A 57,671-nucleotide genomic window follows, 5' to 3' on the forward strand; every position below is an offset into this window, starting at 1 on the left:
CTCACGGTACTGGTTCACTATCGGTCTCTCGGGAGTATTTAGCCTTACGGGATGGGCCCCGCAGATTCACACAGGATTTCACGTGTCCCGCGCTACTCAGGATACCTCTAAGTCAAACGAAGATTTTCGGATACACAGCTTTCATGCTCTATGGCCGGCCTTTCCAGACCGTTCTCCTAATCTTGTCTTCCTATATCGAGGTCCTACAACCCCACCTTTGCCGAAACAAAGATGGTTTGGGCTAATCCCCGTTCGCTCGCCACTACTAAGGGAATCACTTTTGTTTTCTTCTCCTATGGGTACTTAGATGTTTCAGTTCCCCACGTTCGCCCACTGCTCTGCAGTGTGACATGTCTTCAACATGCCGGGTTGCCCCATTCGGAAATCTACGGATCAAATCGTATGTGCCGATCCCCGTAGCTTATCGCAGCTTATCACGTCCTTCGTCGCCTCCGAGAGCCTAGGCATCCACCGTCTGCCCTTATCTGTTTTTGCGCCTAACGTACCCCAGCATTACTACCGGAAATACGCAGGTTGTATACTAACTTATTATATATGCTCTACGTTGTTTTCTCGTTTGTTTTTATCAAGTATGTCAATGATCGCTAGTGAAGCTTCTAACCGAAGTCGTCCACTTCTAAGCCTTAATCAAGAGCAGTCAGCCCTTAAAGAAGTTACGCTACCGAGGATTTTCTTTCAGCCCGTCTAGCTCGCTCGCTGTCCGTCCTGGCCGCCGTTTCTCGTTTGCGGTTGCAAAGATAAGACGAAAAAACAATACCAACCAAATCTTCCTAGAAAAAACTTTTAGGAAGCACCACTTGAGTTGATAACATTTGACCGATTACGAGGAGGTTACAGCGACAGAAAAAATTTCGCAAAATCTTCGAAGGTGATCGAATGGAGGGAGCGAGAGGAGATACTCTGAAGTTCGACTGAGCCTCCATCGAGGGGGTAAGAGTACTTATGGAGGGGAAGGAGTACGACCTCCAAGGAGGACGTGATGGTGTTTCGCAGGAAGAAGTTGCACCTTCTAAGGATGGGATAAGGGATTATCTCTAGGGAGGGAACAATAGTACATCTCTAAAGGGAGCTGTAATCTATCGTAAGGGGGAGTAGTAATCTATCATGAGAGGGTTAAGTAATCTACCGTGAGGGGCTGCAGTAATCTATCGGGCGAAGAAACACAACTCTTACTCACACAAAAAAGGCTGCCCGCTGGTCGCTTCCCTATTATTAGGGGCGAGCAGCGGGCAGTGCTTATATAGAGGGTGGAGCTACTTCAGGTGGACAGAAGCTGCATTGACGAACTTCTTCGTTGTAGCGTCTAGGAGGATGGCGATCACCTCGCAGTCCTTGGGCACGATGTCCATAGAGCCAGAGTAGCGAGCCTGCTCTAGATGGAAGGTCGCGGTGAAGTCTGCCCCATATCTATAGGTATCGCCCCAGACCCATTGAGATGAGCCATGATTCTCCCACCTATTATTGAGCCCTCGGCGGAGGACATGCTGGTGGCTGTAGGTATTGGACATATTGATCTGGAAGGCGACCATATTATTCTGCACGAGGAGGAAGAGCACCCGCACATCCGAGGGAGGAGTCATCCCGTTGTTGGGGAGCGCCTTGAAGTGGACAGTGACCTGCTCGGCGGTGTTGGTGGCTGAGAAGCGGATCTTCGCTTGAGGCTTCTCGGCAATCAGACGACGGGCATGCCCTTCGAGGTAAGCATGGTAGACCTTCTCCTTATTGTTCCCTATGAAGATATTCGGATAGCCACTAGGCTTGTAGAGCCCGTGATACATATAGAAGTCCTCCGAGAGAAGAGCATTGCCCTTGTTATAGCCACGAGACTGGAGAGCTACGGGGAGGAAGTACTCTCCGAGGGTGCGCTTTGCCCTAGCTACACTATTGAGAGCAGCAGCGCAATAGCCACAATACTGCCCCGTGAAGTCGAAGGCGACGACATGGGTCTTCTGCGCCTCGGGGATATCATCGTTCCCCACAGGAGGTGTAGGATCGGGGATGGGGTCAGGCTTAGGCTCGGGCGTGGGGGGCTTAGGCTCTACCGGAGGTTCGGGCTCTTTGGCGAAGTCCTTGGCCGTGATAGTGAAGCGATAGGTAAGAGAAGTGAGCGTCTTACCCGACTGCTTCAGATAGAGCTTCACCTCATACGTACCCACCTTGCGGGCGAAGGCCTGCTTCACCCCGTAGTGTATCCCGATGAGGTCGGTGGACTGAGGCTTGTAGCCCTTGAGGGTGTAGGAAGGGGAGAGGGTCTCCAGCGTACGGCAGGACTCGAGGCAGATACCACGGAGGCCATGGGACTCCTTCCCTACTCCACTGCTTGTGGCCTGCACCTCGACATCGAAGGGGCCCTGCTGTCCCTTGGGGAGGAGGAGACGAACATAGGGCGAAGCGATCTCGGCGATCCCGTCAAGGAGTTCCAAGGGGCGCTCAGGCTGACAAGCGATAAGCGAGCCCGAAGGAATAGGCTTGCTGGTGGAGGCATCGACGAAGGTCGGCTCCTTCACCTCGGTCTCGGGTTGGTCCTCGCTGGGATCCTTGGGCTTCTCGGGCTGGGAAGAGGAGGCTTCGGGGACGGGGCGAAGGCGAGCCTCGAGGACACGCTCGGTCTTCGCATCGGAGACGAAGGCGATGATCTTAGCCTTCGTCTTGTCTTTTAGTTCGGAGGGGATAGCGAAGGTTTGGCTGAAGGACTTGCCCAGCTCAAGGGAGACCTTCGCCAGTTCGCTCCGAAGGACATTGTGGTGGAGGAAGGTGGCATTCGTCCCGCTCGCCGTCTGCTGGGGAGCGATAACATCCTCGACGAGCCAGAGGGTGAGGCGGTAGCTCCCCGATGGTGAAGGAGCTGAGGCGGTAGGCTTGGCCTCGACACGGCATGTCCAAGCCTTCCCCTCCTCGGCAGACTGTACCTCTAGGCTAAGGGCCAGCTCGGCAGGTGTCTTGAGGGCGCTCAGGATCTCGGTGGTCCAGCGGGCGGAGGAAGTCGAATACATCTCCCCGCTGGAGAAGGGACGACGATCGAGCATGATGCCAGGGATCGCCCGTTGGATACGGAAGGCCTTCGCATAGCTATCTGCCACGGAGGAACGAAGTTCGGGGAGCGTCTGCCCCGTGTGGGCGGCGTGCATGGAGACGACGATGAGGCGATCGGGGTGGGAGGCTTGAAGCCCCTCGAGGAGCGAAGCTGCCGTGGGGCAATTCACACACTCCTGCCCTGTGTACTTCTCTAGCAGGATCTGATGGGTGGTCGTTGTCCCCGACTCCGTGCCCCGATGTCGCCAGCGATCCGACTCCGCTGGAGCCTTGGCGCAGCTAGCCAGAAGAAGCAAACTGAAGAGGAAGAAATAAATGCGGTACATACTATAAGGTCACGTGATAAGAGAGGAAGAGGCCGTGGGTCTCGGGCATGAAGCGACAGATCCCGCCCGAGCAATTGATCCCAGCACGGGTACGGCCGTAGGAGAGGCGCACACTGTGGCGGGTCCAGCTCCCCGAGGCAGCAAGCATATAATAGTGGGAGCCCGAAGTGCCCACATTCCACAGATCGCTTGCCGAGACGATGAAGTGGGGCAGGATGGAGCATTCGACTCCCCCGTAGAGCCAATCCCCTTCGGCCTGGCGTGTCTGGAGGTACTGAAGCTCGGTGCGCAGAGTCACCTTGCGAGAGAGGCGGTGTCGCCCATCATATATGAAGATGTTGGAATGGACGATGTCTCCTCGGGTGGCATGCCCCTCGATGAGACGCTGGTTGTAGGCTTGGTTGATGTAGCTCGCTACAAAGCTATAGCTGGGGGAGACCTTACGGGAGACTTCGACCCCTACCTCACGGAAGAGGAGGTCCTTCATCCCGAAGAAGTCCGAAGTATAGCCATCGCTCCCCATGAGCTGAGGGGCTAAGGGGTTGGTCGCCCCCTCGGGTACTAGCCAAGACTTCTGAAGCCCCATAGCGAGCGAGCCGTAGAACTTGAGGTTCGTTCGCCGAGCCCGTCCCTTCCCCGTACGATCGGCGATGGAGGTATCAAGCGAGCCCTGAAAGGTCCACTCCCCATTGGCCTGCGTAGCGTAGGGATAGAGAGCGGCGAGGATATAGGTCTGTTGCTTAGTGAAGGGCTGGAGGAAGTTGAGGCGCAGAGCGTTGCCCTCGGCAAGGCGATCGGAGCGGAAGTCAAAGTTCTCACTCCGTCGAGCCCCTACGAAGAGGCTACTCTTGCCCCAGAGGTAGGAAGCGGTGAGCATCGCTGCCGATCCCGAGCGGAAGATGAAGCCATTGGTTCGGTTGGGGTCGTAGTCCTTGTGCGCATACTCCAGCTGGAGGCTGAAGGAGGGCAGGCTGAGCCCACCTCGGGTAGCCCAAGCAGAAGTGCCCACGGGCTGGCGAAGCTCATAGATGAGCCCTCCACGCTGGCTGGCTAGTTCGTCCTCCGCCTCGTGCTTGTAGAGGTAGCCTGCTCCGAGCTGGAGACTTCCCCCACGCTCCCGTAGGCTGGGCAAGAGCTGCTCCAGACTTAGCTCAAGGTCGCCCCCAGCGAGGTAGCCTCGATCTCGGGCAAAGAGCCGTGTGCCACGATCGAAGAAGTGGCGCTGCTGCCCAGCCAGACTCTTCAGGCGAAGGAGCTCCCCATAAGTATAATTGAGGCGAGCGCCTCGCACAGCATTGTCCAAGCCGAGGAAGCGGTCTTCGTAGGAACGGAAGAGCAGACCGCTACCGAACTGCTCATAGATGTCCCCCAGCGTAAGATCCACGCCCGCATAGCGGCCTCTGAGGTAGAAGAAGGGAAGTCCCCAGCCTTTCTCCTCCTCCCTGCCAGGCAAGGGAAGCTGCTTCTCCTCTAGGCGCAAGCCCACCTCAAGAAGCTTGCTACGAAGTACCCCATCGAGGTAGGTCATGCCCGAGAGCGGGCTTGAAGCCCCCTGCTTCTTCTCAGCTAGATGCCAGTCAGTCTGCAGGGAGAAGTTCGTCGTCCAGCGATGATCGCCCTTTGTCTCCTCCTCGTAGCGAGTAGAAGCGGAGAGGGAGGGAGCACCCAAGGGGGAGATCAGGGTGAGGGAAAGCGGGAATAAGAAAAGGAGTCGTGTCTTCATGCTCATCAAGGCAAGGCTACTTCTTGGGGCTCGAGGCCACAGCCTCACGTAGGACTTGGAGGATCTGACCTTCGCTCCCCTCTACATAGCCCGTGCGTCGGTCCAGCAGCTTACCCGAGCCGTCGAAGATGAAGAGGGCGGGGACAGCCGAGACATTCATCATCCGCTTGAGGTCGGAGTTGGTATCGGTGAGGACGACGAACTCCCAGCCATGTGCATGGACCGTGGGGCGCACCTTCTGCACATCGGCACCCTCGTCGATGCTGACAGCGTAGAGGGTGACACCCGTCTCAGCCTGCCAGTCAGCGTAGACCTCTTGGACAGCGTCGAGCTCACGGAGGCAGGGCTTGCACCACGTACCGAAGAAGCTCAAGATGATGGGCTTGCCCGACTGGAGGAAGGTGGATGTCTTGACGGGCTTGCCGTTGAGATCTCTAAGGGTAGCTTGAGGGAGATCCTGAGCATAGCAGAGGGTCGTCATGAGGAGAGCCACGAGGCTCAGTAGTGTTTTCTTCATCATATACGTGTTAGGGCAGGGTCATGGTAAGCACCCTGCTGTGTCTTAATTGGGGGCAAAGGTAATCAGAAGAGGGGAAAGCCTCCCCCCTCCCCCAGCCCAAGGGTCGGCTTCATCGCCCCGTCGGTGGAACTCTTCCCGCCCTTTCTCCCCTGCCTAGCAATAGGCAGAGTGATCAATAGCAAAGAGGCACTACTAGAAATCCCCAAGAGGCAACAGTAGCGCCTCTTGGGGATCTCTAGTAGTGCCTCTCGGGAGGCTTAGGAAGCGGAGCGCTCGAGCTCCTTGAGGTTCTCCAGCTTCTTACGCTGCATGAACTCATAGATACCTTCGAGGTGCTCGGTGACCTTCCCGCCCCCGAACTCATAGACCTTGCTCACTAGCCCGTCGAGGAAGTCACGGTCGTGACTGACGAGGATGAGCGTGCCGTCGTAGTTGAGGAGGGCTTGCTTGAGCACTTCCTTAGTCTTCATATCGAGGTGGTTCGTGGGCTCGTCGAGGATCAGCAGGTTGTAGGGCTCGAGGAGGAGCTTCAGCAGGGCAAGGCGTGTGCGCTCACCCCCGCTGAGTACCTTGACCTTCTTCGTAGAGGCCTCCCCACCGAACATAAATGCCCCCAGAAGGTCCTTGATCTTCGTGCGGATCTCGCCCTCGGCGACATCGTCGATGGTCTGGAATACCGTGCGGGTCTCGTCTTCGATGGCTGCCTGATTCTGCGCAAAGTAGCCGATGGAGACATTGTGCCCCAGCGTCAGCTCTCCTTCGTGCTCGAGCTCCTTCATGATGCAGCGCACGAGGGTACTCTTCCCTTCCCCGTTCTTGCCGACGAAGGCGATCTTGTCCCCTCGTTCGATCGTGAGGTCTACCCCCGAGAAGATCTGCTTCGATCCGAAGGCCTTACCGACCCCAGACATCTGGACGGGGTAGTTCCCTGAGCGGGGAGCAGGCGGGAAGCGCAGGCGGATGGCGGAGGTATCGATCTCGTCGACCTCTACGAGCTCCAGCTTCTCGAGCATACGCACGCGACTCTGCACCTGATTGGTCTTGGAGTAAGTTCCCTTGAAGCGCTCGATGAAGTCAGTCGTCTCTGCGATGAACTTCTGCTGCTCCTCATAGGCCTTCTGTTGCTGCTCACGGCGCTCCGCCCTGAGACGTTGATACTCGGTGTAGTTGACCTTGTAGTCGTAGATCTTGCCCATCGTGATCTCCAGCGTACGGGTCGTGATATGGTCAACGAAGGCACGGTCGTGACTGATGACCACTACCGTCTGCCCCGTCTCGATGAGGAAGTCCTCAAGCCACTGAATCGACTCAATATCTAGATGGTTCGTCGGCTCATCAAGGAGAAGTACATCGGGCTGACGAAGGAGGAGCTTAGCCAGCTCTATGCGCATGCGCCAGCCACCACTGAACTCGCTCGTCTGACGAGTGAAGTCACTGCGCTTGAAGCCTAGCCCTAGGAGGGTGAGCTCGACCTGCTTGTCGTAGTTGATCTCCTCTATAGCATAGTACTTCTCGCCGAGCGTAGAGACCTCTTCGATGATCGCCATGTACTCGGGGCTGTCATAGTCGGTGCGGGTATTGAGTGCCTCGTTGAGCTCCTCCATACGTGCCGCCATCTCGTGGATGTGGCTGAAGGCTTGTTCGGCCTCCTCGAAGACCGTGCGCCCGTCCTCCGTCAGCAGGTGCTGGGGGAGATAAGCTACACGTACGCCCGAGGGGACATTGACCTTGCCTCGGGTCGCCTCCCGTGTGCCGCTGAGGATCTTGAGCAAGGTGCTCTTGCCCGCCCCATTCTTGCCCATCAGTGCGATGCGATCCTTGGGGTTGATGACGAAGGAAATATCAGAGAAGAGAGGAGCCCCACCTATCTCTACGGTAAGGCCATCGACAGAAATCATAAACGAGTATGCAGAAGAATGGATCAGGAATGCAAAGCTCCCTTCGCAGGGAGCTTCATACTAAGGGAATGGAAGGGGGAAGGGGTAGGTCTACTCTTTCGCAAGAGGAGCCTCCCTAGGGCAGACATCACTGCCCGATCTGCAGAAGCGTAAAGCCCGCCTCTACGGGAGCCGTGTCGAAGACATTGCGTCCATCGATCAGAAGGGGCGTATGCACCGAGCGTGAGAGCACCTCCCAAGCAGGCATGCGGAAGGCCTTCCACTCGGTCACATGGAAGATCGCATCTACATCCAGCGCCGAGTCATAGATATCACGGGCATAGCGGACACGATCCCCTAGATGGCGCTCTGCCTCCGTCATCGCCACGGGGTCGTAGACAGCGACTTCGCAACCCGCCTCTAAGAGGGCCTCGATGAGGACGAGCGAGGGAGCCTGTCGCATGTCATCCGTCTCGGGCTTGAAGGCAAGCCCCCAGACAGCGACCTTACGCCCCCGTATATCTCCAGAGAAGAAGCGCTCGAACTTCTCGAAGAGGACGTGCTTCTGCGCCTCATTCACCGACTCTACTGCCTCCAGCACACGCATAGGACAGCCGTGCTCGTGGGCCGTACGGATGAAGGCTTGCACATCCTTCGGGAAGCAGGAGCCCCCGTAACCGCAACCAGCGTAGAGGAACTTGCTCCCTATACGAGCGTCGCTACCGATGCCCTTGCGCACCATAGAGACATTCGCCCCTACCGCTTCGCATAGGTTAGCCACCTCGTTCATGAAGCTGATGCGAGTGGCGAGCATAGCGTTCGCCGCATACTTCGTCATTTCTGCCGAAGCGATGTCCATGAAGAGGACTCGGAAGTTGTTGATGAGGATAGGCTTGTAGAGCCGCGTCATCAAGTCTCGGGCACGATCACTGTCGACACCGACGACGACACGGTCTGGGCGCATGAAGTCTTCGATAGCATTGCCCTCCTTGAGGAACTCTGGATTGGATGCCACATCGAAGGGGATCTCTACCCCTCGCTTCTGCTGCTCCTGCTCGATGACTTCACGTACCCGGCGGAAGGTACCCACAGGGACGGTACTCTTGGTCACGACGAGACAGTAGTCCGTCATCGCTGCTCCTATAGCTCGGGCGACAGCGAGCACATGAGAGAGGTCAGCCGATCCGTCTTCGTCAGGAGGCGTACCGACGGCACTGAAGATGATCTCTACATGGGGGAGGACTTCCGCAATAGAAGTACTGAAGTGCAAACGCCCAGCCTCTGTCCCTCGGCGTACCAAGGTATCCAAGCCAGGCTCGTAGATGGGGATCTCCCCTCTTCGTAGCCGCTCGATCTTCGCCTCGTCTACATCGACACAGTAGACCTCAGCTCCTAGATCAGCGAAGCAGGCTGCACTGACCAGACCGACATAGCCGATCCCGACGATCGCAATGCGCATAATGGGCTCCTAATAGTATCGGATAAGGTGAGACACTAGCACTCGGGGCGGGCTGCACGAAGCGAGGCCGCTATCTGCTCCATCTCCTCAGCAGGGAGCTGGAGCTTGTGCTTCAGATCGATATCCCCTTCGGTATTGATGGGGACGAGGTGGATGTGGGCATGGTTCACCTCGAGACCTAGGACGAGGACGGCGACCTTACGGCAGTGGGTCACAGACTGGATCTGCTTCGCCACACCTTGCGCAAAGGCCATCATCCGACCGAGCTCTTCAGCTCCTAGATCGAAGAGATAGTCGACCTCCCGACGAGGTACGACAAGCGTATGCCCAGGCTGTACGGGGTTGATGTCGAGGAAGGCGTAGAACTCGCTATCCTCCGCCACCTTGTACGAAGGGATCTCCCCTTCGATGATGCGTGTGAAGAGCGTAGCCATACTAAATGGAGATATTGAGGATCTCAAAGTGTAGGAGACCACCAGGGGTCTGTACCTCGACGGTATCCCCGACCTTGCGCCCCATGAGCCCCTTGGCGATGGGGGTATTGACGGAGATCTTCTTCTCCTTGAGGTTAGCCTCCGAGTCAGAGACGAGCGTGTAGGTCAGCTCGGCACCAGTCTTGGTATTGCGGATGGTGACCTTGTTGAGGATCTGTACACTATCCGTAGAGAGCTTGGATTCGTCGATGATACGGGCGTTACTCACCAGCGCCTTGAGCTGAGCGATCTTACCCTCGAGGAGTCCTTGGGCTTCCTTAGCGGCATCGTATTCAGCATTCTCTGATAGGTCGCCCTTGTCACGAGCTTCGGCTATCTGGCGGGAGATCTCGGGACGCTGTACGGACTCGAGTTCATTGATCTCGGCTATGAGCTTGTCATAGCCAGCTTGTGTCATATAGTTATATGCCATAGTCTTGTAGGTAGAGTCTAAGACTCGTTGCTTTAGAGTGCGGTCGAATACCGCAGGTAAATACAATAGCGAACCCTACTCCAGCATGTCAGCTGTCGTAGGGTTCTCCTGCAAAGGTACGAATTAATTACTCATCGGAACTACGAGTGCTTCCCCCCTAATCGAAGACGATGGGCTGTCCCTCGGCATCCACTAAGGGCAACCACTGCGGGACCCACATCCCTGGACGCTGCTCTTCGGGGGGATTGGAGAGGGAGAGCCCGAGGAGACGGATCGGTCGATCCGAGTAGTCTAGCCCTCGGAGAAGCCTGAGCCCGAGACGCAGGATGTCCTCCAGCGAAGAGATCGCTTCTATATCCGAAGTGGAGCGGGTAATACTAGAAAAATCAGAGAACTTCACCTTCAGCGTCAAGGTACGCCCTGCAAAGCCCTTTCGCTCTAAGCGCCTTTGGAGCTCTTCGGCGACTAAGCTTAGGCGGGCTTCCACCTCCAGAGGTTCGGCCGAGTCTTCGTCAAAGGTATGTTCGCAACCGAAGCTCTTACGCACCCATTCACTTACCACGGGGCGATCATCTATGCCACGGGCAAAGTCATAGAAGACTTGCCCTGCCTTACCGAAGCGCCGCCTTAGCTCCTCCAGAGTCCGTGCCCTCAGATCCGCACCTGTGGAGATACCGAGCTCGTGCATCCGCTTAGCCGTTGCCCGCCCCACACCCCAGAAGGCTTCTATCGGAAGGGCTGCGATGAAGTCCAAGGCTTGATCTGGGTGCACCGTGCAGAGCCCATCAGGCTTACGTGCGTCGGAGGCCACCTTAGCGAGGAACTTATTGTACGACACGCCCGCCGAAGCCGTGAGCCCAAGTTCGCCTCGGATGCGCTGGCGGATCTGCTTGGCTATCTCCACAGCTAAGGGCTCCCCGATCTTATTCTCTGTGACATCAAGGAAGGCTTCATCCAGCGAGATCGGCTCTACGAGATCCGTATAGTCGTGGAAGATAGCGTGGATGGCTTGGGATACCTCCTTGTAGCGAGCAAAGCGTGGGGCAACGAACGTGATATGAGGACAGCGCCTTCGAGCCAGTGCCCCCGTCATCGCCGAGCGCACACCGAAGCGCCGTGCCTCGTAGCTAGCGGCACAGACCACCCCCCGATGCTCCGTTCCCCCGACGGCAATAGGCTTCCCTCGCAGCTCCGGATGATCGTGCTGCTCCACCGACGCATAGAAGGCATCCATGTCGATGTGTATGATCTTGCGCATGGAGAAGGGATGGGGATAGGCGGGAGGTGTATGCGAGGAGCTATAGGCTCTTAGGGCGCTGAGGCATCGGGCGCGTATAAGCCCAAGCCCAAGCGATGAGGGGGAGCTGGAGAGGTAGGCGCACTAAGGCAAAGGGCAGACGGGGATCCCCCGTAGCCTTCATATTGAGATAGGTCTGGACATTTGCGGGGAAGACCGCAATGAGTAGCAAGACAATACCCCACGCTGCCCACACACGCAAGCGAGACTTCGGGCGAAGGACAAGAGCGACACCCAGCACGATCTCGAAGACCCCACTCAAGGCAACGAGCGCTTCGTGGGCGGGGAGATAGGGAGGCATCGTGCGCAGGTACATCTCGGCATTCACGAAGTGATTGACTCCAGCAGCGATGTAAAGCAGGGCACAGAGGTAGAGCCCAACGAAGTAAAGGCGATAACGAAGCATCAGATAGATGAGAGAAAAGGTGATAAAAGCACTAGCCCCCTAGCGCGGGAGCGTTAGGGGGCCAGGCAGACCTGCCCTAAGCGGGCAAGCGTAGTACTTGAGATTATTCCGCTTTTAGCGTCACACGCTTGAAGGCAGTCACCGTGAGGCTCTTGCTCTGAGCCTGAAGGTACTGAGCGATGGTAAGCTTGTTGTCCTTGACGAAGAGCTGATCGAGGAGGGTATTCTCCTTGTAGTACTTCTTCAGAGCACCCTGTGCGATGTGATCGACGAGGTTCTCGGGCTTACCTGCTTCACGAGCCTTTTCACGAGCGAGGTTGAGCTCACGCTCCTTGACATCAGCAGGGACATCTTCTTCGGTGATACCGACAGGAGCCATAGCAGCGATCTGCATAGCCACGTCACGAGCGACCTGAGCTTCGGTAGCTTCGTTGAAGGCTACGATCGTAGCGAGCATGTTACCTGGGTGGATGTAAGAAGTAGTGAAGGCACCCTGGACGAACTCGTAGACACCGAGTTCCATCTTTTCACCCGAGACACCGCTGCGCTCGGTGATGTGGTCCTGTACGCTACGGCCGTCAGCCATAGGAGCAGCGAGGAGTTCTTCCTTAGAAGCACCCTTCTTAGCCTTAGCTACTTCGAGGATAGAGGAGACAAGCTTGATGAAGTCTTCGTTCTTAGCGACGAAGTCCGTTTCGCACTTGACGCCTACCATGACAGCGTAGTCTCCTTCGTGGGCAGCGAGGATGCAGCCTTCTTCAGCTTCGTGGTCGCCACGCTTAGCAGCGATAGCCTGACCACGCTTACGGATGAGTTCGATAGCCTTGTCGAGGTCGCCAGCAGCTTCTTCGATAGCCTTCTTGACATCGGTGAGACCAGCACCGGTGAGGGCGCGGAGCTTCTTGATGTCTTCCAACAGTTTACTCATGATGGTATGTTGTATTGAGTTAGAGTTCTTGTGATTGGTAGATAAGACCCGAGGACGAGCAGTAGATACTCGCTCATCCTCGGACTTATCCTGTGGATCTACTCCCCGAGAGGAGCTGTCGACAGATCGTATGAAGCTGGGAGCTTAAGCCTCTTCGGAGGTAGCCTCAGCCTTACGGCGCGTGCGGCTGCCCTTCTGTACGAGCTTAGCACCACCTTCACCCTCAGCCTTCTCCTGGCCCTTACCTTCGGCCTTGCGTTCCTGCAGACCTTCGGAGATAGCGCCACAGATAGCGGAGACGATTACTTCTACGGCAGCCGTAGAGTCGTCGTTAGCAGGGATGACGTAGTCGACATTCGTGGGATCGCTATTGGTGTCCACAATAGCGAAGACGGGGATACCAAGGCGCTGTGCTTCGGCTACTGCGATGTGCTCCTTCATTACGTCTACGACGAAGAGGGCATTAGGCAGCTTAGTCATATCAGCGATAGAGCCCAGCGTAAGCTCGAGCTTAGCGCGCTGACGAGAGATCTGAAGCTTCTCACGCTTGGAGAGGTTATCAAAAGTACCATCAGCAGTCATCTTATCGATCTCGGTCATCTTCTTGACGGCCTTGCGGATCGTAGCGAAGTTGGTAAGCATACCACCGGGCCAGCGCTCCGTGACGTAAGGCATACCTACAGCCTTAGCCAGTTCAGCGACAGCGCCCTTGAGCTGCTTCTTCGTAGCTACGAAGAGGATCTTCTTGCCAGCCTTAGCTAGGCCCTTGGCGATTTCTGCTGCTTCGTCGACCTTAACAACAGTCTTGTGAAGGTCGATGATGTGGATGTCGTTACGCTCCATGAAGATATATGGAGCCATAGCTGCATTCCACTTACGGGTGAGGTGACCGAAGTGGGCACCTGCTTCTATGAGTTGGTCAAATGAAACTCTTGACATGATTTCGTTTACGTTCTATAAAGTGTAACAGAATTACTTTCAACTGCTTGGTAGGACGAGCCTGCTTCTGGGGCGAGGCCCATAGCTCTAAGCAATTTAGATACTAAACGCGAAATAACATCCCTCAGGCCACAAGAGCCTGAGAAAGGATATTAACGCTTGCTGAACTGGAAGCGCTTGCGTGCCTTGGGGCGACCTGGCTTCTTACGTTCGACGACACGAGAGTCGCGCGTGAGGAAGCCTTCGGCACGGAGTGCTGGCTTGTCTTCCTCGTTGATCTTCACGAGAGCACGAGCGATCGCAAGGCGAGCAGCTTCGCTCTGACCCTTGAATCCCCCACCCTTGAGGTTGATCTTGATGTCGTACTTCTCTACAGCGTCCAGAGTAGCCAGAGGCTGGCGTACGATGTACTGGAGGATAGAAGAGGGGAAGTACGTAGAGATGTCACGCTTGTTGATCGTGATCTTCCCGCTACCTGCTGCTACATATACGCGGGCTACTGCGGCCTTACGACGGCCGATGGCATTGATGAATTCCATACGTCGTATATTACTTGAGCTTAGAGAGGTCTACGAGACGGGGCTGCTGAGCTGCGTGCTTGTGCTCTGCGCCATCATAGACGAAGAGGTTATCAAGGATAGCAGCACCGAGGCGGTTCTTAGGGAGCATACCCTTGACTACCTTACGGAAGAGGCGATCCGAACCCTTTGCCTGGAGGAAGCGAGGGCTGAAGCTACGCTGACCACCGGGGTAGCCGGAGAACTTGAGATAAACACGGTCGTCCCACTTCTTACCAGTGAGGACTACCTTGTCGGCGTTGATTACGATCACGTTGTCCCCGCAGTCTACGTGGGGCGTGAAGTTGGGCTTGTACTTACCGCGAAGGAGCTTAGCGATCTTGGAGCATACACGACCCAAGCTCTCTCCTGCTGCATCCACGACGACCCACTCCTTGGTGACGGTAGCCTTGTTTGCAGAGACGGTCTTGAAACTTAAAGTGTCCATTCCTTCTGTCTTGTTGTTAATGAATTCGACGAATAGCGAGCTGTCGTATAGAGACATCGTCTTGGGAGGCCTTACCCTATAAGTATTGGACACAGGCAAAGCGCTCACTACTCTCCCAGTACTGGGCGATAAGACTCTGTCAATCCTCTAGACTCGCTGGGGTACTATTTGATAAACAGCGCACAAAGATACAAAAAAACAAAAGACAAGCTACCGACACCCTCAGCGGGTACACTAATTATATGGAGCACACCCCTTGGAATGAGCATTACTCGAAGGGCTGTCACTCCGCTGTCGAAGTGCTCCTGCTTAGCGCTCGGGGAAGGCGGGCGGAGCACGGGGGCTTTTCACTCCCGAATGGTGGGGGCTTTGCTGGGGAAGAACCTACCCCTTTGCTAGGGGACGACTGGGAGGGGCAAAAACGACCTACGGTAGGTCGCCGAAAAAACCTACAGTAGGTCGTCTCACCGACCTACCGTGGGTCGCAAGGACGACCCACAGTAGGTTTTATTTGGTCACCTTCAGAGGGGTGAAGCAAGGAGAGCGAGACCGACCGCCTTCTCGCCTCAAGACCTTCCTCTTCGGAAGGCTTATTTCCCTGCGCTGGAAGTCTTGGGGACGGGAAGGCTGCTACTCCATATATAAAGAGGAAACTTCCTCAGCATATAATAGGAAGCCCCCTCACCTAATCCCCAGCGAAGGGATAAGGTGAGGGGACTTGTGACTTGAGCGAAGCTCTACGGCCGAACTACAGCGCTAGGATGTAGCGGAGCACGAGGAGCGTCGAGACGATGTAGAGGGTGATGGAGACGTGACGATACTGACCGCTCAGGAGCTTGACCAGCGTGTAGGAGATCAGGCCAAGAGCCATCCCTTCGGCGATGTTGTAGGTGAGGACCATCGTCAGCACCGTGATGAAGCTCGGCAGGGCTTCGGAGATGTCCATGAGGTCGATGTCCTGGATCGAACTAAGCATCAGCACCCCGACGAGCACCAGCGCACCCGTGGTGGCTGCCGAGGGGATCAAGAGGAAGAGCGGAGCGAAGAAGAGGGCAAGCAGGAAGAGCACCGCCGTAGAGAGGGCGGTCATACCCGTACGGCCACCTTCGGCGATCCCCGCACTGCTCTCGACGAAGGTCGTCACGGTAGAAGTCCCGCAGACAGCACCCAGAGAGGTAGCCAGAGCATCTGCCATCATCGCCTGCTTGATATTCTTGACATTGCCCTCGGAGTCCATCATCTCCGTCTTAGCCGCTGCGCCTATAAGCGTGCCGACAGTATTGAAGATATCCATGAAGACCAAGGCGAAAATCGTCAGCGCCATATCCATATTCAGCAGCGCCTTGAAGTCGAACTGCAGGAAGGTCGGTGCTAGCGAGCGAGGCAGAGAGACAGGCACGAAGCTATCGGGGATCTGAGTCACACCCAAAGGAATACCCACCAGCGTGCAGGCGATGATACTATAGAAGAGCGCTCCACGCACACGCAGGGTCATCAGCACCCCACTAAGTATGATCCCGATGACAGCGAGAATAGAGACGGGGGTGAAAGCACCGAGGGCAACGAAGGTGGCTTCATTAGCCACGATCACCCCAGCGTTCTTTAGTCCTATGAAGGCGATGAAGAAGCCAATCCCAGCTGAGATAGCGAAGCGAAGGTTCTTAGGGATACAGCGTACGATCTGCTCACGGATATTGAAGGCGGTCAGGAGGATGAAGATGATCCCCTCGACAAAGACCGCAGAGAGTGCAGCCTGCCAGCTGTAGCCCATCCCCATGACGAGCGTGAAGGCGAAGAAGGCATTGATCCCCATGCTCGGAGCTTGGGCAAAGGGGAGCTTCGCTAGGAAGGCTATTAGCAACGTCCCGACGGCAGAGGCTAGAGCCGTAGCCGTGAAGACGGCTCCCTTGTCCATGCCGGTAGTGCTAAGGATGTCGGGATTGACCGCTAGGATGTAGCTCATCGTTAGGAAGGTCGTGACCCCTGCGAGGAGCTCAGTGCGGAGCTTGTGCCGAGAGGGGTCAAAGCCCACTAGGCGGTAGAGTGCTTGCATGTGGAAGTGATACGTGGATGGAATATGAGGTGAAAGAAGCGGAGCGAAGCCCCTAGGTTCAGCAGAGAGAAGCCCTTAGATACTATAGGGAGCAGCCCTTAGATGCGGTAAGGAGCAACCCTCTGATACGGTAGGGCGAAGCCCCTAGGCTAGAAGGTCCACTTCAGGGCGAGCGTCGGATTGACGACCGTTTTGTCGAGGACGGCGAAGTTCGTGCTGATCTCCCACTCCGTACCTACACTGAGGTTGAACTTAGGATCGATGCCTGCGAACTTGTTCAAGTTGAGCCACAGCTGAGGCTCTGAGATGAAGATGAGGTTATCCTTACCCGTGACGAGGTGGCGATCCCCCCAGAGGTCGGCGAAGCCTTGGAAGGTAACCTTCCCTCCAGCGAGGTGCAGGTACCAAGTCGTCGTCAGCTGGAAGGAATGGGGACGATCCTGCTTAGCTAGGTACTTGTACATAGGGGTGAAGGTGATACCCGCCGTGTAGTCTACCTTGTTCCAAGCATAGGTAAGTCCAGCCAGATAAGCATTCTTGTAGGAGAACTGATTGCTTAGTCCGCCGTTGTACTCGACATGCAGTGCCAGAGGGCTTTTGCCGAGCTTAAATTCCCGAGAGATCTCCCAGTAAGCCGAAGTGACGCCCTCGCGGCGGTAGTCCATATCTACGAAGAAGAAGGTGCTCCCCCAGCTGTCAGGACGGAAGAGCTCTACTGTAGTGGTGAGACGGGGGCGCTGAGCCTCTTCGGTGCTATAGAGCGAGCGACCGAAGTCGTAGTGAAGCTGGACATTCTGAGCTCGAAGGCCTACAAGTGCCACGAGAGCCGTGAGGGCAAGGAGGTAAAATTTGCGCATGAGGTAGAGGAGTGTTTAGTGTGTGTGCTCGGAGGAGGAAGTACCCTGCTTATCCTCGGCACGCTCGGGGAGCAGGAGATTGAGCAGGACGGCGATGAGGGCAGAGAGTCCAATACCCGAGAGGGAGAAGGAGCCGAAGGAGAGGATCGCCCCGCCTATGCCCGTGGTGAGGGTGACGGAGATGATGACGATGTTGCGTGAGGAGGCGAGATTGACTCGGCTCTGCAGTAGGCTGGAGATCCCTGCACCAGCGATCGTCCCGAAGAGGAGGAGCATGATCCCCCCGAGGATCGCTTGGTCTATGCTTCTAAGGAGGGCACTGACCTTCCCCACGAGGGAGAAGATGATCCCCGTCACGGCTGCTATGCGGAAGACGACGGGGTCGGTGATCTTCGTCAGGGACATCGCCCCCGTGACCTCGGAGTAGGTCGTCACGGGAGGCCCACCGACGAGCGAAGCGAAGAGGCAAGCGAGGCCATCCCCGAGCATCGTCCGATGCAGACCGGGGTCCTTGACGAAGTTCTTACCTGCGACATTATTGACGACATACACGTCCCCGATATGCTCGATCACGGGAGCGATGGCCACGGGGATCATGAAGAGGATGGGCTGCCATGAGAAGGTCTCGGGGAGGATCACCTTCGGTAGGGAGAACCAAGGAGCAGAGGCGATGGGAGCGAGATCCACTTCGCAGAAGAGGAGGTCAGCGATGTAGCCGACGATGATCCCTAGGAAGATCGGGATGAGCCGTGCTATGCCTCGGGCATAGAGGGTGACGATGATCGCCGTCGAGAGGGAGATCACTGCTAGGAGCCAGTTAGACTGGGTCATCTTGACGGCTGAGCCCGAGAGCGACAGTCCGATGAGCATGATGATCGGCCCGATGACGACAGGGGGGAAGAGGCGGGAGATGAAGCGCAAACCGAAGAGACGTATCAGTAGCGACATCATGAGGTAGACAGCACTCACACCAAGGCATCCAAAGAGTGCGCCACTAAGCCCATAGAGCTCAGTGGCACTGACGATCGGTGCTATGAAGGCGAAGCTACTTCCGAGGAAGATAGGCACTTTGCCCTTGGTCACCAGATGGAAGATGAGGGTGCCGACACCGGCGGAGAAGAGGGCGGTCGAGGGATCGAGCCCTACGAGCAGAGGGACGAGGACGGTAGCCCCGAAGGCGACGAAGAGGTACTGGACTCCAGCGATCCCTTTGCGCAACGGGGTGAGGGGTGTAGCGTCTGTGGTCATGCTTATATTAGATGTATTCAACCGCCACAAAGGTAGCTATTCTCCCCCACTCTCCTAGAGCTCGGGAGCTGGGCACTACGTGAAGTGCACCTGCCTCTGCAAGCCCCTTAGCGCTCGGTACGCAGGCCTTCGCTAGCGCCTGATCCGAGGCGCTCGTCGGTGAGGCGGCGTTCTCTTCCCTGACGGGTCTTAGTGTCCCGACGACCCCAGTTGTAGGAGATCCCGAGAGCCAAGCGTGGGCTATGCCACTGGCGGGAGAAATTGAACGCATAGGGATAACCCCGATACTCACCCCGAGCCACATTCGTATTGAAGAGGTCATAGGCAGAGAGGCTCAGTCGCCAGGGGCCCAAGCGTCGACTCACCGATGCCTCCGTCCACCACTGGGGGCTCATCTCGAAGAGCCCGTAGTAGAGGGAGCTATAGGCGGTCACACCTAGCTGTAGGTGCCAGTCCTTCGGGAGATCAAGGTGATGGGTATGCTGGAGATAGCCTGCCGTGAAGGCCTTGCTATAGAGGACTCCGTCGAGGTACCCTCGGTCCCACTGTCGCTGTCCCGCTAGATAGGTCGTAGCATACCACTTGAGCTCGTCCGACTGGATGAGCGGTAGTGGCAGGGTCAAGAGAAGACGCAGATAGCGGGAGTAGTCGAGGTTGACACCCTGTAGTCCCACGACCATAGGCCCGCCCATAGGAAGCATGATGCGGTCGACGATGGGACGCTGGGTATCGGAGTAGGAGAGCTCGAGTAGAGCAGCCTCCCGATAGGTGTAGGCTAGACGAAGGAGGTAACTGTATGAGGTACGTAGATTGAGGTTCGCCTCTCGGGCAATAGACTCGGTCGTTCGATGGCTTCCCCCGACGACATCTCGGAAGGCAGGCCGTTGGTAACTCGATCTCACTCCAAGGGTCAGATCCTGATCGTGTCCGAGGTGATAGCGGAGCGAAGCATAGGGCAGGAGGTGGGTCTCACCACGTGAGGCATCGGGGTACTTGATCTTCCACTGCTCTTGCTTTCGGCTCTGCTCGTCCCTCTGGACCGCAAGGCCGAAGCGAGCGGAGAAGGGTCGTGTCTGGTAGCGAAGCCCTAGGTAGCCCCGTAGGCTGGACTCGGTGAGCTCGTAGTGGAGATCACCTCGGGGTGAGGAGCCCCGATAGCTCAGTCCATAGCCCTGAGCACCGAGGTCAAGGGCCCAGAGGCTCCCCAGAGGTACGGAAGCATCTAGCCCTACCTGCCCCGAGCGCTCGGTATCGGCGTAGCGAACCGATTCGGCTTGCACAAGGCGCTCTTGACTCAGTGAAGCATAGCTCCCCTCGAGCGTAAGCTTGAGGGTGAGGCCTTCGGTGCGCCAGTCATGCCAGAGCGTGCCGTAGAGGCTCTCGGTACGGGTGTCGCTGGTGCTCTGCCAGCCATTCTCGAGGTGCTCCTTCGCTAGTGTCCCGATGAGGCTAGCCCCGAGGGTGCTGGCGGGGGAGAGCTGGATGTTCGTCCCGAGGGTGAAGCGGTGGGTGCGCCGAGGACGAAGCAGGAGGCTATCCTTCATCCGCTCAAAGAGCGTGGTCGTCTCTTCGCTCCGCTTCTCCGCTAGCTGATAGGACAGGTGTGTCTGGGTCTTGCCCTCGGTGTAGATGAGGCGGGAGCCCAAGAGCCAAGAGAGACTGCGCCGTGTGACGAGCTCTCCGAAGCTATAGCCCTGCAGGCCCGATGTCCCCGAGCGCCTCAGGCGGATATTGAGGATAGGGGAAGTGACACCCGCATAGCGCCCGCTGGGCTCACGTATCAGTTCGACCGAGGCCAGGGCATCAAGCGGGATGGACTGGAGGTAGGTAAGCTGCTCCTCTCGGCTCATGCGCAAGGGGCGGTCATCGACATAGACGAGGAGGTCGGAGAAGCCGTAGAGCACGAGTCGCTCATCACCTAGGAGCTGAACGCCAGGGATGAAGCGAAGGCCATCGAGGAGGTTCCCTCCCTTGGCTCGGGCGAGCGAGCTTGGGGTGAAGACTTGGTTAGTACCGTCGTAGTGCACCTGCAGGGCGGGAGCCTTGACCTCGACCCCAGGGAGCTCCTTCGTGAGGTCGAAGAGGATGGGCTCGAGCTTCACGGGCTTCTCACCGATGGTCCGCACGGGGTGGACGATCCTACTAAGACCTTGATAGGAGACCTTGAGGTAGTAGTTCCCTGAGGGAGCATAGATAGAGAAGTAGCCGCTCTCGCTAGTCAATGCTTGGTAGGGGGAAGAAGGATCAGGCATATCCGTCGGGGACAGCGTCACGACAAGGCCTGCAAGGGGTGTGCGATCGGAGCTATTCAGGAGCGTCCCCTCGACGAAGACCGAAGCGGGGCGCTGGGCATAGCTCATGAGGCACGAGAGGAGGAAGGCTAAGGTAAGTAGGAGTCGTCTCATGGGGTGGAAGGAGTAAGGAGTATGCAAGGTGAAGATATTGAAGGTGAGCTATCTCTGAAGCAAAAGTAGCGATTTTTCCTTCGGAGCAACACCTCCCCCACACAAGCCACGAGAGCTCCTCGCTGGGGGTAGTATTTTCACCTCTTTGGAGGCACTAGTAGTCCCTCCCTCGAGGCAGCAGTAGTGCCTCGGGAGAGGGAGTAGTAGTGCCTCGAGCTGGGGATCAGTTCGAGAGACTGATCCGTAGTGACACACCGAAGGAAGTGGTGGCGATGGGGAAGGAGTAGGTACTTACCAGAGGTACATTGCGGCTGTACTCGTAGTAAGCGCTTAGCCCGAGCAGGCGACTCAGATCGTACTCCGCACTGAGTCTCAGACGCTGGTCTACGAGGCCTGCCGTCGCCTGCGCATAGCCTTCCTGAATCCTGCGGATGAGGGTGAGGGTACGACGGTAGCTGTATTCGCCTCTCAGAGTAAGCCCTCGGGCGGTGGCAGAGGCTTCGGTAGGCTTCGTGCTCCGACGACGACGGCGGGGCTGGGGGCGAAGGAGCTGGGCGAGGTCGGCGATCTTATAGTTCAGTCCGAGCGTGAGCTCGTTGGAAGAGGATTCGATGAGGCTGGAGGCCGAGAGGTTGAGCACGAGGCCTCGACTGCGTCGCCACTGGGCAGACATCCCGAGACCATTATGCCAGATGAGATCGAGTCCCGCTAGGGGGAAGAAGCTCTCCTGCAGGGCTACCGAAGGAATATCATAGGCGTAGCTGAGGCGAGAGGAGGCGGGGGAAGAGCCATCCGAGGCAGGGGCCTCCACGAGACCGAGCCCCTCGGGATCCGAGCCCTGCCAGCCCGTGAAGGAGGAGAAGTCCCCCACGGTATAGGTCGCCCGATAGATATGTCTGAGGGTCACGGAGCGGAAGTACTTCTTGAGGGCGGGGAGGCGAGAGAGTCCCGTGTAGCTGACGGACCAGTTCGGGAGCATCCCTAGGAGCGAAGGCAGCGCACGGAGACTGACGCTGGAGACATCGCCCGCTTGGGTGTAGGCCATGCGGAAGGCTGGGATGAGCACGGCGGGAGCGTTCTCCTCCAGCGTCGTCCCTACTGAGGAGACGAAGCTCTGACGCTGGCGCTGGGCAAGGCGGGAGCGAGCCGAGAGGAAGCGCTCGAACGTCTCCGAGGCATAGCCCTCGGTAGCACGCAAGGGGGCGAAGAAGCCCCTCAGCCCGATGGTCGTCATCGTGAAGTCTCCCCCATAGAGGCGAGGGCGACCCCGATACATATATTGTACCTCCGTGCGGTCGGTACGGGTATGATTGGCTGAGAGGGTGATGGAGAGATCCCTGAGAGGCTGGAGTGTCGCCCGCACATCCACGGTACGGGTCTCGGAGAAGACTCCGGGGGTCAAGTGCTCCGTCGTCATCAAGAGATCGCCCCGATCGGCAAGCCTGTCGATGAAGTCCACATCACTCAGACCGAAGGCAAAGGCAAGCCCTGGAGAGAGCATTCCACCCGAACGGCCTTGCCCTCCCACGGAGCGTATCAAGGGGAGGAAGCCACCGAGGTTGGTGCTCTTCGTATCCCGATAGGTCAGGGCTAGATCCTTCACCATCAAGAGGGTATAGACGAGGCGGTCAAGCACCTCTTCGCCCCAAGGCTCTTGACTTACTCGTGGGGCTTTCTTCTTCCGAGAGGGAAGCGAGGCCGAGGGAGCGCTGGCGAACTTCCGCTCCAGACGGGCGAAGTAGGGGATCTTCTGGTAGAGCTGCCTCAGCTGGAGCTGGGAGGTAGACTCGAGGCTTCCTTGGCTGGAGAGGGCATGCGCCACGGGAAGCGATACATCAGGTACCTGAGCACCACGATCCCAAGTGTAGGCACTGCTGTAGGTCAGCTGGGAGGTCACGAACGAGAGCGGGGCGATGAGGGCGGTAGGGAGCTGGTAGGTGAGGCTGGCATTCTGCCCGTAGTGCACGGGCGTGCCTCCCTCACGGATGCTACGACTGACCGAATCCTGCCAGATGCGCCAGCCGTCGGGGTTGAGCGCTTGGTTCACCTGCAGATGAGGCTCCTCGATACGTGCATCCGTGCCCGAGGCGAAGGTGAGCGTCAGCGAAGTCATCGGCGACCACGTGAGGCTGAGCTTACGATTCCAGAGGAACTGCTGGGCGAAGGTCGCAGGCAGTCGTTCGCCCTCCAATGCCCCCCCGAGGCTACGCATCTGCTCTTCGTCATAGCGTCGGAGCATCGAGGTCTCTAGATGCAGGCGAGCGGGCCACGGGGTGAAGCTCCACCCGCGGAGCCAGTTCGCCCACGGGCTCTTCCCTCGCAGCTGTCCGAAGGGAGTGAGGGGGCGGAAGGTGGGGGCGTAGTCGTAGCGCACCGCAGCCTGCCAGTCCAGATGACGGCTGTACTCGATGTCGGGGGTCTCGTCGAGGGAGGTGTTCCGCTCGTAGGAGAAGGATAGGTTCGCTGGGTCGTAGGGCATAGGCACTCGGGAGCGGATCCCTAGAGAAGCATTGGAGATCGCTAGGCCTTGGCTTCGGCGGTGGGTGATGGTGCGTGCTCGGAGCGAATCTCGCTGCTCCCGTCTCGGGAGCGAGCGGAGGGCATCGGAGAGAAGCACATCTTCGTCCAGCGGGTTGTACTCGGGCGTGAGGACTTCGTCCGAGAGCGAGTAGTAGAGGGGAAGACTGACCTTGGCCTTAGCGGGAAGGAGCTGCCCCAGCTCCGCATTCGAGGAGAAGTGCACCGAGCGACGACTCTCCATCGTCCGCCCCGAGAGAGGCACATCGATCGCCCCGAAGCCCGCTGACATGTACTGAGCCCTGAGGCTAGCCGTACCGAGCTCCGCCAGCTGCAGGGTCGACTGCACATGGCCTGCCCAGCCCGTCTCTTCATGGTAGTCCCCGACACGGAGCTCATTGACCCAGACCTCGACACTGCGAGTCACTCCCGAGCTATTGCGCACGCCGATGAGGAGGGTGCGCACGTTGGAGAGCGAAGGATTGCCTAGGACCGAGAGCTTGCGCTGAGGCTGGTCGGCATCGGGGCGGGAGAAGAGGCGGTAGAGCGAAGCGCCCCCGCCAGCGAGCGCCAGAGCGGTATTGCGCTCCCGCTTGAGCGCCACGAGCTTGTCGAGGGCAAGATCTAGGTAATTCTCCGTCGGCCAGACACGGGCTCGGTCACTGGGGCTATTCGTGCTGTAGCGTCCAGCGGGCGTGAGGACGAGGGGGAGGGAATACTCGTAGTAGTTCTGCGTCGCGTCTGATCCCAGACGCACGAAGAGCGTGAAGTCGCCATCCTTCAGCCCCGAGAGGTCGCCTAGGAGCTCCTCGGCATGGGCGAAGAGCTGTAGCCTGCGGTAGCGTCTGAGGTCGTACTGCACCAGACGATAGACAGCACGGGCATCACCCGAGGGGAGCGAGGAGAGCCGGAGCGAAAGGGCTTGTTCATTCTGCTGGAGACTTTGCCCGCCCTCGGCATCGAGGCTACGAGATACCCCTGGGGGGACGACATAGCTCACGGGGGTGCGGTCAGCGTGCTCCTCGATATTGACCGACGAGACAGAGAGCTCCGTCTGAGGCGAGGGAGCGGGGCTCGTCTCATCAAGTGCCCCTTCGTAGGCTCGCCAGTCGCCCCGCACCAGACGAAGCGAGCCGAAGCGGAGCTGAGTCTCCCTATCGAAGTCGGTGAGGTAGAGGCGCATGAAGCGGATACTCCTGAGGTCTGCCCCGCCTCCGATACGAGCCGAATGGGAGCGGAGCGGTACCTTGAACTGATACCACGTCACGGGCGAAGTCTTCCCATTCCTTAGGCGTGCCTCCACCCGACGCTCACTGACGATGAAGTTGTGCCCCGCCTTGAGGTCCTCGGGACGAAGCGAGATCCTGTACTCGAGGTAGCGGTTGAGCTCATTGAGATTGTAGTCGCCATTCACATCCTCGACATCGGGGCTAACCGCAGCGGCCAGACTATAGCCATCACCTCCTGTCTGCTCGGACGAATTGCCTTCGGTGCCGTTGTAGCGCTTGTATCGCTCCAGTATCGGGAGCTGGGCAGCATCATAGTCCGCCCCCCGATAGTGGTGGTAGTCGTCCCCCGCAGGATCATTCAGTGGGCTGAAGGGATCGGCCTGCCAGCGTGCCCGAGTCTCTGGTGCTAGCCGAGCCGTGAGGGCACTGACGAAGGCCGTGTAGCTCGGGTGGCGCTTCTCCTCCTCGGTCGATAGCCCGTTGAGGCCGACATCCTGCTTCTCCCGAGCTCCTGCAGCGTTGTCGAAGGAGTAGCCGACACTAGGTCGTAGAGGAACTCTTCCCCAAGGAGTCTCTTCCACCGCCCCTGCCGAAGGGGTGAGGGGAAGCCCATTCTCATAGAACTTCTTCCCGTCTCGTAGGATGTCCTCAGAGATATCGCCGAGATTGATGTACAGATCGCCCCCCCGAAGACCCTCCTTCGAGAGCTCGTCGGCGAAAGGATCCATGAGCCAGAACTCGATGTACTCGATGTTCGCTGCCTCGAAGTCCGCTTGGTCGATCCTGCGCATGATACCGGCCCAGCTGCGCTTAGGGTCTTGGATGCGTCCCGTCGGCAGGAGCGAAGCGGCATTGAGGTTATAGGGACCGAGCTCCTCGGGGTAGTAGCTCAGCGAAAGGGTCGGCAGGTAGCTCGGCTGACTGACATTGATATCCTTGTAGGGGTAGAGCTCCGACGAAGGGATCTCACGCACTAGGTGACGACTCACCAGATCAGGGCTATTGCGTATGTAGGCGGGGGTATAGGCACTGCGCTCCCGAGTGAAGAGCGGGTCGATGGTGAACCAAGCGATCCGAGCTCGACGCTCCCCATAGCGGAGGTAGTCCGTCGGTGCAGCACCTTCGGGGAAGAGCGTCTGGGGAGTCGAGGCCAGATGCCAGCCAAAGGGACTCAAGAGATCAATGGAGCTACGGGAGGACTCGAAGTCATCGAGGTAGCTATTACCACGGGTATATCTATTCTCGTAGTGCCCAGGGATGAGTTGGGCTACCTCTGCCGAGAGGCTGAAGGAAGCAGGCTGACTGAGATCAAGGAAGGGGAGCTTATTCAGGAGGCGTGTCAGTGCTGGGGACTTGGTCTGATAGCTGAGGTTAGCTCCCCACATGGTGTTCTTCATGCTCTCCTCGCCTAGGGCCACCTTCGTCGAGAGAGGGAGCTCGGAGAGGTGCATCAGCGTCGCTCCCAGACGGAAGTCCTTAGAGAAGTTATACCCGAGATCCACCCCGATCATCGTCTTACGCTGTAGGTTCGCTCCTGTCCCACCCTGCAGGCTCACGTCGATGGGTGTCTTGGTGGAGAGGAGTTGCTGATTGAGGATCTTCACCTTCCCAGCGAGGTAGTCGACGCTGTAGTCGGAGCCTTCAGTCAGGAGCGAGCCACCAGCGGTGACACGCACCGAGCCTGGGGCGACATTCACCGTCCCGAGCGAGATCTCCCCAGCGGAGGTAGCCCGATACTCGCCTCGGAGGTAGTACTTATTCTTCTCGGCATGCTTCGTGGCTTCGACAGGGGTAGAGCTATAGAGCTCGGGGAAGGCATAGCGAGCCTGCCACGAGCCCGAACCCAAGGCATCGGCAAGTGTCGCACCGAAGGGCTCGACGGTAGGGAAGAAGAGGAGCCCTTCACTTGAGCGCACTGTATAGCCTTCGACGAAGTCAAAGCGTCCATCGGCACGTGCCTCCCCTCGACTGTCCAGACGATCCAGTCCGAGCACCGAGAGGAGAGGCTTCCCCTTGAGTGGACCTTCTGGTAGATAAGGCAGGGCTCGACCCACAGCATCGTCTCGGTAGAGCACCTCGAGCTTGAAGCCCTGTGCTTGTACATCCCTCACCCCAGCACCGAGGCGGTAGACATTGCGCATCATCAGCGACCAAGCGGGAGCAACGGGAGTCATATCCGTCCCTTTGAGGAGCTTGACGAAGAGGACGGACGAGGAAGCATCGGGGCGATCAGAGGAGAATTCGCCTACCCGATAGACCTTGCCCTCGTAGGTGAACTCATAGGCTACGGCGAGGACTTCATCGGAAGCAAGGGGAGCGGAGAGGCTGATGTACCCGAGGGCACTATTCAGGGTATAGTCGGTGGAGGCTAAGCGTCGAGCGCTCTCGATCTTCTCATAGTCGAGGGCGGGTCGTAGCGGGTGTATGCCCCCTGCGAAAGCACTGAGTCCTGCGGTGATCCCAGCGCTCTGCCTCAAGCTGGGCAGCGAGGTAAGGTCTTGGTAGAGGCTATTGGCCTCGTTCTGGGGGACAGGGCGCTGAGGGGAGGCAAGACGTATGCCAGCGTTGTGCACCCTGTGAGGCTCCCCCAGATCCACGAGCGCTAGGAGATCTCGGGCATCATCGAAGCGTCCCCTTCGGTTCGTCACCCACACCTCCAGCCGAGTGATCTGTACCGAAGAGCGAACATAAGGTAGGCTACTGAGGGCTCGGTCATACTGCCCTCGGAAGAAATCCCCTAGGAAAAAGTGTCGCTGAGCATCATAGCTAGAGGCTGAGAACTCAAACCGCTCCGTCTGCTCCCCGCCCCTACTCGTAGCTCGGCGGCTCTCCGTGCGCTGCTGGCTGACGATGAGGTCGGCCTCGAGGCGGCCCAACTGGAGCTTGGTATGGACACCAAAGAGTGTCCCGCCCCCGCTGATGAGGGAATTCTTCGGCTGCAGTGATACTTGCCCCGCCTCGATCAGTTTGATGATATCATCTTCGCCCCCCTCGAAGGTCAGACGCAGCTTCTTCGCATCGAAGTCGAAGGTCGAAGCGGTGTTGTAGTTCATATCGAAGTGCAGCTTCGTCCCGAGCGAAGCCTGCACTCCTGCTTGGATCTTCTCGTCGAAGTCAAAGAAGGTATGCCTTCGTGCCCGCTGAGGAAGAGCGGGATTGTCGGAGCGGGTGGACTTGAGGCCTGCCGAGAGCTCTGCCGTCCCCTGCAGGCGGAGCTTCAGTCCACCTGGACCGAAGAGACGAGCGCCGAGCCCCCGCTCTTCGCGAGAGCCAAGGGAGGCTAGGCGCTTTGCTTCCCCCGCCTGCTTACTCTTCAGATAGAGCTGATCCCAGTAGCGACTCTGCTCCCGACGCTCTTGGTAGCGGAGGTATTCGGCGTAGGTGTAAGGGATGGGAGTGCCGAGGGGCTTCCCACCGACGAAGGTCGTATAGAGGTAGAGCCCCGTCTTGGGGTCATAGACGAAGCGGGTCTCTAGGGGCGAAGCACTTAGCCCCACGGAGTCGGCTACGAAAGGGGCATTCAACCGCTGGGCTAAGAGCGGTGCACCCAAGGATAGAGCGAGGAGTAAGCTCCCCACCCAGCGCCTCAGTCTGGTGCTCACTCCCTCCGTGCCCACGGCTTCTAAAGGAGCTTGAGACTCTGCTTGATCAAGTCCTCGACCCGAATCGTGGGGTCTGAGGCGATGAGCTGACGGACGACCTTGAGCGCCGCCGCTTCGGGATAGCCGAGCATCTTCAGAGCGCTCACAGCTTCGTCGGGAGTAGCAGTATCGAGGGGCTGGACACGGCCACGGGTCGTCGAGGTCGGGATCGTAGTGGCGACTTCGCCCGTTTCCTCTAGGGGAGGGAGCTTGCCTCGTAGGTCTACGAGGATGCGTTGAGCGGTCTTGAGGCCAATACCCTTAATAGCCTTGAGGGGCTCGATCTGCCCCAGTGTGATGATGCTATTCAGCTCATGCGGGGGATACGAACTGAGGATGATCCGTGCCGTATTGGGCCCGACACCCGAGACGGTCATCAGATGGCGGAAGAGCTCCTGCTCGGCACGCGTAGCGAAGCCATAGAGCAGATGGGCATCCTCACGGATCACCTCGGTGATGAGGATCTTGCCCTCTTTCTGCCCCGTCAGGGCGGTATAGGTCGTCAGGGAGATAGCTACGGCATAGCCCACACCTGCGCACTCGACGAGCACGGCTGTGGGAGTAAGTTCGGTATAGGCACCTCGGAGGTAAGCAATCATCTAGATAGAATTTGAGTTTTGGAGGTCGTGGTACAAAGTTAGCCAAAAGGCGCTACTAGCCCGCTCTAAGCGCCCCCTTGGGAAGGGGCTCAAAAAAACCTACTGTGGGTCGCCTGACCGACCCACGGTAGGTCGTCGATGCGACCCACAGTAGGTTTTTTCGGCGACCTACCGTAGGTCGCCGAGACATCCCCTCGAGCACCCTACAGAAGCACATCGCTAGGCGGGCGCTCCGCTCCTCGGGGGTAGGACTTCGGACGGCTCTGAGGCTGAGGGACAAACATAGGGGGTAAAAATGTATCTTTGTACCGTTTTTTGAACTACCTTGAGGGTGGAGTATCGGTGCCCCTCACCGCCTCCCCCTTGATACGAATATATAAGATAGGTACGCTGTATGAGCCACAAGTTCCCTGAATACGATAGCCTTCAGCTCTCGGGAATCAATCAGAAGGTCCTAGACCAATGGCAGGAGGAAGACCTCTTTGCCCGTAGCCTTGCCCTGCGTGAAGGAGCACCCTCATTCGTCTTCTATGAAGGCCCTCCCTCCGCCAATGGGATGCCAGGTATTCACCACGTCATGGCACGCTCGATCAAGGATATCTTCTGCCGCTACAAGACGATGAAGGGCTTCCGTGTCGATCGTAAGGCCGGATGGGATACCCACGGTCTGCCCGTAGAGCTCGGTGTCGAGAAATCCCTCGGTATCACCAAGGAGGACATCGGCAAGAAGATCAGCGTCGACGAATATAATGCTGCTTGTCGCCGTGAGGTGATGAAGTACACCCACGAGTGGGAGGAACTCACTCGCCTCATGGGCTACTGGGTGGACATGGAGCACCCCTATATCACCTACGACAATCGCTATATCGAGACCCTCTGGTATCTGCTCAGCCAGATCTACAAGAAGGGTCTGCTCTATAAGGGCTACACCATCCAGCCCTACTCCCCTGCCGCAGGGACGGGGCTAAGCACCCACGAGCTCAACCAGCCTGGCTGCTACCGAGATGTCAAGGACACGACCTGCGTGGCGCAGTTCCGCATCCTTGAGCCTCGTGCCGAGCTCCTTGGGCACGGCGACCCCGTCTTCCTCGCTTGGACGACGACCCCTTGGACCCTCCCCTCCAACACCGCCCTCTGCGTCGGTCCCGAGATCGACTATGTGGCTGTGCGCTCCTTCAACCCCTACACGGGTAGCCCCATCACGGCAGTTGTTGCTCGTGCCCTCCTGCACACGCTCTTCAGCAAGGAGCACGAAGGACAAGAAGCCCTCGAGGCATATCAGCCAGGAGACAAGAAGCTCCCTTACCTCATCGTCGCCGAATGGAAGGGGAAGGAGCTTGTAGACATGCGCTACGAGCAGCTCCTGCCCTGGATGCGCCCCGACGGCGATGCCTTCCGTGTCATCGCAGGGGACTTCGTCACCACCGTCGACGGTACGGGGATCGTACATATCGCCCCTACCTTCGGGGCGGACGACAACAAGGTCGCCAAGGCGAGTAGTATCGCTGGCCTCACCGTCCTAGATAAGGATGGCAACCTTCGTCCTATGGTCGATATGACGGGTCGCCTCTTCCGTCTGGAGGACCTAGACCCTAGCTTCGTCAAGGACTTTGTCGATGTCGAGCGCTACGGAGCCTATGCAGGTCGCTACGTCAAGAACGCTTACGACGACAGCCTCACCGAGGAGGATGAGACCCTCGACGTGACGATCGCCATGCAGCTCAAGCAGGAGGGTCGTGCCTTCAAGATCGAGAAGTATGTCCACTCCTACCCCCACTGCTGGCGTACCGACAAGCCCGTACTTTACTATCCGCTCGACAGCTGGTTCATCCGCACCACTGCTTGTCGTGAGGAGATGATGCGCCTAAACGATACCATCAACTGGAAGCCCGAAAGCACCGGTACAGGACGCTTCGGTAAGTGGCTGGAGAACCTCCAAGACTGGAACCTCTCCCGTAGCCGCTACTGGGGGACACCCCTGCCCATCTGGCGCACCGAGGACGGTCGTGAGGAGCTCTGTATCTCTTCGGTCGAAGAGCTCTACCAAGCTATCGAGCAGGCCGTCAGCGCAGGGCTGATGAAGGAGAACCCTTGGAAGGACTTCACCCCAGGGCTCTACACCAAGGAGAACTACGACAAGATCGATCTGCACCGTCCCTATGTAGACGACATCATCCTTTGCTCGCCTTCGGGTAAGCCCATGTACCGTGAGACCGACCTCATCGACGTGTGGTTCGACTCAGGTGCTATGCCGTTTGCTCAGCTACACTATCCCTTTGAGAATAAGGAGCTCCTCGACAGTGGTCGTGCCTTCCCAGCAGACTTCATCGCCGAGGGGGTAGACCAGACACGAGGATGGTTCTTCACGCTGCACGCCATCGCCACGATGGTACGAGGTACCAACAGCTTCAAGGCGGTCATCTCCAACGGTCTTGTGCTGGATAAGAACGGCAACAAGATGAGCAAGCGCCTCGGCAACGCTGTCGATCCCTTCGAGACCATCCGTCAGTATGGCTCCGATCCCCTGCGCTGGTACATGATCAGCAACTCATCGCCTTGGGACAATCTCAAGTTCGATGTCGAGGGGATTGATGAGGTGCGTCGTAAGTTCTTCGCTACGCTCTACAATACCTATCAGTTCTTCGCTCTCTATGCCAACCTCGATGCCTTCGACCCCACGGCAAGCGAAGCGATCCCCTACGAAGAGCGTCCAGAGATCGACCGCTGGATCCTCTCTACCCTCAACAGCCTCATACTCGAAGTCGATAGCGACCTAGAGGACTACGAACCTACTCGTGCCGCTCGTGCCATCGGGGACTTTGTCTCGGAGCAGCTGAGCAACTGGTACGTGCGTCTCTCTCGTCGTCGCTTCTGGGCTGGTGAGATGACTACGGATAAGCTCTCGGCTTACCAGACGCTCTACACCTGTCTGGTCACCGTGGCTAAGCTCATGGCACCCATTGCGCCCTTCTATGCCGATCAGCTCTACCGAGACCTCGTAAGCTGTGGCACCAACGCTACCGAGCATTCGGTGCATCTGGCGGACTTCCCCAAGGCTAACCGCAGCGAGATCAACGAAGCACTGGAGCGCAGCATGCACCTAGCGCAGAGCATCTGCTCTATGGTCCTTGCCCTGAGACGCAAGGTGAACATCAAGGTGCGTCAGCCTCTGCAGCGCCTCATGATCCCCGTGACAAGCGAAGAGGATCATCAGGCTATCCTGCCCGTCGTGCCTCTGATCCTAAGCGAGGTGAACCTCAAGGAACTGCAGTTCGTCACCGACGGCGAAGGCATCCTCGTCAAGCGCATCAAACCCGACTTCAAGAAGCTTGGCCCCCGCTATGGCAAGATCATGAAGGCCATCGCAGCAGCAGTAGCAGAGTTCTCACAGGAGCAGATCGCTACCATCGAGCGTACGGGGCAGATCGACTTCACCGTCGAGGGAAGCCCCGTGACCATCCTCAGAGACGATGTCGATATCTATTCAGAGGACATCCCAGGCTGGCTGGTCGCTAACGAAGGCACCCTGACCATTGCTCTAGATATCACCATCACCGAAGAGCTCCGTCTCGAAGGTATGGCTCGTGAGCTGGTCAATCGCATTCAGAATCTGCGCAAGCAGTCGGGCTTCGAGGTCAGCGACAAGGTGCTCGTCACCCTGCCTGAGGACGAGGAACTCCATCGAGTCCTCGCAGTATATGGCTCGTACATCGCTAAGGAAGTGCAGGCCGTCTCCCTCGAGGAGAAGAGCGCCTTCACCCCGACGCTGGAGCTGGATCTGGACGATCGCATGATCCCCATTTACATCGAGAAAGCTAACTAATAATATCGTGTAGGGCGGATGTATGCCGCCCTACACTCTTACTATTACTACTATACAATGAGTACCCAGAAAACCTCGTACACGGACGAAGAACTTCAGGAATTCCGTGAATTGATTGTGCACAAGCTTGACCAGGCCATTCGCGATTATGATCTCTTGAGAGAAAGCGCTACGGACCGTGCAAGCAATGATGTATCCGACACACAGCCTACCTTTAAGGCTGTCCATGAAGGCGCTGCTGCCCTATCCAAGGGCGAAGCTGGTCGTATGGCCGAGCGACTGCTCAAGTTCATCCACAACCTCCAGGCGGCACTGCGTCGCATCGAGAATAAAACCTACGGCATCTGCCGAGAGACAGGTAAGCTCATTCCCAAGGAACGTCTACGTGCCGTCCCCCATGCTACCCTCTCGATCGAAGCCAAGCTCCAAGAGAAGAAGTAACTCCAAAGACTGATGACAAGAAGCTCTAAGACAGCGCTCCTGACGGGAGGGTTCGTCCTCCTACTGCTCCTAATAGACCAGGTGACCAAGATCTGGGTCAAGACTTCGATGGTCGAAGGGGAGATGCACCAGATCACCTCGTGGTTCAAGATCTACTTTGTCGAGAACGAAGGGATGGCCTATGGCATCACGTTTGGTAGCAAGCTCCTACTGACCCTCTTCCGCATCATCGCCATGGGGGCAGGTGCCTATTACCTAGGGCGACTGATCCAGATGGGGCGCTTCTCGCTGGGCTTCAGCCTCACCCTCGGGCTCGTCGTAGCTGGGGGGCTGGGCAATGTCATCGACTGTCTCTTCTACGGAGAGATCTTCACCTCTAGCCACGGGGCCGTAGCCCAACTCGTCCCTTGGGGCGAAGGCTACGGCACCTTCCTCCACGGTAAGGTCGTCGACATGCTTTACTTCCCACTCATCGAGACGACCTACCCTTCATGGAGTCCCATCTACGCTGGAGAGCCCTTCATCTTCTTCAGCCCAATCTTCAACTTCGCTGACTCCTGTATCTCTGTGGGAGTAGCGCTCCTTCTACTCTGCTATCGGCATACCTTCTCTCAGGCGCTGGAGACACTCTTCCCTGGGAAGCAGTCGGACCAAGATGAAGCGTCCGAAGGTGACCGTTAGCCCCCTCTACGATCAGCGCTCATGTATCACTATTGGAAGTCCTCCCGAGGCACTACTAGTGCCTCCCTGCTGGCACTACTGGTGCTTATCTTGACGCTCGGAGCATGCTCTGGACGCAAGGCTAAGTGGGAGAAGATCGACCTGAAGACGATGCAGCGCTTGATGCCCGAGATGCTCGTGGCGGAGGCTGCCTTCGCTCAGCGCTCTCTGGATGACAGCCTACGTGTCCTAGGCTACCAAGCGATCCTCAGCCGCTATGGCTATACCCTCGCCGACTGGGACAGTTCACTCGTCTGGTACGGTCAGCACCGCATCGAGGAGTATCGCAAGATCTACGAGTACGCCGCAGCCTCGTTGACTCCCCAGCAGAAGAGCCTCCGACAGCGCTCCGACAGCATCGATCGTCTTGAGATGAGACGAGGCGCATGGAGGGCAGGGGCGCTTGACTCGGTGAACCTCCTCCGAGACAGCGTCGCCTACTATGCTCCAGGAAGCTATGTCGAGCGGAGCTTCACCTTAGAGCCAGGCTCCACTTACAACACCGGTACGGAGCTGCGCTTCCTCGTGCGTCTACACGGCTCTCGGGGGAAGTTCCCCGCAGGGAGCCTAGCGATGCAGATGCACCTCTACTACACCGACTCCACCCAGAGCGTGAAGACCCTCGGGCCGCTACAGTCTGGGCTCAATAGTCTCTCCATCACCATCCCCGAGGGCAAGATGATGCACACGGCGATCGGTCTCCTCAGAGGGCGCTTCCCCCGAGCTAAGGGAAAGCTCTTCGTCGTAGACAGCTTCAGTGTTGTACGCTACTCGGGCGGATCCATCGCCGAGCCCCCTAGCACCTCCGACGAAGCACCTGCTGATGAGTTTACCGAGTCTCCCGAGATCGAGGAGCTCACGGATCGTTAGCCCCTCCCCGATGGACACGACCCCTTCACCTCGCTATGCGAGTCACTACCTCCGCCTCGGGCGCTATATCGCTCGCTCGGTGCTCGTCGAAGAGCTGGGAGCGGGGCGCTATCGCTTAGCCCCCTTCTCTGCAGAGCTTGAGCGGACGATCTTCCTATCAGGGACACTGCGTCTGGAGTGCGCTTCTTGCCCCCTTCAAGCGGAGGAAGCTCCAGAGGAAGTCCCTTGGAGCTCGCTCCAGAGCCTCCTCGAAGAGCACGAAGGCTGGACACTCCAGCTACCTCGAGATCGAGGCTACTAAGATCACTAAGGTTTCACCATAATTCATATACCCTACCCCATCATGTCAGATCGTAAAGTACGGGTTCGCTTTGCCCCCAGCCCCACGGGCGCCCTCCATATCGGAGGCGTACGGACGGCTCTATATAACTACCTTTTCGCCAAGGCACATGGCGGTGAGCTCCTCCTCCGAATAGAGGATACAGACAGTCAACGCTTCGTGCCTGGTGCTGAGGCCTACATCATAGAAGCTCTTCAGTGGCTTGGTATTCACTTCGACGAAGGTGTAAGCTACGGGGGAGACTGCGGCCCCTATCGTCAGAGCGAACGTAGAGATATCTACCGCAAGTACGTACAGCAGCTCCTCGATGCTGGTCGTGCCTACATCGCCTTCGACACGCCCGAAGAGCTGGAGGAGAAGCGCAAGACGATCCCCAACTTCCAGTACGATGCTACTACCCGTGGCTCGATGCGCAACTCCCTCGTCCTCTCCAAGGAGGAGGTCGATGCCCTCATAGCACAGGGGACACAGTATGTCGTCCGCTTCCTCGTCACCCCGAACATCGAAGTCGAGGTCGATGATATGATACGTGGACGCGTGTCCTTCAACAGCTCCGTCCTCGACGACAAAGTACTCTACAAGAGTGCTGACGACTTGCCCACCTATCACTTAGCTAATATCGTCGACGACCACCTCATGGACATCTCCCATGTCATTCGTGGGGAAGAGTGGCTCCCAAGTGCACCGCTCCATGTCCTGCTGTACGAAGCCTTCGGCTGGAGAGACACCATGCCTCGCTTCGCCCACCTCGCCCTGCTCCTCAAGCCCGAAGGCAATGGTAAGCTCAGCAAGCGAGACGGCGATCGTCTAGGCTTCCCCGTCTTCCCCCTCCGCTGGGTTGACCCTAAGACTTCGGAAGTCTCCTCGGGCTACCGTGAGAGTGGCTACCTGCCTGAAGCGGTGGTCAACTTCGTAGCGCTCCTAGGCTGGAACCCCGGCAACGAGCACGAAGAAGTCATGTCAATGGACGACCTCATCCAGTACTTCCGCATCGAGAAGTGCAGTAAGGCTGGGGCGAAGTTCGACTACGAAAAGGGGAAGTGGTTCAACCACCACTACATCCAAGTCTCCGACGACAAGCGCCTAGCAGAGCTCCTTCGTCCTCAGCTGGAGGCTAAGGGCATCGCCTACAACGAGAGCTATGTCGCTCAGGCCATCGCCCTCGTGAAGGAGCGTGCCCAGACCCTCGTAGAGCTCGAGGAACAGATCGATTACTTCTTCACCGCTCCTACCAGCTACGATGAGAAGACCGTGAAGAAGCGCTGGAAGGACGACAGTTCTGCTCAGCTGACCGAACTGATGGCGCTGCTGGAGACCCAGAGCGAAGAGCTCCCCAGCGAAGCTACCGAGACCGTCGTCAAAGCTTGGATCGAGGAGAAGGGCTACGGTCTTGGGGCGGTGATGAACTGCCTTCGCCTCGCTCTCGTCGGGGCGGCAAAGGGGCCACACCTCTTCGACATCACCGCACTGCTCGGACGTAGCGAGACGCTCAGTCGCCTCCGCCGAGCCATCGAAGTCTTGGGCTAATATCCCTCGAGACCGACTACATGAATCCTCTATATAGCTTAGCAGGGATAGTCGCTTCGGCAGGGCTGCATCTAGCTGCCTGCTTCCATGACAAAGCTCGGCTCATCGTCCGAGGACGCAAGGAGACCCCCGAGCGACTACGCCGTCTCGAGAAGGGACGGCGGGTCGTGTGGTTCCATGCCTCTTCGCTGGGGGAGTTTGAGCAAGGTCGCCCGCTGATGGAGGCTTGGCGACAGGCTCACCCCGACTGGCAGATCCTGCTCTCCTTCTTCAGTCCCTCGGGCTACACGGTACGCCACGACTACGCAGGAGCGGATGTCGTCGTCTACCTGCCCTCTGACCGAGAGCCCTCGGTGAGTCGCTTCCTGCGCCTTGCTCGCCCCGATGTCGCTATCTTCATCAAGTACGACTTCTGGCCGACGATGCTCTGGGAGCTCGCCCGACGAGATGTGCCTACCTACCTCGTCTCTGCCATCTTCCGAGAAGACCAGCTCTTCTTCCGCTGGTACGGGGGCTGGTACCTGAGACTGCTCAAGCTCTTCCGCCACCTCTATGTGCAGGACAAGGCTTCGGAGGAGCTCCTCCGAAGGCATGGGGTCACCGAGGTCAGCGTCACGGGAGATACACGCTTCGACCGTGTCGAGGCTATTGCCAAGGCAGCGAAGGAGATCCCCGAAGTAGCAGCGCTTGACCGAGGTCGGCTCCTCATCGCAGGGAGTACTTGGCCCGAAGACGAAGCGATCCTGATCCCTTACTTCAACCAAGCTAAGGACGACTTCACCCTCGTACTCGCTCCGCATGAGATCCACGAGGAGCACCTTCGCTCGATCGAGGCTCAGCTCACCCGCCCTGCCGTACGGCTCTCCCAGTGTAAGGCAGGCGAGCCCCTTCCCGAAGGAACGGCCTGCATCATCATCGATAGCTTTGGTCTACTCTCCTCCGTCTACCGCTACGGCACTTGGGCCTATGTCGGTGGTGGCTTCGGCAAGAGCGTGCACAATACGCTGGAGGCCGCCGTCTACGGCATCCCCGTCTTCTTCGGTCCCGAGATCCACAAGCACAGAGAAGTGCGAGAACTCGTAGCTCGCTCTTCGGGCTTCGTCCTGCATGATCAAGCAGAGCTAGCACAGCTCCTAGACCGCTTCTCTTCGCCCGAGGAATGTCAAGCACTCCGCAAGCGTACCGAGGCCTACTTTGCCGAGGAGCGAGGGGCGACAGAAGCCATCCTCTCCGACCTCTTCCCCAAGGACTAAGCAGGGGCACTTCCGACACATTCACAGACGAGCCTCCGAGGGTAACTACTCTCGGAGGCTCGTTGCATTTAGGGAGAAGCACTCCCAGCACGTACAAGCCAAGGGAAACAGCGCTTGCTAATAAGAAGCAGTAGTAGCTCTAGACAAGGAGCGATAGCAGCTGCAGGCAGGCAACAGTAGTGCCTCCTCCGAGGTAATAGTAGCGCCTCCTCCGAGGCAGCAATAGTACTTCTCGGGTGGAAATAATTAGGCTTGTCAGCTGGGAGCAATCCCCCCGAGGAGCTCGTCCTTCAGCCTCTGGAGATCGGGGACACTAAGGCCTCGGAGCTAGGAGCTAGGATCATCGTAGACAAGGCCAAGGCGAATAAACAACGAACCATCCCAGCAACCTTAATTGCCTTGCTCTTAGCCCTTCGCACCCCGAAGCAAGCAGACCTTCTACCCCTTCGTTAGCCTAGCCCTCGAGCCCGAACAAGTGTACCTCCTTCCCTTGGGCAAGAAAGGCTCGCTTCCTTAGCCAGAAAGCAAAAGAGAATGCTTATATTTGTCCTAAAGGGATGACTTCAGTTCATCCGAAATCATATCTGTCCTCTTATGGAACGAATCTTTCCCCATGTAACCAACGAGACGGCTCGACTGAAAGCCGTCGTCTTGGGTCTGCCCGATAGCCTAGGCCCAGTACCTACCCTCGAAGAGACTTACGACGCTAAGAGCTATGAAGCTGTCCAGCGGGGTGTCTTCCCCCGAGAAGAAGATGTCCGCCACGAGATGCAGTGCGTCCTAGATGTACTCCACAGCTATGGTGTCCACGTACTACGCCCTGCACCCCTTCAGGACTACAATCAGGTCTTCGCTCGTGATGTCGCCTTCACCATCGATGACACACTATTCATCTCCAACCTAATCCCCGACCGTGAACGGGAGACCGAAGCCTTCGCTAGCTCGATCTTCCCACTGATTGATCCTGCACATATTGAGCGCTTGCCCGAGGCCGTACATACCGAGGGCGGAGACATCCTGCTCTACGATGATATCCTCTTCGTGGGGGCTTATTTCGGAGAAGACTATTCCAGCTTCAAGACAGCCCGCACGAACCGCTACGCCATTGACTTCTTCCGTGAACGCTTCCCCCATAAGCGCATTGTCCCCATTGAGCTGAAGAAGCATGACCACGAGCCTGCTAAGTCAGTACTCCATCTGGACTGTGCCTTCCAGCCCGTGAGCCGTGGACGAGCCATCATCTATCGTGAAGGCTTCCTCAATGCCCATGACGTAGCTCTGGTAGAAGAGATCTTCGGCCGAGATAACCTCTTCGGTGTCACCCCCGAAGAAGCCTACCACATGAGCACCAATGTCGTCTCGCTCTCGCCCGAAGCGCTCATCAGCGACAAGCACTTTGTCCGCCTCAATGCCTTCCTGCGTGATGAGTGGGGCATGACGGTAGAAGAAGTGCCCTATCAAGAGATCTCCAAGATGGGCGGTCTCCTGCGCTGCTCGACGATGCCGCTGATACGCGAGTAAGCGAGGCGAAAGCATCCGCACACCCTAGAGGATGACACTCGCATCCCCCAAGTGGTAGTGCATCAAGATCCGAGGCGGTGCTGAGCGAAGGGCCGAGGCGGTGCTAGTCGAATGACTAAAGAACTACGATCCGAGCCTGCCAAGCACTACTGCTCAAGCTCCTCCAGCGCTCCAGCTCAAATACTTCGAGTGCTCCTGCTCAAATACCTCCAGCGATAGGGCTTAAATAAACGAATTGGGCGAGGTCAGCGACACCTAGTGTCACTGACCTCGCCCTTTCATTTCCCCTAAAAAGTGATCCACCCTAGCTCATCTCCCTCAGAGGGAGAAGCTAGGGTGGATCGTTTGTTTGTGGCTTAGTCCTGCAACTGTCGGAGGCTTAGCTCACGCTCGTCGGAGGCTTTGTTCCAGACTTACTGAAGCCTTAGCCTTGGACTTACAGCGGACTTAGCACCGAGATGGAGGACTTAGTCCTTCTTGTACTTCGCCCAGTCTACATTGCGCATGTCGCCAGAAGTAGCGATCTCACGGTGGAAGGCGAAGCAAGCATCTAGATTCTGTGGGGTCTGTCCCTTGACACCAAGCTCGAGGTAATCACGGAGGAGCTGCTTGTAGTCAGGGTGGACACACTTCTCAATGATCTCCTCAGCACGCTGGCGAGGGCTCTTGCCTCTCAAGTCGGCGATACCATACTCCGTAATGATGATCTTCACCGAGTGCTCACTGTGGTCGAGGTGGGAGACCATAGGCACGAAGGCTGAGATCTTACCGTCCTTCGCCGTGGAGGGCGTAGTGAAGATGGAGAGGTAGCCATTACGGGCGAAGTCACCCGATCCCCCGATCCCGTTCATCATACGAGTACCGTTGACGTGGGTGGAGTTGATGTTACCGAAGATATCCGCTTCAAGTGCCGTGTTGATGGTGATGACACCGAGACGACGGACGATCTCAGGGTTGTTGGAGTATTCCTGAGGACGTAGCAGCAGCTTGTCCTTGAAGAAGTCAAGGTTGCCGTAGATATCCTGGATCACGGGGCGAGTCACCGAGAGCGAGCAGCCGCTGGCGAACTTGACACGACCCTTCTTCATCAACTCGATCACCGCATCCTGGATCACTTCTGTATAGATCTCGAAAGCAGGGATCTGCTTGTTGTCTCCGAGTGCTCCGAGCACGGCATTAGCGACGTTACCGACACCGCTCTGCAAGGGGAGGAATTCCTTAGGCAAGCGTCCTGCCTCCATCTCGGAGACGAGGAACTTAGCTACGTTGTCCCCGATGGCCTTCGTCACATCATCCAGTGGAGCGAAGGCACCTTCGTCATTAGGTTCGCTCGTGTGGACTACCCCTACGATCTTCTTAGGATCTACTTGGATGAAGGGCTGACCGACACGGTCGCTAGGAGCGTAGACAGGCATGTCACGGCGGTGAGGAGGATCTAGTGGCTCTGCGAGGTCATGCATACCACGGATCTCCTTGGGGTGCTTATCATTGAGCTCGACGATAATCTTGTCGGCAAGGCGGCAGATAGTGGGAAGGATACCCACTCCCGAGGTAGGTACGATCTGGCCATCCTCGGTGACGTCGGCGGCTTCGACTATCGCCACATCGATCTTGCCAAGGAAGCCGTAACGGAGTTCCTGAGCCAGCATCGAGAGGTGCATATCGAAGTAAGGATTGGTCCCTGCATTGATCCCCGTACGCATGTCCTTGTTGGACTGGTAAGGCGTGCGGAACTTCACTGCTTCGGCACGAGCAAGAGCGCCATCAAGGCGATCCCCTGTGCTCGCACCCGTGAACATCCCTATCTTGAAGGGACGACCAGCAGCGTGCTCTGCTTCGGCACGCTTAGCGATAGCCCCTGGGACTACCTTGGGACAACCAGCGGGGGTAAAACCGCTAAAGCCGACATTGTCATCGTGCTGCACGATGGCAGCTGCTTCGTCAGCTGTGATAAACTTCAAAGCCATAATTCTCTATGTCTATAGTGTGTGCTATTAGTTATCGCTAGGAGGGGTAGGAGGAGGGTGCTGAAGCTAAGGCGCACGAGGGCTCCCCGCCAGCTGGCTCCTAAGACCTATCCTAAGGCAAATTTAGGCATTATTTAGCTATTTCCCTCGGCCTAGGTGCTTGGCATAGAGATCAGGACGCAAGCGCTTAGTACGCTCCAGAGCGCAGTCCATCTTCCAAGCCTCGATGCGTGCTGCGTGGCCGCTCAGAAGGATGTCTGGCACCCGCCAGCCTTTGTACTCGGCAGGGCGAGTATAGATAGGAGGAGCGAGCAGGTCATCCTGGAAGGTATCCGACAGGGCACTCTCCGCATCGCCGATGACACCAGGTAGGAGACGGACCACGGCATCGACCATGATCGCTGCTGGTAGCTCTCCCCCCGTGAGGACATAGTCGCCGATAGAGATCTCCCGAGTGATCAGGTGCTCACGGATGCGGTGGTCGATGCCCTTGTAGTGCCCGCAGAGGATGATGAGGTTCTCCTGCAGGCTCATCTGGTTGGCGATGCCTTGGTCGAAGGTCTCACCATCGGGAGAGGTATAGATCACCTCATCGTAGTGGCGCTGGCTCTTCAGGTCAGAGATAGCTCGGTCAATGGGCTCGATCTGGAGGATCATCCCTGCTTCTCCGCCGAAGGGATAGTCGTCGACTCGACGCCACTTATTCGTAGCGTAGTCACGGATATTATGGACATGAAGCTCGAGGAAGCCTTGCTCCTGAGCTCGGCCGACGATGGAGTGCTTCAGCGGGCTATCGAGGAGCTCGGGCACTACGGTGAGGAGGTCTATACGCACGTGTTATGCTGGGAAGCTGAATGAATAAAAAGGAGGGAAGGAACCTACTTGAAGTAGGTGTAGGTGAGCGTGCAGCTGTAGGTCGTCTTGACCTTGTCTACGCCCTGCTCGATGGTAACATCAAGCTGTGTGGGGAAGCCTTCGTTGTTGGGGCGGGAGTACTTCCCTTCGTAGAAGTAGCGATCGACGAGCTTGAGGAGGGGGAGCTTGCCCTGAGGGTCCTTCTTGAGCTCTTCCTCTGAGCGTCGGGCATGGGTCTCACGAAGCTCTATAGCCACGTCACCCATAGCGCCGTATCTCCACGTAGAGACGAGCGCACCGAGAGGCTTCTTGAGGTTCTGCTGACCAGCAGGCTCGGTCGTGTCGTAGGAGAGGACTTCTTCGTAGATCTTACGACCATAGTAGTCGGTGCGGAAGGTAGACTGTCTGTGCCAGAGGGCGATCTCTTGGCCAGAGACCTTCGGATTGGGTACGAGCTGGAAGGTACGACCGATGATCACGGCATTGAAGTAGTCGTAGCTCGTTCTGAGGACGATCTGAGGCTTCTGCACGCCAGCATCATAAGAGTAGGTCGTCTCGATCTCTCGCTGCAGGCGAGTACCCTCGAGCTGATATTCGGTGCTCTTGACGAGGCGATCTTGGGTGTCGTACTCCTCGATACGGCTTACATAGCTCACCGTAGCGGAGTAAGGGCGATAAGTGTACTTGAAACGGGTGCGCTCGGTCTGCCCATCGGGCTTAGTCACTTCATGCTCTTGGATGAGACGATTGCCCTGAGCGTCGTAGGTATTGGTCAGACGATCGGTGACCTTGAGGGTACCGTCCGAAGCCTTAGTATAGGTAAGCTTGGTGAGGAGTCCCCCTTCCTTGCGGAAGGTTTCCTCAATACGAGTCTCCTCCTTGAGACTGGCATCGAGACGGGTCGTAGTACGCTTCTCGACCTTGCCTGTAAGGGTAGAGATGGGAGGGATCTGAGGGTTAAGTGGTGTGTTTTTTCCCTTCCCGAGGCAACTTGTGAGCAGGAGAAGGACCGCTGCCGAAAGCGCCGCTGTTAGACTGATTTTTCTGTTCATAATCGGGGTTAATTTAGGGTGGTAAGATAGCTGCGAATGCGGGATACTGTAGCCGCCTTCACAACTGGCACTGCAAAACTAAGATAAAATAGATAGATCTTCTTCATGCTCGGTGCGCCCTCCTCGAAGAGGAAGCTCCCCCGAGCGAAGCGCTTAGCAAAGATAACTATTCCCCTCGGGGCGATTTCCACCTTGGGGTGCTTACCCCTTCTCTGCCAGCGCTATTAGCACCTCGGAGGAAGCACCAATAGCGCCTCGGTGGACTCACTACTAGCGCCTCCACCGAGGCGCTACTGCTCCCACTAGTTGGATCCGAGTCCCCCCTCGACAGAGCCAAGCAAGCACCCTGCGAAGACCGCCCAGAAGCAACCAAAAACAAGAAAAGATTTTACCACCCTCCCAGAAAGAATTGAATTTTTACCCCCTAAGCAACTGTATATCAACACCGACATAAAAGTAAAGATTTGCCATGCAGCAGAAAAAGAATTGAATTGGCACTATGGGACGAACTTGGTCTACTCTTGTAGAAAAAAGTTAGCCTACCCCACTAAACGTAGGGCAGGCTAAGCGAGAAGGAAGGAATATCCTGCTAGTCTAGATTGCCAAGGAAGCCCTCGCGTGAGAGCATCTTCATGATGTGGGCAGTCAGTGCATTCTGCGTCAGTCTGAGGATGTACTTACGCTTGTTGTCGGGAGCTACGACAAGGAACTTCTGCTCCAAAAGAGCACGTATCTTTTTCGAGATCGAAGAGTCTGAGAGGTTAGGGAAGAGCTCCTTGAGATCACGATTTTGTATGACCTTTAAGTTGATCGCACGCATGAGGATACGAGCTTCGTCTGGCGTGAGGTCCTTCTGCTTGAGCGCCAATTCTACCGCTGGATGGAGAATCTCAGAGGCTAGATAGCGGTGATCTGCCAGCCTATCGACCTTCTTGATCTCATCTTGGAGCCCTTCGAGCACGTAAGTACACCAGCCTTCCAAGCCTTCGTCCGTCCCCTTATCCGCCTCCATGAGCGTGTCGTAGTAGCGCTGTCGGTCATTACAGAAGACCGCAGTGGGATTGAGGATACGCTCGGCCGTGGCTACTCGGAAGCCGTACTTCATTAGGAGCGCATACGTAAAGAGTCGCACCGTACGCCCATTGCCGTTATGGAAGGGGTGTATCCAGACGAAGCGGTGATGCGCTAGGGCGATCTTGATCAGGTCGTACTGGGGGCCATCCTCCTGCTGTACGAACTCAAGGAGTTCATCAATATAGCCCTCCACCGCACACGCGTCAGGGGGAAGGTGATCGGACTTAGTGATCTGCGCCTGCCCCCGTCTAAAGGCTCCAGGCGTAGGATCACCACCCTCCCCTGGGCTCGTAGGCAAGCCTTCCACAACCCGACGATGAAGCTCGAGTAGATAGCCCTTATTGAGGGGATAGTCGAGGATCGTCTCTTCTATGAAGCGCAGGGCACGCTCGATATTATCGATCTCTTGCGGGCTAGATGGAGCGACATCTATAGGGAGACCTCGCTGGGAGTCCACATAGTCCACAAGTGTCGTATGGTTGCCTTCTATGCGGGCAGAAGCAACACTCTCGACAATATGGAAGAGACGCTTCATCCCAAGGAAAAGCTGGGGATCCGTCGTCAGCTCAACATGCTTCTTCCTCAGCTCTTCTAGCTCTAAGATCAAGCGAACGAGCCTAGAGTCAAAAGAGGGAGTGATGAGCCTGAGGTCATAATGTCTAAACTGTGCCATTATTTTAGTAGCTATTTGAAGCTAAACAAAGATAAAGATTTTACCACCCTCCCAGAAAGAATTGAATTTTCAACACCTAAACAGCTGTATATCAACACTGACAAAAAAAGCAAAGATTTGCCACACAGCGGAAAAAGAATTGAATTGGAGGAACTAGAAAGGGCTTCTTCTGCGTAAGAGCAATGCTCAAGCGGGGAGACTTCTTCCGAAGGCTCATTACTAAGAGAAAAGGCATCGGATCACCCTCAGTCAAGGACCAGAAAGAGCAGTTCCGATCCTTTGAGGCTCGAAATGGCACGATTTGGTCCTGAGCCCCGAGGCCCTTCCCCTACCTTTGCTCCTGTCAAACGAAGGGCACTAAGCCCCTAGGGAGACACCAAACAGTTTATTCACCTTTTATTCTAGCTAAGTAGTATGCTTCAGTTTGAAATCAAGAAAGCCGAGATGAAGATCGGCAAGCGCAAGGGCACGACCATGTTCTTTGCACACCAGACCTCTCACTACTGCCTGAGCACGACCGCTCTCGAGTACCGCATCGAGCGCATGACTTCGCTGACACGTGCCGACGTGCGCGCCTCGATCATCGCCCTAAGCACCATCATCCAGGAGGAACTATCCCAAGGACGCTCGGTAGACTTAGGCGAACTCGGGACCTTCAAGATCGCCGCCACGGGCAAGCGCATGCTGACGGAGAAGGAAGTGACCCTAGAGACGATCCGCCGTCCACACGTCCGCTTCTATCCCAAGCACCCGATGCGTCTGGCGGCACGAAACGTAGCCGTGGAGATCATTCGCCCCGAGAAGAACCCCAAGCTCAAGCCTAAGAAGCCCAACGAAGGAGGCGGGCAAGGAAGCAGTGAGGGCGGAGGACACGTCGGCATCTAAGCCCTCGCTCCCGCCGAAGAGGGCACATCTCTTCCCTCTTCGGATCGTCCCTCCCCATCTCCCCGAAACGACACGAGCCCCCGAAGGATCTTACCTTCGGGGGCTCGTGCCCTTTAATTATAGGGATGGCCTAGGACTTTAGCAGGTAGGGGCTTCGGGGAGCGGGGTCAACTCCAGCAACAAGAGCCCTTGTCCTTCGAGGGCGAAACGCAGGGGAGCCCATGGGGTGAAGGCTAAGTAATCCACCTCTTCCGTCAGCTTATCCACGACACCGAAAGCTGTACCCACAGGCCAAGGGATCGCCTCGAAGAAGTCTTCTGACAGCGGGAGAAGCGCCTCGGCAGGATGCTCGGAGAAGTTCGCTAGGATCAAATAGAGCTTCTCTGAAGAGTAGCGGACAAAGGCGATGACACTGGCCTTATCCACACCCGTGGAGGGCAAGCCGTAATAGCCCCCCGAGGTAATCGCTTCCTCCGCAGAAAGCGCCCCGAGGAGGCGATAGTCTCTGAGGAGGCTCTGCTCTTCGAGCGTCAAGCCTGCCCCCGTATAGGCACCAGCCTCAAGTCGCTGGAGCCTCTCCAGACTCCAGTAGTCGAAGATCGTCGTACGTCCATCACGACCACTGAAGCCCTCTTCGTCCATTCCCTGCTCTCCAAGCTCTTGACCGAAGTATAGGAGGAAGGGGTTGCCTCCACTGAGGGCGGAGACGGCAGAGGCGAGGAAACCCAACCGAGGCGACGAGAAGACGTAGTCGGAGGCAAGACGCTGCTCGTCGTGGTTCTCCATGAAGTAACACATCTGAGGCTGCAGGGCTCCCACAGCGTCACGAACCCCAGTGAAGGCGGTGGCATTCGCCTGCCCCTTCCCCAGAGCTACCAAGTAATCATACACCCCGACCTTATCGTAGAGGTAATCGAAGCCCGCCTCGAGGTACTGCCCGTAGCGGTGAGGCTGATAGATCTCCGCAAGGAAGCAAAGCTCGGGATACTGAGCCTTGATCTCGGGGATCGCCCAAGCCCAGAACTCCGGTGGCACGAGCTCCGTCATGTCACAGCGGAAGCCATCGACACCTCGACCTGCCCAGTAGAGGAGAATGTCCCGCATCTTCACCCAAGTGTCGGGCAGAGGATCAGCGTGCAGACAGCCGTCGCCACAGTAGTCCACCCCATAATTGAGCTTCACCGTCTCGTACCAATCGCAAATGGAAGGTCGAGGGGAGAAGCAGTCGTTCCCCGTAGCACGTGCTGGGCGCTCGTGGTATGGGGATGAACTCGTGGATAAGGGAAGGATAAGTTCTGACTCGGGGAGGTAATAGAAGTTATTCCTTGTGGAGAAGGCTTGACTCGGATCATCCGCTGCCCCTAGATCTACCGTACCCTTAGGACAAGCGTCGGAATGGTAGGTGCGAGCCACATGGTTGGGGATAAAGTCCATCAACACCCGAAGGCCAGCCTCGTGGGTGCGGTGGATAAGAGCGTCTAGCTCCTCTTGTCTTTTAAGGGGATCGTCCGCCAAGTCAGGATCGACATCGTAGTAGTCTTTCACGGCATAAGGCGATCCCGCCTGCCCCTTGACCGTGTCGGGATGATCGGGGCTGATGCCATAGGCGCTGTAGTCGGTCTTCGTAGCATGCTCCAGCAGGCCGATGAACCAGACGTGTGTAGCGCCGAGGGAGCGAATATACTGGAGAGCCTCGGGGGTGAACGCCGAAAGCTTCCCTGCGCCGTTCTCAGTGATCGTGCCGTAGGGGAGTCGTGCCGTGGATGGATTACCCCATAGACGTGTGAGGACGGAGTAGATGATGAGTTTCTTGGACATGTGGGGATCAGTGGATAGGAGCGATAAGGGGGGTGAGTTCACGGCGTGCAAGTTCGTAGCCTACCTGCATCAGTGTAGCCGCTGCGCTGACTTCGAACATCCCGTACTTGGTTACCTCTGTGGTCTCGAGAAGGAAGTCACAGGCTTCTCGGTCGGGGGTGGTATTCTGCCGGAAGACCAGTTCCCATGATCGTGAGGCGATGGCTTTAATGGTCTTAGGGACCTCTTCGCTTTGTAGTGGGCCGAGATTCATACCGATGACTCGCTCGCAGTCCTCTCGGATCACCGTCACAGGGAAGTTGCGAAACAGCCCGCCATCGACATAGTCTCTTCCCCCGATTTCCACGGGGCAGAAGAGAATAGGTACACTGCTTGAGGCAAGGATGATCCTAGCAAGTGGACCTTCGGTGAAGACATGTTGCTCGCCAGCACTTAGGTCGGTAGCTACGATACGCATAGGCAAGGGAAGATCTTCGAGGTTGCGGTAGCGCAGGTTATTCTTCAGCAGGCGAAAGAAGTTCGTCGTACTGAAGAGGCCTCCACCGCTTGTCGTCAGGCGCGTCATCTGCATGAAGCCTGTACTCGAGAAGATCTCAAAGATCTCGTCGGGAGCGTAGCCCGAAGCATAAAAGGCTCCCATGATCGAGCCTGAACTCGTCCCAGCGATGATATCGGGGGCTAACCCGACCTCGTCAAGGTACTTCAGGACACCTAGGTGAGCGAAGCCTTTGATGCTACCGCCACTTAGAGCGAGGCCCAGCTTGTACTGGGGAGCTACGGGAATTTCTGCCATCGTATGATTTTGAATGTTTGTACAAAGATACAGATCTGGGAAGTAACCCGATCATGCTTCTGCCACTTCGAGGGAGGGAATATGCCTCCCGAAGAAGAAACGAAACAGTCGCGTTCAGCGAGGTGCTACGAAGGAGAAGGAAGAGGCGATACAAGCCCGACGAGCGAGGAAACAGAAGCCCCACGAGGATGAAAAAAGTAATACCAAAAGGGTGGAAATAGGAATACCCCGAGGGAGGCGACACAAGCCCCAGAAAAAGCGATATATAAGAAGGAAAGCCCCGGCCAGCAGGCCGAGGCTTTCCCCTTTTTATGTCTAGCTAATGGGCGACTCTTATTCTGCGCTCATCAGGACAATACGGTTCCATACATTCTCTGCATAGGGCTGCACCGTATCACCCTTCCAGTCTATCTTGAGGCGGTCACGAGAGATGCCGTACTTCTTGACAAGCATATCTGCGACGGCTTCAGCACGGCGCTTGGAGAGGGCGAGGTTGTAGGCGGGGTTACCCGTCTTGCGGTCAGCGTAGCCGACGAGGGTGATGGTCTCGGTATTGCTCTTAGCGTACTCAGCGATGTTGTAGACATTGATCACCTGATTCTTGTCAATAACGGCGCTATTGATGCGGAAGTAGATGACGTTGCCTACGACCTGCGTCATAGGAGCGGGGATCTCTACATCGGGGCAGTTGACGGGGCGCTTAGCGAGCTCGGCATTCTCTGCACGTAGCGCATTGATCTCGTCATTGAGGCTAGCGATGAGAGCGGGATCATTAGGAGTGATGGGCTCGAAGGCCTTACGCCCGAGGTGGAAGGTCAGTGAAGCACCAGCCTGAGCGATGAAGTCCGTACCAGACTTGACGTGGTCGGTCTGCGAAGGCAGATCTAGGTCAGAAGCGGTGACCTTACCCTCGAGGTTGAAGTCCACACAGCGAGCGAGGCGGAACTTCAGCTGCAGGCCTGCGTCGACCGTAGGACTGAAGCGATGCTCTTCATCCTTGATGCTTCCTGCCTGGGTCTGATGCTTGTATCCTGCACCGACCCCTACGAAGGGGATGAGGTGGAAGACACGGCTTTCCTTGTAGGGAGCGAAGAAGTTCACCACATCGAAGAGGAAGTCATACTGCGCGAAGCCATAGGTGACATCGTGACGGAGGAGTCCCCCTGAAGTAGGCAGCGCTGCAAAGAGTCCTGCGGGGCGAGCGTAGTCGAAGAGCTTACCGCCCTGCAGCTGCAGACGCATCCCGAAGGAAGGGGTAGACCAGCGACCGAGAGCGAGGCTGGGGTTGAGCAGGCTCACTCGGTCAGGGAAGTGCACATCACGGTTGTTGGCAGCCAGGCTGATAACGGCAGCGTCCCCGACTTCGAGGAACCAATGAGCCTTACCATCCTTGACAAAAGCCGTCTTGTATGCAGGCTTCTGAGCTACGTCCTGAGCCTGCAGAGCGCTTGTAGCCGCTAGGGCTGCAAGAGCGAGCGTCATTATTCTCGTCTTCATTGTTGAATGTCTTGACACGTGATTAGGGGATTACTTAGAGCGGATGATCACGACGCGGTTCCAGCCCTTCTGAGCAGTACCATAGGGAGCTTCGCCAGCCTCCTTCCACTCGACGGTGATCTTGTCGGCAGATACGCCATACTTCTCCGTGAGCAGGGTAGCCACTGCCTTAGCTCGCTGCTCAGCAAGCGCCTTGTAGCGGCTTTCGTTCTTAGCGACGTAACCCGTGACGATGAGCTCACACTCAGGCTTCTTAGCGAACTCTGCTGCGTCGAATACCGTGATAAGCTGGTCCTTGCTGACAGTAGCCTTGCCCTGGGCGAAGAGGATCGACTTATCTGCCACGAAGCGATTCTCGGTGACAAGCGCAGCGGGAGCCTCTACATCGGGGCAGTTCACTGGGCGCTTGGAGAGCTCGGCGTTCTCAGCACGTAGAGCGTTGATCTGAGCGTGCAGGCCATCGAGATACTCCTGATCCAGAGGCTCGACAGCGGTGAAGCCCTGACGGCCGATGTTGAAGGAAAGACCTGCTAGAGCCGATAGACGCAGTGCGTTGGAGTAAGCAGGAGCGTAGTGGTAGCGGATGTTGAGCCCACTGTAAGTCGCTTCTGCCTCGGCGAAGATATTCACACGAGGAGCGACGTGCAGGGAGATCTGAAGCCCGCCATTAGCCGTCACGGAGTGCGTGTTGTGCAGAGTATTGTCCGTGTGGTTGAACTTATGTTCATACCCCACCCCGACGTAAGGGATAACGTGGAAGACACGGCTAGGGTTGTAGGCCGAGAAGTAGTTGACGACATCCAGCATGAAGTCCAGGTGTCCGCCGACGAAGTAGTTATCACTACGCAAGCCGTTGATGTTGTTGTAGGTATAGCTTTCACCCCCGACGAACTTCAGGCGATTAGCATAGTAGGGGTTGTGCCACTTACCCAGCGAGAGGGCTGCCGTCCATGAGAGACGGTCCGTGAGGGCGGGCTTATTGTTCCCCTCGAGGAACATAGCTCCTACACCTCCAGCTAGCGAGATGAAGTAGTTGGCACCTGGCTGGTGAGCGAGAGCCACGCGGTGAGCAGGCGCATCAGAGGCCATTGGTTGCGCTGTCTGAGCATTAGCCGTGAGGGAGGCGATCCCTGCCAAGGCAAGCAGCGTGTACTTTAGTTTCATAATCAAACCTATTCTTATTAGAGAATTAGCACTATTTGGGCAAAGCAAAGTTAACCTATTTTTCCTTTAAAATGCGCTTGGCGAAAGGGGTGAAGACACTTTTTAACACCCGTATTCTTTCACCCCCATTATGCAAAGAGCTATCTATCAAGCGTTAGTAGTGTAGATGTGGGACGAAGCCCGCTCTTTACGTTATCTTTGCAGCCCTTATTCATTCATAATAGAATTATCTTAATGAAGCGATTTACAACTCTCCTTTTACTCCTTTTCTTGGGCCTAGGCCTTAGCTCCTGCTCCTCTGAACCTAAGAACACAAAGGATATACTCACAGGCACTGTCTGGACGCTCTCCAATCTCAGAAACAGTGGAAGCCACTCCTCCACGAGCATCGATATACAAGCGACTTTCCTTCGCAAGGGTCAAGTCCTCCTCGATGTAGGCTTCGGCAAGCATACAGCGTACTACAACGAGAAGGGCCGCAGGGAGTACAAGCGTAGCAATTGGGTGTCGGTCACCTCGAGCTACACCTTCCGCAATGGTGTCGTCCACTTCCACCGCCCTCAGCTATCGCAGGACAACGGAGATATCATCCAGGGCACGGAGGCTGAGGTGATCCTCGCCCAGCTCGCCACCGATGCGGTGCTTAGTATGGAGCTGGGGACGATGATCTTCTACCCTACGGATGCTAAGAAGACCTTCATCCTCAAACGCAAAAGTTAGTACGACCTTCACTCAAGATACGCACCCCTCGAGAGAGCTTCGGCTCTTCTTCGAGGGGTGCTTTGTTTTTACCCACCCTACCCTTCCGCTCATCCAAGGCCACGAACTTCCTCCCCACGGCACGACACATCACCTATTCCTTTCCCCTTCCCGAGCCTCCCTAGGAGCACCAGTAGCGCCTCGCCCAAGGTACCAGTAGCGCCTCAAGTGAGGCGCTACTGGAAATCCAACAGCAGCGACACGCATCAGTCTACGACACGAGACGCAAGCGCCCAGATCACCCGCCATCAGCCTTCGCAGCCAAGAAACTTCATAGATCAGACCCTACCGACAACTGACATTCTGTCGGATTAGCCTTGCTTCTCGGGACAGATTGTCGCTCTTATCCGACTAAAAGTCAGCTAGTTACCCCCACGGCACATCCTTTGCACCTCCTTCGGTGTGGGCAACGAAGCCCACCCTCAAAAACCAAGTGAAGATGAATATCAATAAGTATACAATCAAGTCTCAGGAAGCCCTGCAGAGCGCCGTCGAGCTGGCTCGTAAGGGCGGAAATCAGGCCATCGAGCCTGCACACCTCTTGGAGAGCCTCCTCTCCCTGGGGGATAGTCTCACGGACTTCCTCCTCTCCAAGCTCGCTATCCAGCGTCCCCGACTGGAGGAGGCTGTGAAGAAGCAGCTTGCTAGCCTACCCAAAGTATCGGGTGGTGAACCCTATCTGAGCCAAGAGACCAACAAGGTCTTAGATAAGGCCGAAGACCTCGCTACCGAGATGAAGGATGAGTACGTGGCTCTAGAGCACCTCTTCCTCGCCCTCGTCGAGGTGGACAATCCTATGGCACGCCTGCTGAAGAGCGACTTCGGTCTTCAGGTCGCCGACCTGCGTAAGGCCATCGAGGAGCTTCGCAAGGGAGGTCGAGTCACTTCACAGCATGCCGAGGAGCAATACAACGCTCTTAGCAAGTATGCGATCAACCTCTGTCAGCGAGCCCGTGAAGGGAAGCTCGACCCCGTCATCGGCCGTGATGAAGAGATCCGCCGAGTCCTGCAGATCCTCTCCCGACGCACTAAGAACAACCCCATCCTCATCGGGGAACCTGGGGTCGGGAAGACCGCTATCGCCGAAGGGCTGGCTTACCGCATCGTCCGAGGCGACGTACCCGAGAACCTCCGTAGCAAGCAGGTCTACTCCCTCGACATGGGAGCACTGATCGCTGGGGCGAAGTACAAGGGCGAGTTTGAAGAGCGTCTCAAGTCTGTCGTCGGCGAGGTCACCAAGAGCGAAGGAGAGATCATCCTCTTCATCGACGAGATCCACACCCTCGTAGGCGCAGGGAAGAGCGAAGGGGCAATGGATGCCGCTAACATCCTCAAGCCCGCTCTTGCTCGTGGGGAACTTCGTGCCATCGGAGCTACGACGCTCGATGAGTATCAGAAGTACTTCGAGAAGGACAAGGCACTGGAGCGTCGCTTCCAGATGGTCCTAGTCGATGAGCCCGACGAAGCGAGCTCCATCTCCATCCTCCGTGGGCTGAAGGAGAAGTATGAGAACCACCACAAGGTGCGTATCAAGGACGATGCGATCATCGCCGCTGTCCGCCTCTCGGACCGCTATATCACCGACCGCTTCCTCCCCGACAAGGCTATTGACTTGATGGACGAAGCAGCGGCGCGTCTGAGGATGCAGATCGACTCCTTGCCCGAGGATCTAGATGAGATCGGGCGCAGGATCACTCAGCTCGAGATCGAGCGAGAAGCTATCCGTCGGGAGAACGACGAAGCCAAACTCGAAGAGCTCAACCGTGAGATCGCTACCCTCAAGGAAGAGGAAGCCGGAGACAAGGCTAAGTGGATGCGTGAGCAGGAGCTCATCAACCGCATCCAGCAGTGCAAGATAGAGGTCGAGCAGCTGAAGTTCGAGGCCGAGCAAGCCGAGCACGCTGGCGACTACGGCCGAGTAGCGGAGATCCGCTACGGCCGACTCAAGGAGAAGGAGGCTGAGATCGCCTCTATCCAGAGCGAGCTAAGTGAAGCACAGGGAGATAGTGCGCTCATCCGTGAAGAGGTGGGTGCCGAAGATATCGCCGACATCGTCTCACGCTGGACGGGTATCCCCGTGGGGAAGATGCTCCAGAGCGAACGGGAGAAGCTCCTTCACCTCGAGGAAGAACTACACAAGCGAGTCATCGGTCAGGAGCAAGCCATCCGAGCTGTCTCCGATGCCGTCCGCCGAAGCCGAGCAGGTCTCCAAGACCCGAAGCGCCCGATCGGCTCCTTCATCTTCCTCGGTACGACCGGGGTCGGGAAGACGGAGCTAGCTAAGGCGCTCGCCGAAGTCCTCTTCGACGACGAGACTATGCTCACCCGCATCGATATGAGCGAGTATCAGGAGAAGTTCTCCGCTACCCGTCTGATCGGCGCTCCTCCAGGATACGTCGGCTATGACGAGGGAGGTCAGCTGACGGAGGCTATCCGCCGCAAGCCCTACTCCGTCGTCCTCTTCGACGAGATAGAGAAGGCGCATCCGGATGTCTTCAACGTGCTCCTGCAAGTCCTCGATGATGGTCGCCTCACCGACAACAAGGGGCGAGTGGTGAACTTCAAGAACACCATCATCATCATGACGAGCAATATGGGCTCCGACCTCATCCGCGAGCGACTCTCTTCGATCCCCGCTAGCGAAGAGCAGAGAGCTATCGACGAAACTCGTGAACTGGTGCTGGAGCTCCTCAAGCGGACGATCCGCCCAGAGTTCCTCAACCGTATCGATGAGACCATCGTCTTCACGCCTCTGAGACGAGGAGAGATCGACCAGATCGTCCGCATGCAACTCGATACTACGGCTCGACTGCTGCAGTCCAATGGCATCGAACTTCGATACACGCCTGAGGCTGTCGAGTGGATCGGGGAAGCAGGCTACGATCCCGAGTTCGGAGCTCGTCCTGTCCGCCGTGTCATCCAGCATACGGTACTGAACGAACTCTCCAAGAGCATCCTCTCAGGAGCTGTCGATCGCTCCAGCGTCATCACCATCGACGCAGCAGACGGGAAGCTCCTCTTCCGCTAAGCTCGATGAGCGAAATTGATTGTTGTTAGTTAAGTTGTTAGATGGGTACTCCCCCGAGGAGAGAGCTGCTAGTCAGCCCTCCCTCGGGGGAGTGTCTTTTGTAGCGGATCAGCGAGGGGGCTTCCCCCAGAGTAGCCCCCTCGCCTCAGGAAGAGAGGAAGCAGCGTGAAGAGGCTCAGACTAAGGCATTTTTAGGGGACTTCCCCCTAAATCACGCTAAGTAAATGTATCTTTGCAGGACTAGCGGTGCAAGTACTCCCTCCCTCGTGAGGACAGCTCTACCCCCTAGTGCGCCTCAAGCAAACGTGATGAAGAAAATCTATTCTCTTGCCACCCTGCTCCTATTCCTTGGCCTCTTCCTGTGCCTCGGGAGCTATGGGTGCACCTCCTCCTCTAAGAAGGAAGCGGCCGACTCGACAAGCGTCCAAGACCGCTGGAAGAACCCCTCCGAATGGGACTCTATCTTGATCTCCACGACTTACTTTGACTTCCCTCAGACAAAGTCTGGGTCCTCGGTAGAAGTCAACATTCGTTTCCTCTATCCCAAGGCCGATACCGCTCTTCAGCAGGTTTTCTGTAAGACCTTCTTCGGCGAAGACTATGCCCGTCTCCTACCCAGCGAGGCTATGAAGCGCTACATAGAAGAGGTCAAGAGTGAATACCTCTTCGGGGCAGACTCTCTAGGCTTCACTCCTGACGAACTGGCGACGATGAAGAGCGAGCTGTCCCTAGAGAATAAGATCTTCTACAGCGACAGCCTTGTCCTCTCCATCCAGAAGGATCTCTACACCTATTCCGCAGGCGCTGCCCATGGACTACATGGTACGGGCTACTACAATATCGATCTGCAGCGCAAGGGCATCCTCAGCGAAGGGGATCTCTTCGTCGACGGATACAGCACAGAGCTCACCAAGATCATCCAGAGCCACCTGCTGAAGACCTACGGCAAGAAGACCGCCCAAGAGCTGGAGCAGAGCGAGGGGATCTACGTCAGCGATCTCACCCCCAACGACAACTTCGCCATCGGAGCTAAGGGACTTACCTACTGCTACAATCCCTACGAGATCGCTCCCTACGCCATGGGGATCATCGAGATCTTCATCCCGTACGAAGCACTGACGAACATCCTTCGTCCAGGCTCCCTCCTCCATCACTACATTCATCCGTAAGCCCCTATGGACTCCGTAGAACTCATATCGAAGTACTTCCCCCACTTGACTCAGGAGCAGCTCGATCGCTTCACAAAGCTTGGGGAGCTGTACCCTCACTGGAACGCTCAGATCAACGTCATCTCCCGCAAGGACATTGACTCGCTCTATGAGCACCACATCCTTCACTCGCTGGGGATCGCTCAGATGATCCGCTTCAAGCCAGGGACGAGCCTGCTGGACTTCGGTACCGGTGGCGGCTTCCCTGGTATCCCACTAGCGATCCTCTTCCCCGAATGTCAGTTCCTCCTCGTCGATAGCATCGGCAAGAAGGTCAAGGTAGCAGCAGCCATCGCTGAGGCGCTTGGGCTAGAGAACGTGCGGACACTCCATGCTCGTGGCGAGGAGATACAGGAGCGCTTCGACTTCGTCGTCAGTCGTGCCGTCATGCGCCTAGACGAGCTGGTAGGCTTCACCCGCAAGCTCGTCCACCACGAGCACCGCAATGGTATGCCCAACGGACTTATCTGCCTCAAGGGTGGGGAGCTCCAAGCTGAGATCCGTCCCTTCAAGCGGATTGTCGAGGTACACGAACTCTATCCGACCTTCAGCGAAGAGTTCTTCAAGACCAAGAAGGTCGTCTACCTTCCCCTCTAGCCTCTATCCCTAGGCCCTAGGAGCAAGCATATACAACGGGCCCTTACCTCGACTGAGGTAAGGGCCCGTTGTCTGTCGTGGGAGGAGCGATCGCCTAATCTTCGAAGGGTTCCTTCGGGAGCCCGGGCATGGGCTCAGCATTGATCCCCACGTAGATCGTGCAGGTGCCTGGGTAGATGCTGTGGTAGAAGGCCTCAGTGAAGCCTGCTTCACGTAGGATCTCCACCATCTTCTCTCGCTGAGGCATCACGGCGATGGACTGGGGCAGATAGGTATAGGCCTCCTTGTCTTTGGCGATGAGGCTCCCGATGCGTGGGAGGATGCAGCCAGCATAGAACTTATAGAGTAAGTGCAGGAGCTTGTTGGTTGGCTCCGTAAGTTCGGCGATGACCAAGACCCCCGAGGGGCGCAGGATGCGATGCAACTCTCGTGCTGCGGCAGGGATATCTGAGAAGTTACGAATCCCGAAGGCAATGGTCGCTGCATCAAACGAAGCATCCTCGAAGGTCGTAGCCGTCGAGTCCTGACGCTCGAAGTGAATGCGCTGGTCTAGGCCTGCCGAACGGACCTTCTCCTGCCCGACACGCATCATCTCTTCGGAGATATCGATACCAACGACTTGTTCGACCGAGGGGATGGTACGTACCATCTCCAGAGCTAGGTCGCCCGTACCTGTGGCTACATCCAGCACCTTCTTCGGTGCATAGGGAGCGAGCATGTGCAGGGCGGTTCTTCGCCACGAGCGGTCGAGCCCCAGCGAGATGATCTTGTTCAGTTGGTCGTACTTAGGAGCGATGCGGTTGAACATTCGGCGGAT

At 57.0% G+C, this 57,671-nt stretch carries 42 protein-coding genes and 1 rRNA gene (1 of these 43 running past the window's edge); 14 read left to right on the forward strand and 29 right to left on the reverse strand.

The window, feature by feature from the left end; genetic code table 11:
• The 20 genes from Q0336_RS04755 to ruvA form a co-directional block, all read right to left on the reverse strand.
• Positions 1-495: ribosomal RNA gene (locus Q0336_RS04755) — 23S ribosomal RNA — on the reverse strand; the annotation flags it as partial.
• 779 nt (positions 496-1,274) lie between these two features.
• Entirely contained in the window at positions 1,275-3,380 is a 2,106-nt protein-coding gene (locus Q0336_RS04760) for an Omp28-related outer membrane protein (RefSeq protein ID WP_298526207.1), read from the reverse strand.
• 1 nt (position 3,381) lies between these two features.
• The gene (locus Q0336_RS04765) at positions 3,382-5,103 is read right to left on the reverse strand and encodes a DUF6029 family protein (protein ID WP_298526209.1); all 1,722 of its coding nucleotides are present in this window, start codon (positions 5,101-5,103) and stop codon (positions 3,382-3,384) included.
• Positions 5,104-5,119: 16 nt separating this feature from the next.
• Positions 5,120-5,623, reverse strand: coding sequence for a TlpA disulfide reductase family protein (locus Q0336_RS04770; protein ID WP_366139527.1), 504 nt, complete (start codon positions 5,621-5,623; stop codon positions 5,120-5,122).
• Positions 5,624-5,880: 257 nt separating this feature from the next.
• Entirely contained in the window at positions 5,881-7,521 is a 1,641-nt protein-coding gene (locus Q0336_RS04775; protein WP_298526211.1) for an ABC-F family ATP-binding cassette domain-containing protein, read from the reverse strand.
• 127 nt (positions 7,522-7,648) lie between these two features.
• The gene (locus Q0336_RS04780) at positions 7,649-8,959 is read right to left on the reverse strand and encodes a UDP-glucose/GDP-mannose dehydrogenase family protein (protein WP_298526213.1); all 1,311 of its coding nucleotides are present in this window, start codon (positions 8,957-8,959) and stop codon (positions 7,649-7,651) included.
• A 35-nt stretch (positions 8,960-8,994) separates the two neighbouring features.
• A complete protein-coding gene (locus tag Q0336_RS04785; RefSeq protein WP_298526215.1) occupies positions 8,995-9,393 on the reverse strand; it encodes an HIT family protein in 399 nt (132 codons plus the stop codon).
• 1 nt (position 9,394) lies between these two features.
• Positions 9,395-9,865 carry a transcription elongation factor GreA gene (gene greA / locus Q0336_RS04790; RefSeq protein WP_296956437.1) on the reverse strand — a complete coding sequence of 157 codons (471 nt, stop codon included), beginning with the start codon at positions 9,863-9,865 and terminating at the stop codon, positions 9,395-9,397.
• A 157-nt stretch (positions 9,866-10,022) separates the two neighbouring features.
• Positions 10,023-11,123, reverse strand: coding sequence for a DNA polymerase IV (dinB, locus tag Q0336_RS04795; protein ID WP_298526216.1), 1,101 nt, complete (start codon positions 11,121-11,123; stop codon positions 10,023-10,025).
• 40 nt (positions 11,124-11,163) lie between these two features.
• Entirely contained in the window at positions 11,164-11,568 is a 405-nt protein-coding gene (locus Q0336_RS04800; RefSeq protein ID WP_298526218.1) for a DoxX family protein, read from the reverse strand.
• Positions 11,569-11,671: 103 nt separating this feature from the next.
• Complete coding sequence (gene tsf / locus Q0336_RS04805) at positions 11,672-12,496, reverse strand: translation elongation factor Ts (protein ID WP_298526220.1); 825 nt, start codon at positions 12,494-12,496, stop codon at positions 11,672-11,674.
• A gap of 144 nt (positions 12,497-12,640) precedes the next feature.
• Positions 12,641-13,435 (reverse strand): 30S ribosomal protein S2, encoded by a 795-nt coding sequence (gene rpsB / locus Q0336_RS04810; protein ID WP_298526222.1) that lies wholly within the window; start codon positions 13,433-13,435, stop codon positions 12,641-12,643.
• Between the two features lie 152 nt (positions 13,436-13,587).
• Positions 13,588-13,974, reverse strand: coding sequence for a 30S ribosomal protein S9 (gene rpsI, locus Q0336_RS04815; protein ID WP_298526224.1), 387 nt, complete (start codon positions 13,972-13,974; stop codon positions 13,588-13,590).
• 10 nt (positions 13,975-13,984) lie between these two features.
• Positions 13,985-14,440 carry a 50S ribosomal protein L13 gene (gene rplM / locus Q0336_RS04820; protein ID WP_298526226.1) on the reverse strand — a complete coding sequence of 152 codons (456 nt, stop codon included), beginning with the start codon at positions 14,438-14,440 and terminating at the stop codon, positions 13,985-13,987.
• A 748-nt stretch (positions 14,441-15,188) separates the two neighbouring features.
• Positions 15,189-16,493, reverse strand: coding sequence for an NCS2 family permease (locus tag Q0336_RS04825; protein ID WP_298526228.1), 1,305 nt, complete (start codon positions 16,491-16,493; stop codon positions 15,189-15,191).
• A 149-nt stretch (positions 16,494-16,642) separates the two neighbouring features.
• Entirely contained in the window at positions 16,643-17,350 is a 708-nt protein-coding gene (locus Q0336_RS04830; RefSeq protein WP_298526230.1) for a DUF5020 family protein, read from the reverse strand.
• A gap of 15 nt (positions 17,351-17,365) precedes the next feature.
• Positions 17,366-18,598 carry a uracil-xanthine permease family protein gene (locus tag Q0336_RS04835; RefSeq protein WP_298526232.1) on the reverse strand — a complete coding sequence of 411 codons (1,233 nt, stop codon included), beginning with the start codon at positions 18,596-18,598 and terminating at the stop codon, positions 17,366-17,368.
• Positions 18,599-18,705: 107 nt separating this feature from the next.
• Positions 18,706-21,003 (reverse strand): TonB-dependent receptor, encoded by a 2,298-nt coding sequence (locus Q0336_RS04840; RefSeq protein WP_298526234.1) that lies wholly within the window; start codon positions 21,001-21,003, stop codon positions 18,706-18,708.
• Positions 21,004-21,226: 223 nt separating this feature from the next.
• Complete coding sequence (gene sprA / locus Q0336_RS04845; RefSeq protein WP_298526236.1) at positions 21,227-28,273, reverse strand: cell surface protein SprA; 7,047 nt, start codon at positions 28,271-28,273, stop codon at positions 21,227-21,229.
• 98 nt (positions 28,274-28,371) lie between these two features.
• Positions 28,372-28,989: a Holliday junction branch migration protein RuvA gene (gene ruvA / locus Q0336_RS04850; protein ID WP_298526238.1), complete on the reverse strand. Its 618-nt coding sequence runs from the start codon at positions 28,987-28,989 to the stop codon at positions 28,372-28,374.
• A 394-nt stretch (positions 28,990-29,383) separates the two neighbouring features.
• On the opposite strand from ruvA, the gene ileS reads away from it, so the two are divergent.
• The 9 genes from ileS (at position 29,384) to Q0336_RS04895 (ending at position 39,484) form a co-directional block, all read left to right on the forward strand.
• On the forward strand, positions 29,384-32,812 hold the full coding sequence (gene ileS / locus Q0336_RS04855) for an isoleucine--tRNA ligase (protein WP_298526240.1): 3,429 nt from the start codon (positions 29,384-29,386) through the stop codon (positions 32,810-32,812).
• A 57-nt stretch (positions 32,813-32,869) separates the two neighbouring features.
• Complete coding sequence (locus Q0336_RS04860) at positions 32,870-33,253, forward strand: TraR/DksA C4-type zinc finger protein (RefSeq protein WP_298526242.1); 384 nt, start codon at positions 32,870-32,872, stop codon at positions 33,251-33,253.
• A 12-nt stretch (positions 33,254-33,265) separates the two neighbouring features.
• Positions 33,266-33,934, forward strand: a complete 669-nt coding sequence (locus Q0336_RS04865) for a lipoprotein signal peptidase (protein WP_298526244.1) — start codon at positions 33,266-33,268, stop codon at positions 33,932-33,934.
• A gap of 21 nt (positions 33,935-33,955) precedes the next feature.
• A complete protein-coding gene (locus tag Q0336_RS04870; RefSeq protein ID WP_298526246.1) occupies positions 33,956-34,843 on the forward strand; it encodes a DUF4296 domain-containing protein in 888 nt (295 codons plus the stop codon).
• 10 nt (positions 34,844-34,853) lie between these two features.
• Positions 34,854-35,144 (forward strand): hypothetical protein, encoded by a 291-nt coding sequence (locus Q0336_RS04875; protein ID WP_298526248.1) that lies wholly within the window; start codon positions 34,854-34,856, stop codon positions 35,142-35,144.
• Positions 35,145-35,186: 42 nt separating this feature from the next.
• Positions 35,187-36,710: a glutamate--tRNA ligase gene (gltX, locus tag Q0336_RS04880; RefSeq protein WP_298526250.1), complete on the forward strand. Its 1,524-nt coding sequence runs from the start codon at positions 35,187-35,189 to the stop codon at positions 36,708-36,710.
• Positions 36,711-36,730: 20 nt separating this feature from the next.
• Positions 36,731-37,963 (forward strand): glycosyltransferase N-terminal domain-containing protein, encoded by a 1,233-nt coding sequence (locus Q0336_RS04885; RefSeq protein WP_298526252.1) that lies wholly within the window; start codon positions 36,731-36,733, stop codon positions 37,961-37,963.
• Positions 37,964-38,215: 252 nt separating this feature from the next.
• Complete coding sequence (locus Q0336_RS04890; RefSeq protein WP_298526254.1) at positions 38,216-38,416, forward strand: hypothetical protein; 201 nt, start codon at positions 38,216-38,218, stop codon at positions 38,414-38,416.
• Positions 38,417-38,557: 141 nt separating this feature from the next.
• Complete coding sequence (locus Q0336_RS04895) at positions 38,558-39,484, forward strand: arginine deiminase-related protein (RefSeq protein ID WP_298526256.1); 927 nt, start codon at positions 38,558-38,560, stop codon at positions 39,482-39,484.
• A 467-nt stretch (positions 39,485-39,951) separates the two neighbouring features.
• Here Q0336_RS04895 and Q0336_RS04900 read toward each other — a convergent pair whose 3' ends face one another.
• The 4 genes from Q0336_RS04900 to Q0336_RS04915 form a co-directional block, all read right to left on the reverse strand.
• Positions 39,952-41,451 (reverse strand): acetyl-CoA hydrolase/transferase family protein, encoded by a 1,500-nt coding sequence (locus Q0336_RS04900; protein WP_298526258.1) that lies wholly within the window; start codon positions 41,449-41,451, stop codon positions 39,952-39,954.
• Between the two features lie 138 nt (positions 41,452-41,589).
• Positions 41,590-42,285, reverse strand: coding sequence for a tRNA (guanosine(37)-N1)-methyltransferase TrmD (trmD, locus tag Q0336_RS04905; RefSeq protein WP_298526260.1), 696 nt, complete (start codon positions 42,283-42,285; stop codon positions 41,590-41,592).
• Positions 42,286-42,329: 44 nt separating this feature from the next.
• Positions 42,330-43,358, reverse strand: a complete 1,029-nt coding sequence (locus tag Q0336_RS04910; protein WP_298526262.1) for a hypothetical protein — start codon at positions 43,356-43,358, stop codon at positions 42,330-42,332.
• A gap of 589 nt (positions 43,359-43,947) precedes the next feature.
• Positions 43,948-45,105: a Fic family protein gene (locus Q0336_RS04915; protein WP_298526264.1), complete on the reverse strand. Its 1,158-nt coding sequence runs from the start codon at positions 45,103-45,105 to the stop codon at positions 43,948-43,950.
• A 414-nt stretch (positions 45,106-45,519) separates the two neighbouring features.
• Between Q0336_RS04915 and Q0336_RS04920 the strand changes: the two genes are divergently transcribed.
• Positions 45,520-45,990, forward strand: a complete 471-nt coding sequence (locus Q0336_RS04920; protein WP_298526267.1) for an HU family DNA-binding protein — start codon at positions 45,520-45,522, stop codon at positions 45,988-45,990.
• Between the two features lie 138 nt (positions 45,991-46,128).
• On the opposite strand, the gene Q0336_RS04925 is transcribed toward Q0336_RS04920, so the two are convergent.
• The 4 genes from Q0336_RS04925 to Q0336_RS04940 all read right to left on the reverse strand — a co-directional run bounded on the left by Q0336_RS04925 (position 46,129) and on the right by Q0336_RS04940 (position 51,262).
• Entirely contained in the window at positions 46,129-47,808 is a 1,680-nt protein-coding gene (locus Q0336_RS04925) for an alpha-amylase family protein (protein ID WP_298526269.1), read from the reverse strand.
• A gap of 7 nt (positions 47,809-47,815) precedes the next feature.
• Positions 47,816-48,601 (reverse strand): patatin-like phospholipase family protein, encoded by a 786-nt coding sequence (locus tag Q0336_RS04930; RefSeq protein WP_298526271.1) that lies wholly within the window; start codon positions 48,599-48,601, stop codon positions 47,816-47,818.
• Between the two features lie 333 nt (positions 48,602-48,934).
• Entirely contained in the window at positions 48,935-50,098 is a 1,164-nt protein-coding gene (locus Q0336_RS04935; RefSeq protein ID WP_298526273.1) for an OmpA family protein, read from the reverse strand.
• A gap of 30 nt (positions 50,099-50,128) precedes the next feature.
• Positions 50,129-51,262: an OmpA family protein gene (locus Q0336_RS04940; RefSeq protein WP_298526275.1), complete on the reverse strand. Its 1,134-nt coding sequence runs from the start codon at positions 51,260-51,262 to the stop codon at positions 50,129-50,131.
• 234 nt (positions 51,263-51,496) lie between these two features.
• On the opposite strand from Q0336_RS04940, the gene Q0336_RS04945 reads away from it, so the two are divergent.
• From Q0336_RS04945 to rsmG, 4 genes are all read left to right on the forward strand, one after another.
• Positions 51,497-51,982, forward strand: coding sequence for a hypothetical protein (locus Q0336_RS04945; protein ID WP_298526277.1), 486 nt, complete (start codon positions 51,497-51,499; stop codon positions 51,980-51,982).
• Positions 51,983-52,460: 478 nt separating this feature from the next.
• Positions 52,461-55,049, forward strand: coding sequence for an ATP-dependent chaperone ClpB (clpB, locus tag Q0336_RS04950; protein ID WP_298526279.1), 2,589 nt, complete (start codon positions 52,461-52,463; stop codon positions 55,047-55,049).
• Between the two features lie 308 nt (positions 55,050-55,357).
• Positions 55,358-56,218 (forward strand): RsiV family protein, encoded by an 861-nt coding sequence (locus Q0336_RS04955; protein ID WP_298526281.1) that lies wholly within the window; start codon positions 55,358-55,360, stop codon positions 56,216-56,218.
• 6 nt (positions 56,219-56,224) lie between these two features.
• On the forward strand, positions 56,225-56,854 hold the full coding sequence (gene rsmG / locus Q0336_RS04960; protein WP_298526283.1) for a 16S rRNA (guanine(527)-N(7))-methyltransferase RsmG: 630 nt from the start codon (positions 56,225-56,227) through the stop codon (positions 56,852-56,854).
• 94 nt (positions 56,855-56,948) lie between these two features.
• Here rsmG and ubiE read toward each other — a convergent pair whose 3' ends face one another.
• Positions 56,949-57,671 carry the 3' portion of a bifunctional demethylmenaquinone methyltransferase/2-methoxy-6-polyprenyl-1,4-benzoquinol methylase UbiE gene (gene ubiE / locus Q0336_RS04965; RefSeq protein ID WP_298526285.1) on the reverse strand. The gene runs 45 nt beyond the window's last position, so the window shows 723 of its 768 coding nt (coding positions 46-768); the start codon falls outside the window, past its right edge; its stop codon occupies positions 56,949-56,951.

Origin of the sequence: uncultured Porphyromonas sp. (assembly GCF_938039215.1) — a bacterium.
In the GTDB taxonomy this organism is placed as follows: domain Bacteria; phylum Bacteroidota; class Bacteroidia; order Bacteroidales; family Porphyromonadaceae; genus Porphyromonas.

Bases quoted from the DNA above. Each gene is read 5' to 3' on its own strand.
- tsf (WP_298526220.1), bottom strand. From the start codon at position 12,496: ATGAGTAAACTGTTGGAAGACATCAAGAAGCTCCGCGCCCTCACCGGT.
- Q0336_RS04770 (WP_366139527.1), bottom strand. From the start codon at position 5,623: ATGATGAAGAAAACACTACTGAGCCTCGTGGCTCTCCTCATGACGACC.
- rpsB (WP_298526222.1), bottom strand. From the start codon at position 13,435: ATGTCAAGAGTTTCATTTGACCAACTCATAGAAGCAGGTGCCCACTTC.
- Q0336_RS04870 (WP_298526246.1), top strand. From the start codon at position 33,956: ATGTATCACTATTGGAAGTCCTCCCGAGGCACTACTAGTGCCTCCCTG.
- Q0336_RS04830 (WP_298526230.1), bottom strand. From the start codon at position 17,350: ATGCGCAAATTTTACCTCCTTGCCCTCACGGCTCTCGTGGCACTTGTA.
- Q0336_RS04835 (WP_298526232.1), bottom strand. From the start codon at position 18,598: ATGACCACAGACGCTACACCCCTCACCCCGTTGCGCAAAGGGATCGCT.
- dinB (WP_298526216.1), bottom strand. From the start codon at position 11,123: ATGCGCAAGATCATACACATCGACATGGATGCCTTCTATGCGTCGGTG.
- Q0336_RS04920 (WP_298526267.1), top strand. From the start codon at position 45,520: ATGCTTCAGTTTGAAATCAAGAAAGCCGAGATGAAGATCGGCAAGCGC.
- rpsI (WP_298526224.1), bottom strand. From the start codon at position 13,974: ATGGAATTCATCAATGCCATCGGCCGTCGTAAGGCCGCAGTAGCCCGC.
- Q0336_RS04865 (WP_298526244.1), top strand. From the start codon at position 33,266: ATGACAAGAAGCTCTAAGACAGCGCTCCTGACGGGAGGGTTCGTCCTC.
- rplM (WP_298526226.1), bottom strand. From the start codon at position 14,440: ATGGACACTTTAAGTTTCAAGACCGTCTCTGCAAACAAGGCTACCGTC.
- Q0336_RS04775 (WP_298526211.1), bottom strand. From the start codon at position 7,521: ATGATTTCTGTCGATGGCCTTACCGTAGAGATAGGTGGGGCTCCTCTC.
- Q0336_RS04930 (WP_298526271.1), bottom strand. From the start codon at position 48,601: ATGGCAGAAATTCCCGTAGCTCCCCAGTACAAGCTGGGCCTCGCTCTA.
- Q0336_RS04895 (WP_298526256.1), top strand. From the start codon at position 38,558: ATGGAACGAATCTTTCCCCATGTAACCAACGAGACGGCTCGACTGAAA.
- Q0336_RS04785 (WP_298526215.1), bottom strand. From the start codon at position 9,393: ATGGCTACGCTCTTCACACGCATCATCGAAGGGGAGATCCCTTCGTAC.
- greA (WP_296956437.1), bottom strand. From the start codon at position 9,865: ATGGCATATAACTATATGACACAAGCTGGCTATGACAAGCTCATAGCC.
- Q0336_RS04875 (WP_298526248.1), top strand. From the start codon at position 34,854: ATGGACACGACCCCTTCACCTCGCTATGCGAGTCACTACCTCCGCCTC.
- Q0336_RS04825 (WP_298526228.1), bottom strand. From the start codon at position 16,493: ATGCAAGCACTCTACCGCCTAGTGGGCTTTGACCCCTCTCGGCACAAG.
- Q0336_RS04760 (WP_298526207.1), bottom strand. From the start codon at position 3,380: ATGTACCGCATTTATTTCTTCCTCTTCAGTTTGCTTCTTCTGGCTAGC.
- gltX (WP_298526250.1), top strand. From the start codon at position 35,187: ATGTCAGATCGTAAAGTACGGGTTCGCTTTGCCCCCAGCCCCACGGGC.
- Q0336_RS04900 (WP_298526258.1), bottom strand. From the start codon at position 41,451: ATGGCTTTGAAGTTTATCACAGCTGACGAAGCAGCTGCCATCGTGCAG.
- Q0336_RS04765 (WP_298526209.1), bottom strand. From the start codon at position 5,103: ATGAAGACACGACTCCTTTTCTTATTCCCGCTTTCCCTCACCCTGATC.
- Q0336_RS04910 (WP_298526262.1), bottom strand. From the start codon at position 43,358: ATGAACAGAAAAATCAGTCTAACAGCGGCGCTTTCGGCAGCGGTCCTT.
- Q0336_RS04780 (WP_298526213.1), bottom strand. From the start codon at position 8,959: ATGCGCATTGCGATCGTCGGGATCGGCTATGTCGGTCTGGTCAGTGCA.
- Q0336_RS04915 (WP_298526264.1), bottom strand. From the start codon at position 45,105: ATGGCACAGTTTAGACATTATGACCTCAGGCTCATCACTCCCTCTTTT.
- Q0336_RS04860 (WP_298526242.1), top strand. From the start codon at position 32,870: ATGAGTACCCAGAAAACCTCGTACACGGACGAAGAACTTCAGGAATTC.
- Q0336_RS04840 (WP_298526234.1), bottom strand. From the start codon at position 21,003: ATGAGACGACTCCTACTTACCTTAGCCTTCCTCCTCTCGTGCCTCATG.
- Q0336_RS04940 (WP_298526275.1), bottom strand. From the start codon at position 51,262: ATGAAACTAAAGTACACGCTGCTTGCCTTGGCAGGGATCGCCTCCCTC.
- Q0336_RS04885 (WP_298526252.1), top strand. From the start codon at position 36,731: ATGAATCCTCTATATAGCTTAGCAGGGATAGTCGCTTCGGCAGGGCTG.
- Q0336_RS04800 (WP_298526218.1), bottom strand. From the start codon at position 11,568: ATGCTTCGTTATCGCCTTTACTTCGTTGGGCTCTACCTCTGTGCCCTG.
- Q0336_RS04935 (WP_298526273.1), bottom strand. From the start codon at position 50,098: ATGAAGACGAGAATAATGACGCTCGCTCTTGCAGCCCTAGCGGCTACA.
- ruvA (WP_298526238.1), bottom strand. From the start codon at position 28,989: ATGATTGCTTACCTCCGAGGTGCCTATACCGAACTTACTCCCACAGCC.
- ileS (WP_298526240.1), top strand. From the start codon at position 29,384: ATGAGCCACAAGTTCCCTGAATACGATAGCCTTCAGCTCTCGGGAATC.
- Q0336_RS04945 (WP_298526277.1), top strand. From the start codon at position 51,497: ATGAAGCGATTTACAACTCTCCTTTTACTCCTTTTCTTGGGCCTAGGC.
- Q0336_RS04955 (WP_298526281.1), top strand. From the start codon at position 55,358: ATGAAGAAAATCTATTCTCTTGCCACCCTGCTCCTATTCCTTGGCCTC.
- clpB (WP_298526279.1), top strand. From the start codon at position 52,461: ATGAATATCAATAAGTATACAATCAAGTCTCAGGAAGCCCTGCAGAGC.
- rsmG (WP_298526283.1), top strand. From the start codon at position 56,225: ATGGACTCCGTAGAACTCATATCGAAGTACTTCCCCCACTTGACTCAG.
- Q0336_RS04925 (WP_298526269.1), bottom strand. From the start codon at position 47,808: ATGTCCAAGAAACTCATCATCTACTCCGTCCTCACACGTCTATGGGGT.